General features: G+C 39.4%; 40 protein-coding genes and 4 pseudogenes. 34 read left to right on the forward strand and 10 right to left on the reverse strand.

Annotated elements, in window-relative coordinates; all coding sequences use genetic code 11:
* Window positions 1-133: 133 nt before the first annotated feature.
* From ACYPXO_RS07460 to ACYPXO_RS07470, 3 genes are all read left to right on the forward strand, one after another.
* Window positions 134-1,366 (forward strand): 6-phosphofructokinase, encoded by a 1,233-nt coding sequence (locus ACYPXO_RS07460; protein ID WP_459639980.1) that lies wholly within the window; start codon window positions 134-136, stop codon window positions 1,364-1,366.
* 213 nt (window positions 1,367-1,579) lie between these two features.
* Complete coding sequence (locus ACYPXO_RS07465; RefSeq protein WP_459639981.1) at window positions 1,580-2,794, forward strand: hypothetical protein; 1,215 nt, start codon at window positions 1,580-1,582, stop codon at window positions 2,792-2,794.
* Between the two features lie 11 nt (window positions 2,795-2,805).
* A complete protein-coding gene (locus ACYPXO_RS07470) occupies window positions 2,806-4,734 on the forward strand; it encodes an Ig-like domain-containing protein (protein ID WP_459639982.1) in 1,929 nt (642 codons plus the stop codon).
* Window positions 4,735-4,918: 184 nt separating this feature from the next.
* On the opposite strand, the gene ACYPXO_RS07475 is transcribed toward ACYPXO_RS07470, so the two are convergent.
* Window positions 4,919-6,139, reverse strand: coding sequence for a 6-phosphofructokinase (locus ACYPXO_RS07475; protein WP_459639983.1), 1,221 nt, complete (start codon window positions 6,137-6,139; stop codon window positions 4,919-4,921).
* 161 nt (window positions 6,140-6,300) lie between these two features.
* Between ACYPXO_RS07475 and ACYPXO_RS07480 the strand changes: the two genes are divergently transcribed.
* From ACYPXO_RS07480 to ACYPXO_RS07585, 22 genes and pseudogenes are all read left to right on the forward strand, one after another.
* Window positions 6,301-7,317: a glycosyltransferase family 2 protein gene (locus tag ACYPXO_RS07480; protein WP_459639984.1), complete on the forward strand. Its 1,017-nt coding sequence runs from the start codon at window positions 6,301-6,303 to the stop codon at window positions 7,315-7,317.
* 64 nt (window positions 7,318-7,381) lie between these two features.
* Window positions 7,382-8,194, forward strand: a pseudogene (locus tag ACYPXO_RS07485) (S8 family serine peptidase); the annotation flags it as partial.
* Between the two features lie 393 nt (window positions 8,195-8,587).
* Entirely contained in the window at window positions 8,588-8,749 is a 162-nt protein-coding gene (locus ACYPXO_RS07490; RefSeq protein WP_459639985.1) for a hypothetical protein, read from the forward strand.
* Window positions 8,730-9,104: a TnpV protein gene (locus ACYPXO_RS07495; RefSeq protein ID WP_055169973.1), complete on the forward strand. Its 375-nt coding sequence runs from the start codon at window positions 8,730-8,732 to the stop codon at window positions 9,102-9,104. Before ACYPXO_RS07490 ends, ACYPXO_RS07495 begins: the two co-directional genes overlap by 20 nt.
* A 366-nt stretch (window positions 9,105-9,470) precedes the next feature.
* Window positions 9,471-11,390: a tetracycline resistance ribosomal protection protein Tet(O) gene (tet(O), locus tag ACYPXO_RS07500; RefSeq protein WP_459639986.1), complete on the forward strand. Its 1,920-nt coding sequence runs from the start codon at window positions 9,471-9,473 to the stop codon at window positions 11,388-11,390.
* A 54-nt stretch (window positions 11,391-11,444) separates the two neighbouring features.
* A complete protein-coding gene (locus tag ACYPXO_RS07505; protein ID WP_223213393.1) occupies window positions 11,445-11,615 on the forward strand; it encodes a cysteine-rich KTR domain-containing protein in 171 nt (56 codons plus the stop codon).
* 488 nt (window positions 11,616-12,103) lie between these two features.
* Entirely contained in the window at window positions 12,104-12,613 is a 510-nt protein-coding gene (locus ACYPXO_RS07510; protein WP_459639987.1) for a sigma-70 family RNA polymerase sigma factor, read from the forward strand.
* 94 nt (window positions 12,614-12,707) lie between these two features.
* Window positions 12,708-13,133, forward strand: coding sequence for an RNA polymerase sigma factor (locus tag ACYPXO_RS07515; RefSeq protein ID WP_459639988.1), 426 nt, complete (start codon window positions 12,708-12,710; stop codon window positions 13,131-13,133).
* Between the two features lie 84 nt (window positions 13,134-13,217).
* Window positions 13,218-13,691, forward strand: a complete 474-nt coding sequence (locus tag ACYPXO_RS07520) for an RNA polymerase sigma factor (RefSeq protein WP_459639989.1) — start codon at window positions 13,218-13,220, stop codon at window positions 13,689-13,691.
* 154 nt (window positions 13,692-13,845) lie between these two features.
* Window positions 13,846-14,877: an AAA family ATPase gene (locus tag ACYPXO_RS07525; RefSeq protein WP_459639990.1), complete on the forward strand. Its 1,032-nt coding sequence runs from the start codon at window positions 13,846-13,848 to the stop codon at window positions 14,875-14,877.
* A gap of 435 nt (window positions 14,878-15,312) precedes the next feature.
* Complete coding sequence (mobV, locus tag ACYPXO_RS07530) at window positions 15,313-16,278, forward strand: MobV family relaxase (RefSeq protein ID WP_459639991.1); 966 nt, start codon at window positions 15,313-15,315, stop codon at window positions 16,276-16,278.
* 7 nt (window positions 16,279-16,285) lie between these two features.
* Window positions 16,286-17,140, forward strand: a complete 855-nt coding sequence (locus tag ACYPXO_RS07535; protein ID WP_459639992.1) for a ParB/RepB/Spo0J family partition protein — start codon at window positions 16,286-16,288, stop codon at window positions 17,138-17,140.
* A 76-nt stretch (window positions 17,141-17,216) separates the two neighbouring features.
* Window positions 17,217-17,447, forward strand: a complete 231-nt coding sequence (locus tag ACYPXO_RS07540) for a YdbC family protein (protein WP_459639993.1) — start codon at window positions 17,217-17,219, stop codon at window positions 17,445-17,447.
* A 70-nt stretch (window positions 17,448-17,517) separates the two neighbouring features.
* Window positions 17,518-17,709, forward strand: a complete 192-nt coding sequence (locus ACYPXO_RS07545; RefSeq protein ID WP_044557958.1) for a hypothetical protein — start codon at window positions 17,518-17,520, stop codon at window positions 17,707-17,709.
* 54 nt (window positions 17,710-17,763) lie between these two features.
* Window positions 17,764-19,674, forward strand: a complete 1,911-nt coding sequence (locus tag ACYPXO_RS07550) for a recombinase family protein (protein WP_459639994.1) — start codon at window positions 17,764-17,766, stop codon at window positions 19,672-19,674.
* Window positions 19,614-19,913 (forward strand): annotated as a pseudogene (locus tag ACYPXO_RS07555) (TnpV protein); the annotation flags it as partial. The gene ACYPXO_RS07550 and the pseudogene ACYPXO_RS07555, both read left to right, overlap by 61 nt.
* Before the next feature lie 312 nt (window positions 19,914-20,225).
* Complete coding sequence (locus ACYPXO_RS07560; protein WP_257465711.1) at window positions 20,226-20,891, forward strand: PBECR4 domain-containing protein; 666 nt, start codon at window positions 20,226-20,228, stop codon at window positions 20,889-20,891.
* A 139-nt stretch (window positions 20,892-21,030) separates the two neighbouring features.
* Complete coding sequence (locus ACYPXO_RS07565; RefSeq protein WP_257464070.1) at window positions 21,031-21,714, forward strand: response regulator transcription factor; 684 nt, start codon at window positions 21,031-21,033, stop codon at window positions 21,712-21,714.
* The gene (locus tag ACYPXO_RS07570) at window positions 21,711-22,607 is read left to right on the forward strand and encodes a sensor histidine kinase (RefSeq protein ID WP_257464063.1); all 897 of its coding nucleotides are present in this window, start codon (window positions 21,711-21,713) and stop codon (window positions 22,605-22,607) included. Before ACYPXO_RS07565 ends, ACYPXO_RS07570 begins: the two co-directional genes overlap by 4 nt.
* A 119-nt stretch (window positions 22,608-22,726) precedes the next feature.
* Complete coding sequence (locus ACYPXO_RS07575) at window positions 22,727-23,407, forward strand: ABC transporter ATP-binding protein (protein WP_257464062.1); 681 nt, start codon at window positions 22,727-22,729, stop codon at window positions 23,405-23,407.
* 14 nt (window positions 23,408-23,421) lie between these two features.
* Window positions 23,422-25,971 (forward strand): ABC transporter permease, encoded by a 2,550-nt coding sequence (locus ACYPXO_RS07580; RefSeq protein ID WP_459639995.1) that lies wholly within the window; start codon window positions 23,422-23,424, stop codon window positions 25,969-25,971.
* A gap of 139 nt (window positions 25,972-26,110) precedes the next feature.
* The gene (locus ACYPXO_RS07585; protein WP_412361296.1) at window positions 26,111-27,163 is read left to right on the forward strand and encodes a CHAT domain-containing protein; all 1,053 of its coding nucleotides are present in this window, start codon (window positions 26,111-26,113) and stop codon (window positions 27,161-27,163) included.
* Between the two features lie 150 nt (window positions 27,164-27,313).
* On the opposite strand, the gene mobQ is transcribed toward ACYPXO_RS07585, so the two are convergent.
* The 7 genes from mobQ to ACYPXO_RS07620 all read right to left on the reverse strand — a co-directional run bounded on the left by mobQ (window position 27,314) and on the right by ACYPXO_RS07620 (window position 34,909).
* Window positions 27,314-29,023 carry a MobQ family relaxase gene (gene mobQ, locus ACYPXO_RS07590; protein ID WP_412361297.1) on the reverse strand — a complete coding sequence of 570 codons (1,710 nt, stop codon included), beginning with the start codon at window positions 29,021-29,023 and terminating at the stop codon, window positions 27,314-27,316.
* A gap of 141 nt (window positions 29,024-29,164) precedes the next feature.
* The gene (locus ACYPXO_RS07595) at window positions 29,165-29,386 is read right to left on the reverse strand and encodes a DUF3847 domain-containing protein (protein ID WP_257464058.1); all 222 of its coding nucleotides are present in this window, start codon (window positions 29,384-29,386) and stop codon (window positions 29,165-29,167) included.
* Between the two features lie 190 nt (window positions 29,387-29,576).
* A complete protein-coding gene (locus ACYPXO_RS07600) occupies window positions 29,577-30,410 on the reverse strand; it encodes an ATP-binding protein (protein ID WP_412361299.1) in 834 nt (277 codons plus the stop codon).
* Window positions 30,407-31,123 carry a replication initiator protein A gene (locus ACYPXO_RS07605; RefSeq protein ID WP_257464056.1) on the reverse strand — a complete coding sequence of 239 codons (717 nt, stop codon included), beginning with the start codon at window positions 31,121-31,123 and terminating at the stop codon, window positions 30,407-30,409. Before ACYPXO_RS07605 ends, ACYPXO_RS07600 begins: the two co-directional genes overlap by 4 nt.
* Window positions 31,124-31,144: 21 nt before the next feature.
* A complete protein-coding gene (locus ACYPXO_RS07610; RefSeq protein WP_257464055.1) occupies window positions 31,145-31,531 on the reverse strand; it encodes an adenylate cyclase in 387 nt (128 codons plus the stop codon).
* A 3-nt stretch (window positions 31,532-31,534) separates the two neighbouring features.
* Window positions 31,535-32,452, reverse strand: coding sequence for a ParM/StbA family protein (locus ACYPXO_RS07615; protein WP_257464054.1), 918 nt, complete (start codon window positions 32,450-32,452; stop codon window positions 31,535-31,537).
* Window positions 32,453-32,656: 204 nt separating this feature from the next.
* A complete protein-coding gene (locus ACYPXO_RS07620; RefSeq protein WP_412361676.1) occupies window positions 32,657-34,909 on the reverse strand; it encodes a tetratricopeptide repeat protein in 2,253 nt (750 codons plus the stop codon).
* A gap of 343 nt (window positions 34,910-35,252) precedes the next feature.
* On the opposite strand from ACYPXO_RS07620, the gene ACYPXO_RS07625 reads away from it, so the two are divergent.
* The 7 genes and pseudogenes from ACYPXO_RS07625 (at window position 35,253) to nrdG (ending at window position 42,737) form a co-directional block, all read left to right on the forward strand.
* Window positions 35,253-35,420, forward strand: a complete 168-nt coding sequence (locus tag ACYPXO_RS07625) for a hypothetical protein (RefSeq protein ID WP_257464053.1) — start codon at window positions 35,253-35,255, stop codon at window positions 35,418-35,420.
* Between the two features lie 76 nt (window positions 35,421-35,496).
* Window positions 35,497-37,086, forward strand: a complete 1,590-nt coding sequence (locus ACYPXO_RS07630) for a recombinase family protein (protein ID WP_412361302.1) — start codon at window positions 35,497-35,499, stop codon at window positions 37,084-37,086.
* Window positions 37,083-38,675, forward strand: coding sequence for a recombinase family protein (locus tag ACYPXO_RS07635; RefSeq protein ID WP_412361304.1), 1,593 nt, complete (start codon window positions 37,083-37,085; stop codon window positions 38,673-38,675). The genes ACYPXO_RS07630 and ACYPXO_RS07635 overlap by 4 nt, the downstream gene beginning before the upstream one ends.
* Before the next feature lie 44 nt (window positions 38,676-38,719).
* Window positions 38,720-39,622: pseudogene (locus tag ACYPXO_RS07640) on the forward strand (S8 family peptidase); the annotation flags it as partial.
* A gap of 151 nt (window positions 39,623-39,773) precedes the next feature.
* On the forward strand, window positions 39,774-42,059 hold the full coding sequence (locus ACYPXO_RS07645; RefSeq protein ID WP_459640001.1) for an anaerobic ribonucleoside triphosphate reductase: 2,286 nt from the start codon (window positions 39,774-39,776) through the stop codon (window positions 42,057-42,059).
* Window positions 42,060-42,073: 14 nt separating this feature from the next.
* Window positions 42,074-42,229 (forward strand): anaerobic ribonucleoside-triphosphate reductase, encoded by a 156-nt coding sequence (gene nrdD, locus ACYPXO_RS07650; protein ID WP_459639996.1) that lies wholly within the window; start codon window positions 42,074-42,076, stop codon window positions 42,227-42,229.
* The gene (gene nrdG / locus ACYPXO_RS07655) at window positions 42,222-42,737 is read left to right on the forward strand and encodes an anaerobic ribonucleoside-triphosphate reductase activating protein (RefSeq protein WP_459639997.1); all 516 of its coding nucleotides are present in this window, start codon (window positions 42,222-42,224) and stop codon (window positions 42,735-42,737) included. The genes nrdD and nrdG overlap by 8 nt, the downstream gene beginning before the upstream one ends.
* A 41-nt stretch (window positions 42,738-42,778) precedes the next feature.
* Here the strand turns inward: nrdG and ACYPXO_RS07660 are convergent, their stop codons facing one another.
* Entirely contained in the window at window positions 42,779-43,312 is a 534-nt protein-coding gene (locus ACYPXO_RS07660; protein WP_459639998.1) for a prolyl-tRNA synthetase associated domain-containing protein, read from the reverse strand.
* Between the two features lie 126 nt (window positions 43,313-43,438).
* Here ACYPXO_RS07660 and ACYPXO_RS07665 point away from each other — a divergent pair, with 126 nt between their 5' ends.
* Both ACYPXO_RS07665 and ACYPXO_RS07670 read left to right on the forward strand, forming a co-directional pair.
* The gene (locus tag ACYPXO_RS07665) at window positions 43,439-45,172 is read left to right on the forward strand and encodes an ABC transporter ATP-binding protein (protein ID WP_459639999.1); all 1,734 of its coding nucleotides are present in this window, start codon (window positions 43,439-43,441) and stop codon (window positions 45,170-45,172) included.
* Entirely contained in the window at window positions 45,165-46,901 is a 1,737-nt protein-coding gene (locus tag ACYPXO_RS07670) for an ABC transporter ATP-binding protein (RefSeq protein ID WP_459640000.1), read from the forward strand. Before ACYPXO_RS07665 ends, ACYPXO_RS07670 begins: the two co-directional genes overlap by 8 nt.
* Here the strand turns inward: ACYPXO_RS07670 and ACYPXO_RS07675 are convergent.
* A pseudogene (locus ACYPXO_RS07675) lies at window positions 46,898-47,103 on the reverse strand (MerR family transcriptional regulator); the annotation flags it as partial. The gene ACYPXO_RS07670 and the pseudogene ACYPXO_RS07675 sit on opposite strands and share 4 nt — an antisense overlap.

Below are 47,103 nucleotides of genomic sequence, written 5' to 3' on the forward strand. Positions count from 1 at the left end.
GGGTGGATATTTATTGTTTCATAAACATAAATGGATTATGCAAAATACATAAAAAAACATATAACTTCTTTACAAAATAGTCATAATGCACTAAACTAATATTATCAGACAAAAAAACGGAGGTACTTGCATTATGAAGGGAAATGTAATTGTAGGACAATCGGGAGGACCGACAGCAGCAATCAACTCTAGTTTGGCAGGAGTATATCGTACAGCCAAAGATAGAGGAGCAAAAAAAGTATACGGAATGAGATACGGTATTCAAGGATTATTGGAAGAAAAATATATTGACCTTTCAGAGCATATTACAAATGAATTGGATGCCGAAATTTTAAAAAGAACGCCGGCAGCATATTTAGGTTCATGCAGATATAAACTTCCTGAAATTCATGAAGATATGACCTTGTATGAGAAAATTTTTGATATTTTAAATCGTTTAGAGATTGAAGCATTTATTTATATCGGTGGTAATGATTCCATGGATACGATTAAAAAATTATCTGACTATGCTATTATTACAGGACAGCCGACAAGATTTATCGGTTGCCCGAAGACGATAGATAATGATTTGGCTTTGACAGATCATACGCCGGGATTTGGAAGTGCGGCAAAATATATCGGAACATCTGTTAAAGAAATTATTTGTGATAGTTTTTGTTTGGAATATAATAAAGGCTTGGTAACAATTGTAGAAATTATGGGACGAAATGCAGGATGGCTAACAGGTGCAGCCGCATTAGCAAAAGGGGAAGATTGTGCCGGACCGGATTTGATTTATTTACCGGAACTTACATTTGATGTAGAAAAATTTATGGATAAAATTAAAGAATTACTTAAAAAGAAATCTTCGGTTGTTGTTGCTGTTTCAGAAGGAATTAAATTAGAAGACGGAAGATATGTATGTGAACTGGGAGCAAATGTTGATTTTGTTGATGCATTTGGTCATAAACAGTTAACAGGAACGGCAAGTTATTTGGCAGGTAGAGTAGCGGGAGAAATTGGATGTAAGACAAGGGCAATCGAATTAAGTACACTTCAAAGAGCAGCATCACATTGTGCATCTAGAGTAGATATTTTGGAAGCATATCAGGTAGGCGGTGCAGCGATCAAAGCCGCAGATGAAGGTGATTCAGGAAAAATGGTTGTATTGGAAAGACATTCTGACGATCCTTATCAATGTGGAACGGCTGTGAAAGATGTGCATAAGATTGCGAATGATGAGAAGATAGTTCCAAGAACTTGGGTAAATAAAGAAGGGACATATGTTACGGATGAGTTTGTAACGTATGTAAGACCTCTCATTCAAGGAGATGTATCACCGGTTATGGTAGACGGAATACCAAGGCATCTGAACAGACCAAGATAGAGTAATTTAAGAGAAGGAAGTATGGTTAAGGCTGTACTTCCTTATTTGTTGTTCAATTTTTGTGCAAAAAGCCATCTTGTTTTTGGCGGGAAATTGAAGTATAGTAAAGATACTTTCAAATCTGAAAAATACATTTCTATTTCAAATAAAATTATTCATTCAAGTTCGTGAGGAAGCATTCCACTATTTAAATATGGGAAAAGGAGGGAGAGAGTGTTTGAAAAAGAAGAATATGAGGTCATAAAATTTGTAGAGAGGGGAGAAGATTGCTATATTGTATCGGATTATGTGGAGGGGGTTACATTATATCGTTGGATACAACTGCATGAAGAGATAGAAAAGGATACGCTAGAACAATGGATTTTGAAATTAATCCGACAGTTAAATTTCTTTCAGAAACAAAAAGGAAATCCCAGATATAAGTATTTGAATCCTTATACGATTATAATAACGGAAGAGGATGATATTACACTTTTATATCCGGAAGAAAATAGTCCCCGTTTAAAAGGTAAGTTTGCAAAAAAGTTTCAATTAGAAAATTCTAATCAGGATGTCGATTTATATTGTCTTGGAAGGACGATTCAATTTATTATGGCACATATAAAATGTGTTCCATGTCTGAGAAAAAGAGAAGAAATAAGACTTCTTATATTTGTAAAAAAATGTCTGGAAAATACCCATAAAAAACAATTGAAAAAGCATAATAGAAAGAGATTAAAGTGGATAGTGACTTTGATAGGAGCGATTTTTTTCTTGATTGGTATAATATTTTTACCAGTGAAAGAAGAAAAGAAATGCGAAGGTGATATTGATTATTTTAGTTTAGGAATGTACTACTTTTTAGAGAAGAAAGATTACGCTAAGAGTAAAATATATTTTCAAAAGGCAGGAGAACAAGTCAAGGGGACTGGAAATTATGTAAGATTGTCTGAGTTTATGTTGCATCAGTCTAATGATAAAGGAATAAAGGGGAGTTTACAAATGATAGAAAGGGAGGCAGATAAAGAGAAGGATATAGAGAAAAAACTTATGCTGGCGAGAGGATGCGTGTTAATTGAAACAGATTGGGCATATGAAATGATAGTGGAGATGTATTTGGACAATCCGGAAGAACTTTCAGAAGATAAGTTGTCAGAATGGAATGAGTATAAGGCATTGGCATATGAAAAACTTTCTTTGTGGAAAGAAGCGGGAACACAGTATCGGATATTAAATGAGCAGGAAGAAAAACGCGATGAAAAAGAAAAAATGTACAGAGAAAAGTTTGTGGAGATGGATATTAATTATTTAAAAGAATTGTGGAAGGAAGAAACTATTTTAGCAGAGGAAAAGCAACGAGTTTTACAAAATATGTTAAAAGATAATCCACAGATGAAAGAAGAAAAATCTTTTATACAATTTATACAGGAAAATCATATTCAATTTTAAGGGAGGTTTATATGAACAGAAGAAAATTAGGTATTATTATTTTTGTTTTGCTTATTCTGTATGGTTTAAGTGGAATGGCTGCATCGGAAGAAGAAAAGAAGGAATTTCGTGTTGAGTACGAAGAACCAAACGGAAAGAATCAATATTACACAAAGAAACCGACGGTAAGAATTTATCATGGAGATAAAGAAGTTGTGACACAGATTCGACTTAAGCAGGATGATAAGATATTATTAGAGAAAACGATAGATAAAGTGGAGAAAGAATTTCAGATAGATGCAGAAATGTTTAAGGAAGGAAAACAACAATTACTTGTATGGCAGGAAGATGAGAAAGGAGAAATAATAGAGGAAACAAAACTTGAAAGAGAATTTTTGATTGATACAATTTTGCCGAAGAAAATAGAATTTGAGTATGAAGGAGAAGATAGAGGAGATGTTTTATATTTTCAAAAGGAAACAGCAGTAAAATTAAAGGCACAAGATGATGGTTCAGGCATAGAAAATATTTATTATCAAATAGAGAAAGAAGAACAAAAACAGGTGGTTTCTGAGATGCAGGTAGAGTTGCCGAGAGGGTTTCAGGGAAGAATTACCGCATGGTCGGAAGACAAGGCTGGAAATGTAGGGGATACCGTAATGTCAAAATATATTGTATGTGATGTGAGAAAGCCAAATATAGAAATATATACGGATTTAGAGGAAGAAAAATGGCATACGAAAAATATAAATGCGAGTGTTATTGTGAGAGAAGAAGGCATTGCATCAGGAATAGCATCCATAAGATGTTATTTTAACGGAAAATTGATAAAAGAAATCGAAAAATTACCAGAGTTTTGTCAGAATGAGCAGGTAAAACTGCAACTAAAAGAGTTTGGAGAACTTTTAATTGAAGTTCGGGATTATGCGGGAAATATTTCATGGAGAAAACAAAAGATTCTTATTGATAAAGACAAACCGGAAATTACTCTTTCAGGAAGTTCTCCCAATATGATTACAAGTAAAAATGTACAATTAGGAATCGTGATGAAAGATAGAAGGCAGTTGAAAGAAGCGTTCATAACTTTGAAAAGAAAAAGTGATATTGAAGAGGATATTGTGGAAGAGAGGAGAGAAACGAACTTTATCAATAACAATTGGAAAACAGAATTTGATATAACTGAGGATGGCATTTATGTTATAGAGATAAAGGCTATAGATATGGCGGGAAATGTGGAGAGAAAAGAAGAGAAGTTTATTATTGATAAAACAAATCCGGTTATTCGTTATGTAGAAGAATTAAACGGAAAATGGATAAAAAATTTTGAATGGAAGTATCCGCTTTCAGAATATATTTTCGATTTAACAAAGTTTCGTTATGAGATACGTTTGGACGGAAAACTTCAGCCGTTATTTCTTTCAGAAAAAAAAGAAGGAAAACATATTTTTTATGTAAAAGCGATAGATACTGTGGGAAATGAGTCCGTTGCAAGAGCAGAGTTTGTTATAGATAATACAAAGCCGGATATTTTTATTGAAGGAATAGAGGATAATGAAACATATGAAGAGCAGGTAGAACTAAAGGTATGCGTAAAAGAGGATACAGAAAGGTTGGAAGAAGTGTGGATAAACGGAGAAAAACAGAATATAGATGTCGAGAGTAAAGTATTTCGATTTTCATCTGATGATTTAGGAGAATACAATTTAACTGTGCGTGCGATTGATTTAGCAGGAAATCAGTCTATAAAGAATATGAATTTTTCTATTGTGGAAAAGAAAAATATATTGGAAAAAGTATTTATGCAGAAAACCTCCAAGCCAAAAGAAATACAAACGAAAAATAAAAAAGAAAAAAATCAAATAGGATGCATAATTGCCTATATTGCGGTCGCAATGGTTATAGTGGGCATTTGGGGATATGGTAAAATGAAAAGACCGTATAAAAGGGAGGATGCCGAGTAATCATGTGCATGATCCTCGGCATATATTATGAAAAAGTTTATTCAAAATAGTATAATGTATACTAACTAATTGGTTTAGTTTATCAAAGTTTCATTTGATAATATAAGTATATGCGAAAGAAGTGAAGAAAAAGTGTTAAACAAATGAAACTTTTTTGAATGATAAATGAACAAATTGTGAACAACTATTTTCTGAAAGCAAACTGTGGAAGCCCATTTTCCATAGGAATTGCCACTTCTCCCTGAATAAGCGGTAAAGCATATTCTATAAATTCATCACTTACATCTGAACCGTTTTTCGTAATCCAGTTAACAGGAACTCCTTTTTCTTTATTACAAACAATATTTACATCTGTTGTTGTGCATTCCATAACGTAAGGATTAGAAGAAACTCTTTTGAAAGAAATCATTTTACCTGTTTCCCCTGTGAGAGCAGAATTTACACCAAAAGCGCCTCCGGCGATTGCTTCATCCAGATCTGTTTTTGATAGACAGGAAGAAGAACAACGCTGGCTTACGTTCAATTCAACTGAACGTACTTTAACACCTAATTTTTCTTTTACTAAGTTTTCTAAATATTTGCCGGAACCGGTAAGCATTTTGTGTCCAAAAGTATCTACACCCACATCATTAGAATATTCGCATATAAATGTACCGTTTTCATCATGGATTCCCTCTGATATACATACAATTAAGTTTGAAGTTGTTTCTAAAGAATGTTTTACTTTTTCGATAAAATCATCCTGATTGAAAGCAACTTCAGGAAGATAGATAAGTACAGGATTATCACCTTCAAATTTTCTTGCCAATGCACTGGCGGCGGTGAGCCAACCGGCGTGACGTCCCATGATTTCTACAATCGTAACAGATTTTTTGTTATCGTATACAGAAGCATCAATAGAAATTTCACGTACTGTTGTTGCCACATATTTTGCAGCACTGGCAAATCCCGGTGTATGATCAGTTTCTACAAGGTCATTATCAATTGTTTTTGGGATACCGATAATACGAACATCGCTTTGGATGGATTCGGCATATCTTGATAATTTACTTACTGTATCCATAGAGTCATTTCCACCAATATAGAAGAAGTAACCGATATTTTTGTCTTTGAATTTTTCAAAAAGAACAGGATATACAGGATCTGTTAAATCTTCCGGCAGTTTAAAACGACATGAACCAAGATAAGCCCCCGGTGTTGTTTTTAATAGTTCTAATTCTCCTGTAGCAACAAGTGGATTCATTTCCATTATTTCATCATGAAGGAAACCTTCAATTCCGTTTATCATACCATATACGATTTCAATAGCATCTGTTTTCTTTAATGCTTCAGATACGACTCCATATAAACTTCCGTTAATTACAGCGGTAGGACCGCCAGATTGTCCAACAATTACATTTTTCATTACTAAGTTCCTCCTAATTTATTTCTCACTTCAAATAATTGGTTTCATTGGTATCAACTATATTAATATAAATGAAAATAGGAGAATTTACAATAATACAGTTGGAAATTCTATGAAAATACATTATACTATATAGTATTGCTATAAATGGGAGGTACGAGATGAAATATCTAACTTTTGCAATTCCGTGTTATAATTCAGCGAAATATATGAGTCATGCAGTTGAGTCTATTTTAATTGGGGGAGAAGATGTAGAAATTTTAATTGTGAATGATGGCTCGCAGGATGAAACATTGCAGATTGCAAAACAATATGAAGGAAAATATCCTGATATTATCAGAGTAATTGATAAGGAAAATGGAGGGCATGGTGATGCGGTAAATGCTGGGCTGAGAAATGCTACCGGAAAATATTTTAAAGTGGTAGACAGTGATGATTGGGTGGACGAGCAGTCTTTAAAGAAAATTTTAGAAACATTGCATATGTGGGAAGAAGAAGAGCAGGAAGTAGATATGCTTGTTTCCAATTATGTATATGAAAAAGTGGGCGTGAAAAATAAAAAAGTAATTCATTACAGAAATGTTTTGCCGGAAAATAAAATTTTTGGCTGGGATGAGGTAGGCCATTTCGGGATTGCACAATACATTTTAATGCATTCCGTTATTTATCGGACAAATCTTTTGAAATTAAATCAGTTGGAATTGCCTAAGCATACATTTTATGTAGATAATATTTATGTGTATTATCCTCTTCCGCACGTAAAGAAGATATATTATTTGGATGTGAATTTCTATCGTTATTATATCGGAAGAGAAGACCAGTCTGTGAATGAAAAGGTCATGATAGGAAGAATTGACCAACAGATTTTTGTTACGAAGTCTATGATAGATATGTATTATTTGCGTAGAATAGATAATAAGAAACTGAGAAACTATATGATAAATTATCTGGCTATTATGATGACAGTTTCATCTATATTATGCATTCGTTCTAAAAAAGAAGAAAATTTACAAAAGAAAAAAGAACTTTGGAATTATTTAAAGACAAAGGATTATAAAGTATATTGGAAAATAAGATATAGCATTTTAGGACAGACAATTAATTTGCCGGGAAAATCAGGAAGAAAGATTTCCTCATTTGCTTATATTGTGGCGAGAGAATTAATCGGATTTAATTAGTGTTAGCATAAAAGTGTAAAATCTGTCATATATATGGCTTGAGAAAAATTTTCGGGTAAATCATATGAATGGACAGAAGTTGGAAAATATGTTAAATCTTGCGTTAGATGCAACTGAGGAGGAAAGAGCTAAATCTTTGGAATTAGATGTAGGTTACAATCCTATTGAAAGAGTATGGGATTTAATCGTGAAGTATTCAGGGAATTTGGATAAGGTGAGAGAATTAGGAGCAGAAGTTGTTGAATTGCAGAATGAGTTTGCAATTATTACAATAGCTGAATCTATGATTGAGAGGCTGGCTATTCTTCCGGAAATAGAATATATTGAGAAACCAAAGAGATTATTTTTTCAAATGGTCAATGGAAGACGGGTATCCTGTATTACTTCAGTACAGAATACCCGTCCGTTTTTATTTGGAAAGGGAATTCTTGTGGCAGTTATTGATTCAGGAATAGCATATGCGAATGAAGATTTTAGGAAAGAGGATGGGAGTACGAGGATTCGTGTATTATGGGATCAGAGTATTTCCGGAAATCCTCCTGCACACTATAATCTTGGAACGGAATATACGGAAGAGCAGATTAATGAGGCTTTGCAGCAGGAGAACAGAAGTGAGCAGTTAAAAATTGTTCCAAGTATAGATTCATCAGGACACGGAACGGCGGTAGCAGGGATTGCAGCAGGAAATGGAAGCCAAAAAGGTGTTGCACCGGAGAGTGATTTAGTTATTGTAAAACTGGCAAGTCCGAGAAAAGATGGATTTCCAAGGACAACGGAATTGATGCAGGCAATGGATTATGTTGTGAGAAAAGCAAGAGAATTTGAAATGCCTGTCGCAATTAATATTAGTTTTGGAAATACTTATGGAGCACATGAACCTTATAATTAAGGGAAAACATAAGAAAACACTGATATTTCCTGTGTTTTCAGGCGATTCAGTGCTTTACTCGGATTCATGTTTGGTTGTCATTTGGGTCTTATAATACTCGGTCAGGATCATGTTAATCTGCTGGGAACGTGTACGATAGTTCGCTTTCGCATCCTTATCAATCTCAGCAACCAGTTCTTTGGACAAAGTAGTATAGACCTGAATATTGTTGGAACTGATAGCCATGTGGCACCTCCGATTCAATTTAATAGAATTATTCTATCATACTTCTTCGAGAGGGGCAATGTGAACTGAAAATTGAATAATTATTGTTACTGTAAAATTGGAACGGTCGTAAAGAAAATCTATGAATAGAGAACGATAAGAAAGGTAGAACAGACAATGAAGAAAACAATTTTTGAAGAGATGGGCGGTACTTATATCAGACATGGGGATTATCTTATCCCTGCTCTTACCTTACCGAAGGATGTAGGGCGGATTTTGCGGACATTCAAAATAAAAAAGAATGTGGAGGTAACAGACAATGGCAAAGACAATTTTTGAGGAAATGGGCGGCAAATACGAAAGGCAAGGCGATTATTTAATACCGTGCTTAACTGTACCCGCCGAAGAAGAACAGCCGATAGGCATCTGGGGACAGCGGCATTTGGATTATCTGAAGCATCACTGTAAAGTTACATACACCAATCTTCTTACAAGCGGCAGGCTAAACGCCTACCTTGCCGACATCAACAGACAGGCACAGGAACGCTTTGAAAGGCTCATAGAGGGTATGAAACAGGCACAGGGCATAACGGAACAGCTAAAGGCAGAAAACGCCTTAGAATGGACAGGATACCTCAATAACATAAGGGCTTGTGCGAGGGAGATTGTGGAAAAGGAAATTATTTTTGCATAAACAGATGATTAGTGGCAGGGGGAAATCCTGCCGCTTTTTCTGCTTTAGTTTGTCAGCTTGACAAATAAAGGGTTAAGGAATATAATTAGATTCAGTATTATACAAGGAGTTAATAAATATGCGGCAAGGTATTCTTAAATAAACTGTCAATTTGATAGTGGGAACAAAAAGTAGCAGTCCCGTTTCACTTTTAATATGGGGCTTAGTTTTTTGTACCCAGTTTAAGAATACTTTTATCATGTAATTTTATATGCCCGAAAACATATAAGTGTTTTGGGGCTATTGGAGTTATTTACCCAGTGATAGGAGTATTTATCACTGGGTATTTTTATGCCCTTTTTTGGGTGTTGATAGGAGGAAAATCACATGAAAATAATTAACTTAGGCATTCTGGCTCACGTTGACGCAGGAAAGACAACATTAACGGAAAGTTTATTATATACCAGTGGTGCAATTGCAGAACTAGGGAGCGTAGATGAAGGCACAACAAGGACAGATACAATGAATTTGGAGCGTCAAAGGGGAATCACTATCCAGACAGCAGTGACATCTTTTCAGTGGGAGGATGTAAAAGTCAACATTATAGATACGCCAGGCCATATGGATTTTTTGGCGGAAGTATACCGTTCTTTATCCGTTTTAGACGGAGCAGTATTATTAGTTTCTGCAAAGGATGGCATACAGGCACAGACCCGTATACTGTTTCATGCACTACAGACAATGAAGATTCCGACAATCTTTTTCATCAATAAAATTGACCAGGAGGGGATTGATTTGCCAATGGTATATCGGGAAATGAAAGCAAAGCTTTCTTCGGAAATTATAGTGAAGCAAAAGGTTGGGCAGCATCCCCATATAAATGTAACGGACAATGACAATATGGAACAGTGGGATGCGGTAATTATGGGAAACGATGAACTATTAGAGAAATATATGTCAGGGAAACCGTTTAAAATGTCAGAACTGGAACAGGAAGAAAACAGGAGATTCCAAAACGGAACGTTATTTCCCGTTTATCACGGAAGCGCTAAAAACAATCTGGGGATTCGGCAGCTTATAGAAGTGATTGCCAGTAAATTTTATTCATCAACGCCTGAAGGTCAATCTGAATTATGCGGGCAGGTTTTTAAGATTGAATATTCAGAGAAAAGGCGGCGTTTTGTTTATGTGCGTATATATAGCGGAACATTGCATTTGAGGGATGTTATTAGAATATCTGAAAAAGAGAAAATAAAAATCACAGAGATGTGTGTTCCGACAAACGGTGAATTATATTCATCCGATACAGCCTGCTCTGGTGATATTGTAATTTTACCAAATGATGTTTTGCAGCTAAACAGTATTTTGGGGAACGAAATGCTGTTGCCGCAGAGAAAATTTATTGAAAATCCTCTCCCTATGCTCCAAACAACGATTGCAGTAAAGAAATCTGAACAGCGGGAAATATTGCTTGGGGCACTTACAGAAATTTCAGATGGCGACCCTCTTTTAAAATATTATGTGGATACTACAACGCATGAGATTATACTTTCTTTTTTGGGGAATGTGCAGATGGAAGTCATTTGTGCCATTCTTGAGGAAAAATATCATGTGGAGGCAGAAATAAAAGAGCCTACTGTTATATATATGGAAAGACCGCTTAGAAAAGCAGAATATACCATCCACATAGAAGTCCCGCCAAATCCTTTCTGGGCTTCTGTCGGGTTGTCCATAGAGCCGCTCCCTATTGGAAGCGGAGTGCAGTATGAAAGCAGAGTTTCACTTGGATATTTAAACCAATCGTTCCAAAATGCGGTTATGGAGGGGGTTCTTTATGGCTGCGAGCAGGGGCTGTATGGATGGAAAGTGACAGACTGTAAAATCTGTTTTGAATATGGATTGTATTATAGTCCTGTAAGTACCCCCGCAGACTTTCGGCTGCTTTCCCCTATCGTATTGGAGCAGGCTTTAAAAAAAGCAGGGACAGAACTATTAGAGCCATATCTCCACTTTGAAATTTATGCACCGCAGGAATATCTCTCACGGGCGTATCATGATGCTCCAAGGTATTGTGCAGATATTGTAAGTACTCAGATAAAGAATGACGAGGTCATTCTGAAAGGAGAAATCCCTGCCAGATGTATTCAAGAATACAGGAACGATTTAACTTATTTCACAAATGGGCAGGGAGTCTGCTTGACAGAGTTAAAAGGATACCAGCCAGCTATTGGTAAATTTATTTGCCAACCCCGCCGCCCGAATAGCCGTATAGATAAGGTTCGGCATATGTTCCACAAGTTAGCTTAACAGCTTGCAAAAGTCATATAAAATGAGATTTGAAAGGATTAGAGACTAATTATGATGAAATGCGAATGGATATTGTGTCCTGTTTGTGGGAGCAAAACCCGTAATAAAATTAGGAAGGACACTGTTTTGGAGAATTATCCCCTTTATTGTCCAAAATGCAGACAAGAAAGCTTGATTAAAGTTGACAACTTGAAGATAACTGTCATCAAAGAGCCAGACGCTTAAGACGCAGAGCCGATGAAATTGTGGAACAATTCACGAATCATCGGCTCTTTTTGTTTCGTATTTGAAAGAACAAACTCACCAAATAAAAAAAACGATATTCGGGTGGGTTATTTTGTTATACCCTAAATTACCCTCTGAATTTGTTTTTAAATTTGGAGGGATTTTTTTATGTTCTTTTTTCGGGCGGTTATTCATCTGCTCATACGAAGTAAAATTTATCAATACATAGCATATCAGAGAATGGCAGGAAACCAGTTAAAAAAATTTCTGCCAGTGCAGCGGTACTTCTCACCTTGAAAGTAGAAGTACAATCTCCATACAACAGAATTTGTATTTCTTATAACCGTAAAGGTCACAGAGCCTTTGCGGTTTTTCTTTTGTCGATTTTTGTTGGAAAGTGCCGCAGGGCTGTTTCTTATATTAGGTGTCGTTCGCCGCCTCTCCATCTGGATTTTAGATTTCAAAAATTCAGATGGGAGGTACTTACGGTGAAGTATGCACCAAAAAAAGTATATATCAGAGAAAGCGGTGGCTATGTGGAATTATCTTACACGGACTTCTGCCGCCGCAGGCAAGCCGACCAGACCTATATGGACAAGCTGTTTATCCCCATTCAAGGATGTCTGCTTGAAGTTGTGAGGGAGCAATACACAGACTTCTACCGAGATAAGGAACGGTGGCGTTATCTGCAAAGATTAGATACAAAGAACAGCCTGATATCTCTGGACGGGTTTACAGACAGCGAGGGAAATCCTCTGGACTTTATCGCTGATGAAGCGATGGACGTTGCGGAAATCGTTGTCAATGCGGTCATGGTGGACAGGCTGAAAGCCGCCCTGCCTTTGCTGTCGGATAGTGAACAGGCATTGATTCATGCCATCTTCTTTGACGGACTTTCCGAGCGTGAAGTCGGGGCAAGGTTAGGCATAACCCAGAGCGTTGTGAACAAACGGAAAGCCAGAATCCTAATAAAACTAAGAAAGATAATAGAAAATTAAAATTTAAGGCGTTCAGCCCCCTTGTTTTTTCCTTTGGGAAGATGAGGGGGTTTTTCTCTGCCCTCTCAATCAATTCTGATTGGAGGAAGTAAGAATGGCATACAACCACGGACGGGAGGACAGGAAATGGCGTATCTGGAAAGAAGCGGAGGAAAAGCTGCTGCGTGAGTGCGGCGTTGATGAAGCGACCATTGAGCAGATACGAATAGCGGACAGGGCAGACTTCAATTCCAACAGGCGGTTTTACCGATGGACGAATGACGTTGCGGAATACCTTGAGGACATGGCAGACAGGGAGCGGCAGGCGGAAGTGGGTACGGTTGCGGAGTTACTGGACGAGATTGAGAGCGAAAATCTCTATCAAGTATTAGTCAAGGTGGACGGGCGTACCTTGAAAATCGTCCTGCTGAAAATGCAGGGGTATTCCACAAAGGAGATTGCCCCGCTCTTGCATTTGACGACTGGTGCCATCTATGCGAGGTTAGACCATCTGCGGAAGAAGCTGCGGAAAATTTTATAAACGTCTAATACATCCCATTATCCTGCGGGCTACTGGGTGGGGAGTGGAATCTCCCCGCTTATTTTTTGGCAGGAGGACAGAGGGATGGCATACAGGGTTAAGGCATACACGCTTCGGGAGGAATCCACGGAAAGCGGCACAAGGTATTTTATCAGCTTTAAGGACGGGCAGGGCAAATCCCACGAGTTGGAAGTGTCGGAACAGTTCTTTATGGAGTTTCGGCAGATGGAACGCAGGAACAGGAATCTTCTCCAATGGGACGAGCGGCACAGGGAGTTTAACGAGGTATGGGACGAAACCCTTTACAGACGGGCGTTGCGTGTGCCTAAGAGCCTTGATGAACGCATGATTGAGGAAGAACGGAATGAAACGCTCTGTAAGGCGATTGAGAGCCTGCCAGAGATACAAAGGCGGCGTTTCCTGCTCTACTATGAGCATGATTTCAATTTTTATCAAATCGCTGCGATGGAGCATTGCACTGCTTCAGCAATACAGAAATCTGTTGCGATTGCAAAGGAGAAAGTAAAGGCGGAAATGAAGAAATATCTCCAACCGTGACTGATACCGCCCAAAAAAGAAATCTGTTTTTTATTTGTGTGGGATTGGCGGCATTACATACTCTCACTTTTTTTCGTGGGAGTAAATCTATTTGTAAGGAGGTCAACGCCTATGTGCAACGAAAACAAAGACACCGCCCGAAAGGAGGAAAGCCATGCAGAAGTTACAGACAGTCAACGCCGAAACGCTCCTTTATGAACCGCTTGAGAAACCGTCCTTTGTGGTGGACAGCCTTATCCCGACAGGCTTATCGTTGTTCTGCGGCTCACAGAAGATAGGCAAAAGCTGGCTCATGCTGAAGCTATGCTTATGCGTGTCGCAGGGAATCCCTTTATGGGATATGCCGACAATGGAGGGCGATGTGCTTTACCTCTGCCTTGAGGACACGTTCTGCCGCATACAAAGCAGGCTGTTCCGCTTGACGGACGAAGCGAGCGGGCGGCTCCACTTTGCCGTGGCAAGCTGCAAGCTGTCAGACGGTCTTATCGTGCAGTTGGAGGATTATCTGAAAGACCATCCAGACAGCAGGCTCATTGTCATTGACACTTTGCAGAAAGTCCGTACAGCTTCAAAAGACAATGCCTATGCAAGCGACTATGGGGACATCTCCCTCATCAAAGACTTTGCCGACAGGCACTCTCTGGCGGTCATTGTCGTACACCACATCCGAAAGCAGAATGACAGCGACGTGTTCAACAAGGTGTCTGGGACGACAGGCTTAACGGGGAGTGCGGACGCTACTTTTGTTCTGGAAAAGGAGAAACGTGCGTCTGACACCGCCAAGCTGTATGTGACGGGCAGGGACACGCCCTATCAGGAATACACGCTCCGTTTCCGTGATTGCAGTTGGGAACTGGTGGAGAGGAAAACACAGGAGCAGCTTGCAAAAGAAACGATACCAGATATTCTTTTTCGGTTAGTGGATTTTATGAGGGATAAGGAAGAATGGGCAGGCACGGCAACGGAACTGTTAGCCGCTATGGGGGAAACGGAAACCGTACCCACGGTGATTACGAAATGGCTGAATGAATACCGCACCACATTTTTAAGTGAGAACCGTATCTGCTACCAGTACAGCCGCAGGAAAGACGGCAGGCAGATTGCCCTTGCAAGGTGGGAGGGTGACAGCGGTGACGGTGGTGACAGCGATATTGGGATACCCCCTGTTACTGTCATTGACGCTTAAAGCCGTGTAAAGTTGGCGGCTCTGCCCTGCGGGTGACAGCGGTGACAGTGGTGACAGTGATTTTAGGATACCCTGCCGCTGTCATCCCTACGGGAGAACACCCCGTAAACGCAAAGTGCAGGCGTGGGATTCACCCACCCTTTTCGGCGTGTGGAATCCACCCCTGCGGTCAGAAAAATCCTTCCGATTTTTCTGACTGCGTTTACAGGGTGTAACACACTACACTTTGCCCTGCAAAGTCGTGTGCCAGACGTTCCCTCTGGACTCCCTTATGGCAGGTCTTACGCCCTGCTATCCTGCGCTTTGCGGCTTCGGATAAAAGAATATCGGGGTGACGGTGACGGCAATAAGGGGGTATCCCAAAACTGCTGTCACTGCCGTCACCGCTGTCACCCAAAGGGCAGTTACCCGCCGAAGAAAGGAAGATGATGGATTATGCCATACGCAATCCTGCGTTTCCAGAAACGCAAGGCGAGCGGCGTTGCGGCTTGTGAACGCCACAACGAGCGGAAGAAAGAAGCCTATAAAAGCAACCCAGATATAGATATGGAACGCTCTAAAAATAACTACCACCTTGTAAAACCGCCACGCTACACCTACAAGAAAGAGATTAACCGCATGGTAGCCGAAGCAGGGTGCAGGACGAGGAAAGACAGCGTGATGATGGTGGAAACACTTATCACGGCTTCGCCAGAATTTATGAACAGCCTGCCGCCAGAGGAACAGAAAGCGTATTTTACAATGGCTCTGGACTTCATTTCGGAGCGTGTCGGGGAGAAAAATATCCTCTCCGCAGTCGTACACATGGACGAGAGAACGCCGCATATGCACCTCTGCTTTGTGCCGATTACGCCAGACAACAAGCTGTCAGCAAAGTCTATTTTAGGCAACCAGAAATCATTATCCGAGTGGCAGACCGCCTACCATGAGCGGATGTCCTCACGGTGGAATCAGCTTGAACGGGGGCAGTCCTCAATGGAAACGAAGCGGAAACATGTCCCCACATGGCTCTATAAATTGGGCGGCAGGCTTGATAAACAGTATGGGGAAATCGTGTCTGCCCTGTCCGACATCAACGCCTTTAACGCAGGGAAGAAGCGTGACAAGGCTCTGGAACTGATAGCGGCATGGCTCCCAGACGTGGAGAAATTCTCTAAAGAAATCGGGAAACAGCAGGCGTATATCGACAGTTTGAAAGAGAGAATCGGGCAGGAATCAGACTATGCGGGGCGTATGCGTGATGAAAAGTACGAGCAGGAATTAAAGGTGCAGAAAGCGAATCAGAAGATATTTGAATTGCAGAGAACCAACGAGCAGATGGGGCGGCTACTCTCAAAAATACCGCCCGAAGTGTTGGAAGAATTACAGAGAACAGGCAGAAACAAATCAAGAGAAAGGTAAAAAGTGAATGAAAAAACAGGATTTTAAGGTGTTAAAGACCAAAGACTTGTACCCGTTTCCCGACAATCCGTTTCATGTGGCAGAGGATGAAACGCTGTCAGAGTTAGCAGAAAGCATTAAGGAATTTGGCATTGTTACGCCGATAATCACACGCCCGAAAGAGGACGGAAATGGTTATGAATTGATTGCGGGACAGCGGCGTGTCCGTGCGTCTGAACTTGCAGGAATAAACACAATCCCCGCTTTTGTTCTGCCCTTAGACCGTGACCGAGCCATCATCACCCTTGTAGACAGTAATTTACAGCGTGAAAATATCCTGCCATCGGAGCGGGCGTTTGCCTACAAGATGAAATCCGAAGCCATGGAGCGGCAGGGTTTCCGCACAGACTTAACCTCGTCACAAGTTGTGACGAAGTTGCGGACGGACGACATGGTGGCACAGGGCTTCGGCGTGGGCAGGATGACCGTGCAGCGTTTTATCCGCCTGACGGAACTGATACCGCCGATTTTGCAGATGGTGGATGAGGGGAGAATCGCCCTCACGCCTGCGGTGGAACTGTCCTTTTTGAAGAAAGACGAGCAGGAGAATTTGTCTGCCACAATGGAGAGTGAAGAAGCAACGCCCTCACTCTCACAGGCACAGCGGATGAAAAGTCTAAGCCAGAGTGGGCGGCTTGACATGGATACGATATTTTCGATTATGACGGAGGAAAAGGGCAACCAGAAAGAAACCTTAAAAATCAATACAAGCAAACTGAAAAAATACTTTCCGAAGAACACAACGCCGAAGCAGATGGAGGAAACCATCATCCGACTTCTGGAACGTGATTTGCAGAGGAAACGTAACCGTGACAGCCGCTAATCTTCTCTTTTCGGGAGGTAAATACAGGAATTTGGAACAGGAGAAATACAGAATTTTAAGGAAAATGAGGTAAGGAATGAGAGAAATCCAGTATGAGATTGTAAAGGAAATCGCCGTATTGTCTGCGAGTGATAGCGGATACACAAAGGAAATCAATCTTATCTCATGGAACGGGAGAGAGCCGAAATATGACATCCGCAGCTTTTCCCCGAACCGTGAGAAGTGCGGGAAAGGTATCACGTTGAACGCTGATGAAACGGCGGCACTCCTTGAAGCATTACAGAAAGAATTGAACAGCGGGGATTGATGGTATCTGATTGACAGGGTGGGGCGTTTCCAGACGTTCTCCTGCCCTGTCTGGAAAGGAAGATTTAAGTATGGGCGAGGATAAGAAAACAGATAAAAAGAGAAAGCGTATCGTGCCGAAAGCACCAGTGCAGATGATAATCAGCCGTGAATATGTCGGCACACAGACAGTCACAGAAGCGTTTATCCCGATTATCTCCGAGGATATTCGGAAGAAGATTGCCGAGGGCGACACCTTCGACAATGAGGGGCTGTCCGCTTAGAATGTACGCAATGGGACATGAAAACAGATAGGACAGATACGGAGGTTTTACAGTATGGCAGGAATCAAAGAAGAAAAGAAAATCTATTTAGTCGGCATTTATTGTCGCTTATCTAAAGACGATGGTACGGATAACGAGAGTGCGAGCATTGCGACACAGAAATCCATCCTCGCGGATTATGTGAAAAAGCAGGGATGGCACATAGCAAAAACGTATGTGGACGATGGTTATTCTGGTACGAATTTTCAAAGACCTAGTTTCCAGAACATGATAAAAGACATTGAAAACGGACTGATAAACTGCGTGATTACAAAAGATTTATCACGTCTGGGGAGGAATTACCTTGACTGCGGACTGTATCTGGAAGTGTTTTTCCCAGAGCATAACGTGAGGTATATAGCGGTCAATGACGGCGTGGACACGCTCAATAAATCGGCGATGGACATCACGCCTTTCCGCAACATCCTAAACGAAATGTATTCTGCCGATGTGTCGGTCAAGATAAAATCGGCGTACCGTGCGAGGTTTCAGCAGGGGAAATTCATGGGAACAACAGCCCCTTATGGCTATGTCAAAGACCCTGCCGACCACAACCATCTGTTGATAGATGACAAGGTTGCCCATGTGGTAAGGGAGATATTCGACCTTGCGTTAGCGGGCAACGGAATCGCCAAAATCCGTAAGCACATCAACAAACAGCATATCCTACGCCCTGCCGCTTATGCGGTCACACAGGGGGCGATAGGCTATGAGCGGCACTTTGAAGATAACGAGGAGAACCGTTATATTTGGAGCGAGAACAGCATAAGGGGAATTTTAAGAAGCCCGATATATGCGGGAAACCTTGCAGGCTACAAGCGGATTGCCGCCAACATGAAAAGCAAGAAACGCCCCTCTAAGCTGCCCGAAGAATGGGAAGTGATACCCGATACCCATGAGGGGATAGTCACGCAGGAAGAATTTGATACCGTACAGCAGCTTATGACGAGCCGCAGGCGGGAGCAGAACGCAGGGGGATTTGAGAATATCTTTTCGGGCGTTATCAAATGTGCGGACTGCGGCTATGCAATGCGGGCGGCGAGTGCCAACAGGAGGAAACGCCCCGACATCATCGACTGCGTACAATATACCTGCAATAATTATGGCAGATATGTCAATGTTATGTGTACCGCACACAGCATTGAAGCGAGGGATTTATTCAACGCTGTCCTTGCCGACATCAACCGATTTGCGGATATGGCGGTCAATGATGAAAAGGCGGTAAGGGCGATTGAAAAGCGGCTCACGGAAACAGACCAGAGCAGGGCAAGGGCACTGGAAAAGGAGCAGAGAAAGCTAAACAAACGCCTTGCAGAACTGGACAGGCTGTTTTCCTCACTCTATGAAGATAAGGTGATGGAGCGTATTACGGAGCGGAATTTTGAGATGATGTCGGGGAAATACCAGAAAGAGCAGCTTGAAATTGAAGCAAGGCTGAAAGAGGTAACGGAAACGCTCAACGACAGCTATGAGAAATCGCAGGGTGTCCGTGACTTCCTCTCCCTAATCCGCAACTATCAAGGTATTAAGGAACTGGACGCAACCATCATAAATGCACTCATAGACAAGATACTTGTTTCGGAGCGTGAGAAACTTGCGGACGGGACAGTAAGACAGGAAATTAAGATTTATTATAAATTCATCGGCTTTGTCGGTGAATTACATATCACACCCACAAAGCGGTGGACAGCGTTAAAGCCTAAGAATTGTACGGTGTGCGGCATTGAATATGTTCCCCGCTCTGCAATATCAAAGTATTGCCCAGAGTGCAGGAAAAGGATAAGAAAGGTTCAAGGAACGGAAACGAAACGCAGGAGCAGGGAGCGAAACAGACAGGCATGTATTGAACTGTCCGCAAAAAATGACCGACTGAAGAAGAACAAAGGGTTGTCGGTGTATGGGGACAAAGACATTTGCGGTATTTGAAGGAATACCGCAGATTGCTATATCTGAATATGCTTACAAGCGGCAGGCTGAATGGTTATTTGGCTGATATAGAAGAACAGGCACAGGAACGCTTTGAAAGACTTGTAGAACAGATGAAACAGGCACAAGGCATTACAGAACAGCTAAAGGTGGAAAATGTCTTGGAATGGGTAGGAAGAATGAATAATATACAAGCGTGTGCGAGGGAGATTGTAGATAAAGAGATAATTTATCAATAGTGAAATGTGGTCTGAATAAGGTATAAAATATAGCAGGGTCTCATAAGATAAAATTGTAATTGCATTTTCCACATAGTTCGTGTAGAATGTAATTAGAAAAGCTGTGCATCAGCGGTGGGTTGACACCTAAAATCTGATACGTTTTCCGAACGAAGGTGTCGGAGGTTGGCAGGCAACGGAAAAACCTGATATTTTCCAGACGAAGGTGCTGGAGGTTGGCAGACAACGGAAAAATCAACCATGAGAAGGGAATGTTTAGTGCTGCGGCATGAACATTCCCTTCTCTAAATTTTATAGGATAAGGATTAAGTTATGGACAAAAGACGTGCAATTCAGATTATGACAAAAGCGGCACAATTATATAAAGAACAACTTGAGGATCAGAAAGTTTTGTTCCTATATGGCTTACCAAAAGAAGTGAACAAGCAATTACAGGAAAGGAATAAGATTTTGTCATCTGTACAAGGATATGAGGTCGCCTTCCATAGATACAATTTTTTACATCTGACAGGAGTTCGATTGAATAAAAAAGATACATCTTCTGCAATTCATTTTTACCAGAAATGTCTGGATAAGCGATTAACGGAAAATGATTTTTCTTTTGCAAAAGATGGCTCTACGGGACAGAAGTTAGATATATTGGAACGGATGATGCTTATTAAGAAAAATGTAACAATGATAGGAGAATTTACAGACCGAGGACCGAAATTGTTTACTGAAAAAGCTGCCGGAAATATCTGTGGTTGTATTGGTTTTGTCAAAGATAAAAATACGAAATTAAATGTGCCGAATACATTGCTGAAAAAGGATATTAGAGATGTAACAGCACAGCCTACATATAAAGTGTTTGCTGTCATATCAAAACATTATACAGACGAGAAATATACAAATCTTATGAAACTGGATAAATGTATTGATTTGAAAGAGTGTTGTTTCTCAGAAACAATAGAAAATATGATAGATAGAGAAAATCTATAATGAAATATAAAACCATGCTACTGCTTTTCAAAACAGTATCATGGTTTTATTTGTTTGTTACATTTCAATGCAACTATTTACTTTACAAAACTGGAAATGATATAATTATCATTGATTTTAAAAGAAAGTAGAGCGAATGATGAGCGAAAAGTTACTGATTGTTGAAGATGACAAAAAATTAAATGATGGAATACGCCTTGCCTTGAAGAATGATTCCTATTTCTTTTATCAGTGCAGAACTTTGCAGGAAGCGAGAGATATCCTAAACAGGGAAGATATAACATTGGTTTTATTAGATGTAAACTTGCCAGATGGAAATGGAATTGATTTTGTAAGAGAAATCAGGAAAAACAGTCAAGTACCGATTATTCTGCTTACTGTAAATAACATGGAAGTAGATATCGTAACAGGATTGGAAGCTGGGGCAAATGATTATATTACGAAACCATTTAGTTTGATGGTTCTGCGTGCAAGGGTATCTGTGCAGCTTAGAAATAAAGAGGCAACAGCAAAGGATTCTATGGAGTTCGATGGACTTGAGTTCTATTTCGATAAAATGGAATTTTTTAAAAACAGAGAACCGATTGAACTTAGTAAGACTGAACAAAAGTTATTGCGAGTGTTGTGTGAAAATAAAGGTAAAGTATTGAAACGAGAATACTTGATCGACGAGGTATGGCAGGGGGATACAGAGTTTGTGGATGCCCATGCCCTGACTGTTGCAATCAAACGTCTCAGAGATAAATTGGAAGATGATGTACAGAAGCCTAAATATATCAAGACGGTTTACGGAATTGGTTATACATGGGCGGTGAAAGAATGACAGAAAAAATTATATGGGTTGCAGGAATATTTCTCCTGAGCGGAGTATTTTGGTACTGTATTTTTTATCAGAAAGAAAAAAGGCTTTTGAACCGGCTGCAGCAAATGCTGGATTGTGCGATAGATGGAGAATTGGAACGGACAGAAATATCTGAAGAAAAGTATTCTACCCTTGAAAACAGCATGAAACAGTATTTAGACAGTAATTTTCTGGCAAGAAAGAACCAGCAGGAGCAGAAAGAAGTGATACAGAAACTTATTTCCGACATTGCACATCAGACATTGACTCCTATTTCAAATTTGAAAATTTATGGGGAAATACTCTCTGAATCGAATCATGAAAATCAGGAAGAGATAGATACCATTTTGGAACAGACGGAGAAACTAGATTTTCTGATACAATCACTGGTCAAATTATCTCGGATGGAGAGTGGGATTATCGCAGTACACCCAGAAAAGGTTGGTATCAGGCAGTTGCTGGAGGATATTCGGCAGCAGTTTGCTGCAAAAGCAAGGGAGAAGAATATTACCTTGAGTGTGTGCGATACAGATTTGTATGTTATCTGTGATTTGAAATGGACGGCAGAGGCACTTGGAAATATCGTAGACAATGCGATTAAATACACGCTGGGCGGAGGAACAGTCCAGATGAAAGTGGAGAAGTATTCTTCCTTTGTGAAGGTTGATGTAATCGACGATGGTATTGGAATCAAAAAGGAAGAAATACCAAAGATATTTGGAAGGTTTTACCGAAGCCTGTCAGTAGCGGATCAACCAGGGGTAGGAGTTGGTTTATTTCTTGCAAGAGAGATTATTCAGGCGCAAAAAGGATATGTGAAAGTGAAATCAGAGATTGGGAAAGGTTCCACATTTTCTGTGTTTCTTCCCGTATAAGGTGCGAATAGTATCAAAACTGTGATATTTCAGAAACCGGATGGAGACATTGTTATGATAAAGTCTGTATTGTAAAGATCAATACAGGCTTTTTTACAATATAAGACAGGGAGGAAGACATGAATATATTAAAAGCAGTAGATTTACAAAAAATATATGGACAGGGAGAAACGGAAGTTCGAGCCCTTGATGGTGTAAATTTGGAAGTGGAAAAAGGGGAGTTTGTAGCGATTGTTGGGACTTCTGGGAGTGGAAAGTCTACGATGCTCCATATCATTGGTGGATTGGATAATCCAACATCCGGGCAGGTAATTGTGGATGGACAGGACTTAAGCCATATGACAGATGAAGAGCTTACCATTTTCAGGCGCAGAAATATTGGTTTTGTATTTCAACAGTATAATTTAGTTCCGATGCTGAATGTATGGGAGAATATTATTCTTCCCGTGAAACTGGATGGCAAAAAGATTGAAAAGAAATATGTAGATGAAATCATTGATACACTTGGTATTCGGACAAAATTGGAAAATCTGCCAAGTGCTTTATCCGGGGGACAGCAGCAGAGAGTGGCAATTGCAAGGGCTTTAGCGGCAAAACCTGCTATTTTGCTGGCAGATGAACCGACCGGAAATTTGGACTCCAGAACAAGCCAGGATGTATTAGGACTTCTAAAAGTAACCAGTAAGCGTTTTCATCAGACCATTGTAATGATTACCCATAATGAGGAGATTGCCCAGATGGCAGACCGGATTTTGCAGATTGAAGACGGAAAAATTGTTTCAGATAGTGGATTGGTATAGCAGGGGGCGGTCATATGGTAAAAGTAGAGAATAAAGAGACGTTACGATTATTGACGAAGCGTTTTATGAAAATGAATCGTGCCAGAAATGTGATTGCTGTCATTGCCATCATGCTGACTTCCCTTTTATTTACAAGTCTCTTTGTGGGGAGTGTATCCATGATTCTTTCCAAAAGAGCAACGGAAATCAAACAATTTATGGATTCCGCCCATGCCAGTGCACAGAATCTGTCAGAAGAAGATGCAGAGCGATTGCAACAGACAATCGAACAGAGCGAAGAGGTGGAACGATACGGTTCCGGTATTTTTTTGGGAGCCGGAATGGATGAGCGGTTTGGATTTTCCGTAGAGGTCAGATATGCAGATGAAAATATGGCAGAAAGTTTTAATTGTCTGCCAACCACAGGAAGACTGCCAGAAAAAGAAAATGAAGTAGCACTCAGTAGCATGATATTGGAAACGCTAGGTGTTACACCAAAGATAGGGGAAGAAGTAACGCTGACCTGGGAAGTAAATCCAATGTTGAAACAATATAAGACTGATACATTTCAGATATGTGGTTTTTGGCAAGGGGATAAAGCTGTTTTAGGACAGATGGTCTGGGTATCCGAAGCCTATGCAGAGGAGAATCGTTATCCTGTTACACAGGAAGAATTAGAAAATGGCATCTATAATGGAGGCAAAGAGTATTCTGTCTGGTACAAGAACCTTTGGAATCTGGAAAAGAAAACGGAAAATATATCTAAAGCAGCAGGCTTTACGAAAGCTGGAACAGGAATGGAAGTCAATCCAGCATATAATCTGTTGGAAGAAGACTCTTTTTCCTTTACTTCTCTTATCATAATGATCCTGTTTGTGATACTGGCTGGATATCTGATTATCTATAATATTTTTAGCATTTCTGTGAAAACGGATATTCGGGCTTATGGACTGTTGAAGAATGTGGGGACAACAGGAAAGCAGTTGAAGAAAATTGTGCGTATGCAAGCATGGCGATTGTCAGCAGTGGGGATTCCAATTGGATTACTTTGCGGTTATCTTGCAGGACTTTGTATGGCTCCGTCACTGACCGCAGATGCTGAAATCAGCGCACAGGCAGGAAAGACTGCCCAGACAGTGGTGTCAGCCAATCCTTTGATTTTTCTTGTCGCAGCACTTTTGACACTTTTGACGGTGTATCTCTCCAGTCTGCAGGCTTGTAAAATGGTGGAAAAGGTATCTCCGGTGGAAGCTCTGCGCTTGGCAGAAGGGGGACAGTCACAACGGAAAATAAAAAAGAATACTTCTGTAACCTGGTGGGGGATGGCAGTTCAAAACGTGTTCCGAAATTGGAAAAAGGGATTGATTGTTATGCTTTCTATCGCTCTTTCTATGGTAGTGGTCAACTGTATCGTGATGCTGGTGCAGGGATATGATTTTGAGTCTTACAGGAAAGTATTTTTAGCATCCGATTTTCAACTGGATCAGATGACAAATAGTTTGTTAAATACGAATTTTAACGGTATTACACCTGAAATCAAAGAGATTCTGAATGAATGTCCTGACAGTGATCAAACAGGATATGTGTATTATTCAGAAGAGACACATAGGATGGAACCGGAACTTCTGAAAACATGGGAAACATTCGCAGATAAATATGAAGAAAACTGGACCGAGTATGAAGAACAGGTTTGGGAAGAGGCAAAGGCTTCCAATACAGTAAGTGTTCATTTTCTCGGAATCAGCGAGTCGGTGTTTGACAAGTTAGAATGGAGAGGGGAAAAATGTTCTTGGGATACCTTTAAAAGCGGAGATTATGTACTTGTAGATTATGGTGACAAATATGCAGAACATCCGGTTTCTTATTATCAGACCGGGGATGTTTTTCAGATGGAATATAAGAATGGAAACCAGAAAGAATATGAAGTCATGGGAGAAGCGCTGATGCCATATGCATTGGATTATCCGTATGCAGATCTTATCTATATTACGGTATTAGTTCCGGAAAAGGAGTATATCACCCAGACAGGAAATGAATCGGCCATGTATGCTGCTATTGATGCAAAGAAAGGAGCGGATAAGCAGGTAAAAGCGTATATTGATGAAAATATTTTGAAAGAAAATGATATGATCAATGTGTTTTCTGTATTGGATATGGAAGCGAGCTTTCAGCGGTTTGTCAGCAAATATTATATGATCGGTGGTTTCCTTGTCGTTATTTTAGCTTTTATCGGTATTATGAATTTCTTTAATACAACAGCAACTTCTGTAATCAGCAGAAAAAAGGAACTGGCGCTTTTGGAAGTTGTTGGGATGACGAAAAAACAGGTATCGAAAATGCTGGTGTCTGAGGGATTCTTATATTTAGGAGGCGCATTTGTAATTGCAGTATTATTAGTTGTGTTTGGAGCAGAGAAGATTTTAGCAAATACACTCGGTACGGCATTTTTCTTCCGAATGCACCTTACAATCGTGCCATGTATTCTTATGATTCCGATTTTGGTTGGGATTGCATATGTGATACCAAAATATCAGTTTGAAAAGATGAGTCGGGAAAGCGTTGTTGAAAGGATTCGGAAAGAATAGAAATATGTAGCGTAGTGGAAAGCAAGTCTGAAAAATGACTTGCTTTTTCTTTACTATGTGGAAAAGTGATGTATAATTACATTAGAGAGAAAAAATTAGGTTTTACGAGTTGGTGAGACTTCAATATATGGAGGTATATATGGCTCTTATAGATACATATAGAAAAAATATCATAAGGAAGAGAGAAGAGATTGTTAAGTTAGTTTCTGATAAAGCTAAGGAAAAGGATAAAATTGCAAAAGCAAGAATTAAGATTGATAATGCAAATGCTGCAATAACAAGAACGAAGAATGTAACTACAATTAAGTCAAAAATGAATGATATAAACAGAGCAGAAAAAGAGATAACAGCAGCAGAAAAGAAAATTGCATATATAGAAAAAAAGAGTTCAAAATTGGAAAAAGAATTATCGGATGAACAGAAGAAGGTTGAACGAGAAGAAGAGAAGGCGCATGAGCAACGAATGAAAGAGGAAGCAGAAATGCAGAAAAAAACTCAACGTCAGATTTCAGAATTAAATAGGACGGTTCAAGTTCATGAGCAGAGACAAAGTGAAATGCAGAGCCAGATTGAGAATTTACAAAAAATCCCAGAAATTATAACTGTCCTATTCTTGGCATCAAATCCTATAGATACCCAATCATTAAGATTAGATGCGGAATCTCGGGCAATACAAGAAATGATTAGAAAATCAGATTATAGAGACACTATCAGATTCGAAACAAGATGGGCAGTGCGAACATCGGATCTTTTACAGGCAATTAACGAAGTGAACCCTGATATTATTCATTTTAGTGGGCATGGTGCTTCTAATGGGGATTTAGCTTTTGAAAACGTGAATGGACAGAGTAAATTAGTTACTAAAGAGGCAATGGCACAGATAATCATGACGCTTTCAGATAAGGTGCGATTGATTTTCTTCAATGCGTGTTTCTCTGCAATTCAAGCAAAACATATTGTAGAACATGTTGATGCCGCAATTGGAATGAACACATCTATAGGTGATGAAGCTGCACTTGTATTTGCTTCGCAGTTTTATTCCTCAATAGGTTTTGGGAAAAATTTGAAATCAGCTTTTAATCAAGCAAAGGCAGCTTTAATGCTGGAGGGAATTCCAGAAGAAACAACACCTGAGTTATTTGTTCGAGAGGATTTACAAGCAGAAAATATTATTTTAGTACAACCACAATAGATTATCTACAATTATGCTTAATGAATATGGTGTTTTGATCAAAGTTTAGTCATTAATAGAGAACTAAGTAAATTGTTGTTTATAGAATTGAAAATGGAAATATAAAGGGCGTATGGGTTTGATTGGCTCCCATACGCCTTTTAAAGATAACTACAATTCCATATCACGTGATTTTTTCTTGGAGCGAACAGGTTGTTTTCTTCGCATTTCCTGCTTTTTCTGATACTCAAGTTCCCATGAGCGGCGGGAAAAGAGGTTTGGGTCTTCTGCGTTCAGATAATCTACTTTGTTGGATGCAAAATCACGGCGGTGATAGTCATAATATTTACCAAAGGCACCTTTGAGTTGTTTAATCAATTTATCCCGAAAATCAGGTCGAATCTGGATCCTGGCATCCAGTAATTCTGTATATTGGTCTGATTTAGGACAAAATCGTTCTTCTCGGAAAGCTGAGGCATCTTTTTCAAGCTGTTCTTTGAGGGTGGCATCCTGAGAATCCAGAGTTTCCAGATTTTTCATCATCTGATTGTATCTGTCAGAGAGTTTAACCATATCTTTATCGGTGGAACACTCTGCCTGAAATAATAGTTGCTCTTTAGCGGATTTCAGTTCCTCGATTTCTTCTGTTACAGTTGTAATCTGCTGATTTAATTTTATATGCTGGATTGGATTTAAGAAACTGGTTTTATCTTTCTGTAAATTCAATGTTTTTTTCTCAGCAGCTTTGTCTTTCAGTTTTTTCTTTACGGTGTTGTATTTGCTTAAAATCGGTTTGAGATTGTACATCCAGTCGTGAATTACCTCTTTTTGCATTTCATTATGAAGCAAATGATATTGTGTAAAAATCATATGGTTTCGGATTGCTTCCAATGTCTCGGCGATTGCAGGAATAGATTTTTCAATGGCTTGAGCCAGTTTAGCAACTTGGGCTTTTAATTCTCTGAGTAATTTATTGTCTGCACGAATCTGACGATTGATTTCGCAACGTTCTGCAACCATGCCTTTCTTTTCCATATCCTGAGCAATATAATCTTCATGAATAGTAGGCTGCTCTGTGATTCCCTGTGCGGAAAAGCTGCGGTGATCAATAGAGGCTTTGATTTGATTTTGAGCAAGCATCTTGTTTGTAAAATCCGCCCAATTTGCTCTCCAGACACAGAGTTGTTCATCGCTATTCCATTGTTCAGAAATGGGATTTTGTCTGCCATACCGGGTACTTTTTGGATGTTTATCAATACGTTCATAGCCTTGCTCCTGAGCGGCGGATGGAGTAAGATAGATTTTTTTCTTTCCTGCTTTATAGCGGTACTGCTTTTCCCATCCGTCTTTCTGTGCTTCTTTATATTCAGAAGCAGTAAATCCTTTTTCTTCTCCGTTTTTTACACAAAGATATTCTTTTTCAGTTTTATATTGCCATGTTCCGTTTTCATTTAATGGACGGACAGTAAGTAGAATATGAGCGTGTGGATTGTGTCCGTCGGTATCATGAATGGCGAAATCGGCACACATGCCCATATCTACAAAGTTTTCTTGAATAAAGTTCTGAAGAAGAGAAATATGACTGTCCTTGTTTAATTCGACAGGAAGTGCTACAACAAATTCTCTTGCCAGTCTGCTGTCCTTTGTTTTTTCAGCAGCTTCTACAGCATTCCAAAGCTGTTCTCGGTCTTTCCATTCAGCCGGAGCCATCGGTGGAAGCATTACTTCCTGATAAATCAGTCCATGTTTTCGGGTATAGTCATGCTGGATGCCATCATAATCATTATACATCCGACTGCAGCTCATATAAGCAGAGGCTGCGACAGCAGACCGCCCGGAACCACGACTGACGACTTTAGCTTGCATATGATAAATTGCCATATCTGGCACCTCCTTTCGATGTTGCTTGCAACAGCGGATAGCCCTCGGCAGAGCGCACGAGCCTGACCAACGGGAAGGATACCACCGCCCGATTTATCGGGTGGTGAGTAAGTGCGCCCTTCGGGAGTATAAATTCTTGGTTTACAATCCTCTTAGTCGGATTATCAGTTCCTGTTTTAGAGTATCTAAATCCATTTCTTTGATATGGGGAGCAACGTTTTCCAGAATTGCTCCTTCTTGAATCAATCTGCGTGTTCTGGCATTACGCTCTTTTTTTCGATTTCTTGCTTCGGCTTCTTCCTGACGGTGTCTTGCCTGTAAAAGTGCTTTTTCTTCAGTTGTCATTGTTTTGTTATCTGCCATATCTGGCACCTCCTTTTATGCCCGTATCCGGGCGTTTTTAGTTTTGATTTTTTTCTATCTGGTACTAATGTTTTGATGGATTGACAGTAGTACATTTCACTTGAAAAATAGTTCGAGAGAATAGCACTACTGTCGGTTGATTGTGATAGTTGTGCAACGGTGTTTTGTCTGCTTTTGGCACGAACAGGTATCACAACAGGATTTTTTTAGCTTCCTGTAGATTTGCAGAAGCATTTTCCTGACGAATGTTACGGTTATTGATACGAACAGGAACACATCTTTCTAAAATACGGTCATAAATTCTTTTGTGTGGTAAATCGGAAGGAGTGTTCAGTTCTTGCAAGGTAAGATTCGTTGTTACAATGAGTGGTTTTTTACTTCGATAACGGCTGTCGATTACGTTGAATACCTGTTCCAGTGCAAATTCTGAATTACGTTCAATCCCAAGATCATCAATAATCAGCAGACTATATCGATTTAAGCTGTCAATGAACTGATTTCTGTCTTCAAAGTGCATCCCGGTAAGTGTGTTCAGAATCCGGGAAAAATTCGTCATAAGAACTGGCACTCCTTTTTCAAGAAGAGCATTGGCGATGCATCCGGCAAAGAAAGATTTTCCGGTACCAACATCTCCCCAAAGAAGAAGACCTGAGGAGTTGGATTTCATTTTTTCCCAGTTGTCTACATAATTGTGTGCCAGTTTCATTTCTGTGTTCATTCCGTTATCCTTATCAAAGGTATAGTCATATAATGCTTTATCCTGTAGACCGATGGCTTTCAGATGTTCGATTTCAAACTGTTTTTCTCGGAGTGTTCTTTGCGCTTCTTCCTGCTCATAAATTTCTCTTTGGCATTTACAAAGAATAGAGGGAAGGAAGATTTTACCTTGTAACATGTGCCTGCTCTGTCTGGGAGTATGGCATTTGGAACAGTAAATCAGCTGATCTTTTTCATTAAAATATTCATCAGATTGAAGTTGTCTGTTTGGTTTCAAGATGTTTGGTTCTTCTATAAATTTTGTCATAATGTTTCATATTCCTCGCTTTCATAAATTCTTTGTTGGGAAAGGGGATTGTCCTGCCTTGCCCAGTTGATGATAGTAGCTGCATGATTCCGGTATTGTTTTCCGGTGGAAGCCATGTAGCCGGATAAACGTTCAATATATTCCTTCCAGTCACTAACGGAATGTTTGATTTCTTCCAGCTCCTGATCGGAAAGAAATACATTTTGAAATTTTCCATATGGCGAGAGGTTCTTTGCTCTCTCATTTTTCGATAAATTATTTTTTTCTCTTTCTTTTTTATTAGTGGACAGTTTTTTGTCTGTCTCAGTGATAGAATTCTGTCTGTTAGAAGGACAGTTTTCTGTCTGTGTCAAAGAAAGTATTTTGTCTGTATGGTGGAAAGTTCCTAACGGAAATTTCACATAAATTCGATTAGGCTGTCCAACACCCTGCCGTTTCCGTAGAATCAACTCACTTTTCTCCAATGATGTTAAAGATGTTTTGATGGTCATCTGACTCTTGTGCATAACTTTTGCCATTGCTTCAATGGTAAAATAGATGAACACATGACCGGATGTGTCTGTCCAACCTTCATTTTTAAGAGAGAGCCTTGCACGATCCAAAAGAATTACATAAAGTAGCTTAGTTGTTTCATTTAGCTCCGTATCCAGAAGAAAACGGGGAAATACCATATAGGGCGGCAGGCTTGTATCGGCTGTCAGAAATTCTGTCATGTGTCCACCTCCTAAATTCGGTTATTCACCGAGAAAATCCCAGTCCACATCTTCTGTATCGGAATTACAGTTTTTTGAATCTGTCAAGGAAGCTTGTTTTGGAGTTCCAATTTGTACCATACCTACGGTCAGACCGGAGAGAAAAAGTGGAAGTGATTGTTTCAGATTTTGTTGAACGCCCTCTACAATTTGATTGATAAATCGTTCTTCTCGTTCCCTTGTTTCCAAATAAGGGTCTTCGGCGATACGATAATATCGGTCAAAGTAATCCACCAAAGCGAGGGAAATTACATGACTGTAGGATTTGAATTCCTGCCGGTTCATAGATTGTAAATATTCCCATGCTTTGCGTTGCAGGTCTTTTTCCAGATTGAAGCGTAGGTTCGTATTTCTGATTTGATTTGACATGGCTTATTTCCCCCTTTTCAGGCTCATATAAGCCAGATTTTCATATCCTTTGGCTGTGGCACAGATATCATCAAGGATTGTGACACGAGAATTATCATAGATTCCAAAGTTACGGACGAGACATCCCCCACCGCCGACTACATACAAACGCATTAAATCGGGATTGTATTCATATTTACGAAGCGTGGAGAATATATCTGCCACATATTGCTTGGCTACCGATGTGATACAATCCAGATATGGAGCTGCAATATCTGCTGTACCGAATCGAAGAATCTGTTCTACAGTAGCTTCCTCGATTTTGACTCCGAATTTATCCAAGATGGCATTTTTTGCAGCAATCATGCATTGGTTTACACCGAGTTTTTCTGTCCAGCATCGGTTTTCCTGTGCTTTCTTATTGTTGATATACAGAATGTTCATAGTGCCATTACCGATATCCGCAAGAAGATTTGTCCCTTTGAAATTACCCAGTTGATTTATAATAGCCGGATACCCCTGTGGATAAAGACTGCATCCAACAAAGTGAATGTGATACTCTTTATTGTTGAAGCGATAGTGAACTTCGGGATTCTGAAGCAGGTAGGAGCGGAATTTTTCACGCTGATTCCGTATCCATGTCAGAGGAAGTCCAGCCGTCAGATGAACATCTGCTTCACGAACGGAGTAGATATTCAATTCTCTTGCAACAGCCATGAGGGTTAGGAGATAATACTCTTCATCCATAGCTTTGTCTGGGATAAATTCTTTGTGACCTTCTCCAATCCGGTAGAATATATCGTTATATTCTAAAATGTTTCCGGTGAAGATAGGTTCTGTTTCATAGGCTTTGATACCTGTTGGTGTGACTGTGTTGGCAGTCTTGATATTGCCGTATCCATGATCTACAGCAATGATTTTGGTGTTTTTGATTTCTCTCATAAAAAATACCTCCATTTTCGTATTGATTTTTTCAGTAGGCTGTACCAGTGTGGTACTGCTTGCTGTGATATAAGCATACGAAAAATGAAGAGAAAAGGCATTGAGTTGAAATTGAGTTGAAATTGAAGAAAAGAGAGGATAAAAATAAGAGTGAAGACATTTATGTAAAATGAGCTTCACTCTTTTGGGAAAGATGTGTTTAAATTATACTTGTTTATTATTTGTGTGTAAGAGGCTTCTTGCCAGAGCAATCCCGACCTGCGGATACAGTTCGTGAATTTCTCGATATTTTTCTTCAATCAATTCCGGTTCGTCTGCCCAGATTTCCGCATAAATTTTCAAGGCTTTTTTAAAATGTATTTTTGCCTGTGAGGTATTTGCTGTGATCAGGCATATATTTCCCAGGGATTCCTGTACCTGAGCATAATCCAGACAGTGGTCTGAATTGTATTCTTTGATAATCCGTGCAAGTTTCTGGAGAGAGGACATGGCACGTTCTGGTTCCTGCATTTCTGTTAATAAGGCAGCGTAATTGCTAATCTGAGGAATGCTGTCATTAGTATAAAGAAGTCCATATTGTTCTAATAGTGAGATGCCCGTTTCCATGTGTTCTCTTGCCAGTTCTATTTGACCTTGCATCCGATAAAGTCCTCCCAGATTTGCATGAAGGTTAGAAACAAGGTGGGCATTATCTTTTGAGGTTTCTTTTATTTGAGTAAGCGCTTCTTTTTCTAACTGGATGGCTTTCTGTGGTTTGGTTTCCAGAGTTGCCTGATAATCCAGTAATAGCGCCCGGTCAGAAGCAGTTCCGTGATTATTTGTTTTTACAAGGAACTTTAATTCTTGAATGATCTCTGTCATGCCTTTTTGATAGTGATATTTTTCCATATACGGAAAGACGTTTTCTAAAAATAACAGGTATTGGAGAATATCATCTTTTTCAATTAGCTGCATGATGTTTTCTATTGTTTGAAACAATTTTTTGTAATAACTGATCTCAACACCGTGCATCAAACATATTTTTTGAAGAGAACTCAATAAGGTGTGACAGTTTGTAACGGAAGGGCTGGTTTCAGAAAAAGCGATTTCCTGAATCATTGGATGCAGAGAAATAGTATGCCGGAGACTTGACTGTACAAAACCTGTCTCAATCAGATCATTCACGTCATTTAAAGTAGGCAGCTCCAGCCATTTGGAAAATATACGGGCAGAAATACCAGATGAAGGCATAAAACACATATTGCACATAATATCCTGTTGTTTCCGTGATAAGGAGTATAACGAAAACAGGGTATGGATATGGTTGTAATAGGTGGCTTTTTTGCTCTGACCATCTTTCATTACTTTAATCTTATCTTCATTATGAAGAGAAGCCTTTTCCTCTTGAAGTTTTATCAATAATTGCTCTGGAGTTAAAATTCCATTTTCCAGAAGTTTGGCTGCCAGTTCGACAGCAAAAGTATGGTAGTGTACAGTTTCTATGATTTTTTCTACGATTACCCGGTTTTCCTCTGCTTCTGAATAAAATACAGATGTCAGTTGAAAAAGAGTGGGTATATCTTTCAGTTCTTTTAATTGAAAACTACAGTATTCAGACAGTTGGCTTCTGGTTGTAAATAAAACCCGACAACGGTATTTTAATACGACTGACAGGCAACTGTCCTGTGTGGATGTGACATTAAAATTGTCTATGATCAGCAGTGTATCAGATTTCAAAGAGCGTAAGAAACGGTTATGTCTTTGAAAACGTTCCTGCTCACTGATTTCTGGTAGATCATCAATAAAATCCATGTCTACAATATCTTGATATAGATTACCGGTGTATTCCATATAGAGAATATTGGTGTACTGTTTTCTGTATTGCTTTGCATAGGCTTTAGCAAGCTCGCTTTTTCCAATTCCGGCAATTCCATAAAGAAATATATGTCGGTTCTCTTCAAACAAAGTATGGAGTTCATCCAGTTCTTCTTCTCTTCCTAGAAAATGACGGCATGGTTTCGGGACTTCGCTGTCCATAATGTAATCCAGAACAATCGGAGATAGAACACCTCCTGCAATCAGTTTTTGATTTCTTGTATCACGTTTAATAAATTGCCGTTCCATACCAAAAGAAAGTACTTTTGCTAAAAACAACAGCCTTGAATCAGAAGGTTTATATAGAGATACAAGTTCCTGCTTTTTTGTATCCGAAATAGTATCGTCCTGTATGAATAACGTGTAAATGTCCTGTATAACCATGTTGCAGTCTGCCATTAAGGGAAGTAAGTTCCGCTGAATGGTTGTTGCCAGTTTTTTCTGATTGCTGGGTTTTGCATAATATGAGGTTATTTTGGGACTGATTTTTGCTTGTCCGGTTATCCAGCGGCAAATCAGACCATTATCCATAGAAAAATCTTCATTTATCGGATCATTCATAAAATCTTCAAATAATTCGTATAAAAAATCAGGTTGGTTCATCTGATTGCTTTCACTGATTTGATTTTTTAGGCATGTGCTAATAGAAGAAAAATCACATCGTTCCAACAGAAATCCCTCCTTTGGTTTTCGTGTTTTATATTCTTAAAGTCTTTTTATTATAACACGAACAAATGTTCTGGACAATAGGAATTGATACTGTATAGGAAGAAAATGAATCTTAAAAACTCAATCTGCGGTCAATTTCAATTCAATGTGATTGGTGCAGAATAATTTTAGAATGTAATCAGGCTTTCGAAAGCCGAATTCAATTCATACAGAACTTTTGTACAATCCTGCCGGCATAGGATGTAGAGAGAACTGTATGCTGAAGGAGGCATATAGCATGAATACGTTATTTGATTCTGCAGAAGTTCTGGATACAAAAAAAGAAATTCAGAAAGAGGATGTAAGCTATGAACATGCAGGATATCAGATTCGAGTGCATTTTAATGGAGAAAAGACATTGACTCAGTGTATTCAGAATCTAACGGAACGAAAAATTGCAGGTTGATTTTTTATAGTTCTTGTTGTAAGATAAAGACAATTAAAGACAATGACCATACAAGACCAATGAAAAGAGGGATAAAATGTATCAGGCAGGAATTTATTGCCGAATTTCCATTGAAGAGCAAAACAAAGAGGGTGAATACAGCAATAGTATTCACTCTCAGATTCAGATGGCAAGAGATTATATTGCAGAGAAGAAGGATATTGCAGAGAAAAAAGTTTATGTAGACGACGGGGCTTCCGGAAGTAATTTTGAAAGAGCTGAATTTCGGAGGATGCTGGCAGATATTGAGCTTGGTGTTATCAATATGGTGATTTTTAAGGATGTATCACGACTTGGAAGAGAACATATTGATACTAACTATTATCTGGGCAAATATTTCCTGGAGAAACAGATTCGGGTTGTTTCAATTCTGGACAATTATGATTCTGTTATTGGAACTTATGATGAAATGTTAGAAATAAAAACTTTGCTGAATGATATGTATTTGAGAGATACATCCAGAAAGATTAAGACAACGATTCAGACCAAAAGAAGTATGGGCGAATATACTCCGAAACAGCCCCCCTTTGGATATGTGAAAAGTAAAACAATTCATAATTATCTGGAAGTTGATCCTTATGCAGCCGAGGTTGTTCGAAGAATTTACAGAATGTATCAAAATGGATTTGGCTGTACGGTTATTTGCAGGACTTTGAATGAAGATGAAATCCCTTGTCCCGCAAAATATAAAAAGGAAGTTTTAAAAACCAATTATGTATGGGATTCGGGAAAAGGTCTGTGGACATCGTCTACTGTAAGTGGAATTTTAAAGAATCCGGTCTATACTGGGGCGGTTGTGATTCGGAAACATGAAAGACCGTCTTATAAGCTGAAATACAAAAAGGCAATTCCCCTGGAAGAAATGGAGCTGGTGCCGGATGCACATGAGGCAATCATTTCTAAAGAAGAGTTTGATAAGGTTCAGCAAATAAGAAAGGGGCGTAGAGTTTCCTATTTTGATAAAAACAATGAACCACATAAATATGTGGGACTGCTCTTTTGTGGGAAATGTAAAACAGCCATGCGAAAACGTTATCTGGCATCTCATAAAGACTATGACGGATATATGTGTGGTTTTCACCAGAAGCAGGGGCAGAATTACTGTGAGCTGAATCATATTACATTTGAAAAGCTGGATGAACTGGTTGTATTTGCAATCAACCAGCAATTGAAACAGATGAAGATGGATATGAAGAATCTGGAAACTCAGATCAGACAGAAACAGCCGGAACTGGATGGTAAAATTGTAAAATTGCAGGCAAAAATAGAAAGGAATCTGGAATATAGAAAACGAGCATATGAGCAGTTTATGGATGAAGTGCTTTCCAAAGATGAATATCTGGAATTAAAACAGATGTATGAAACAGAGAATCAGAAATATCAAAAAGAATTATACAAACTAAACCATGAGGCGCAAAGTCAACAATCAGCTGTAAATGAGACAAAGATGTGGTTAGGGCATTTTAATCGCAGGAAAATAACGGTAAAGCAGCTTACTAGAGAAGTGCTTGTAGAGTTGATTGATAAAATTTATGTTTATCCCGATCAGAAACTGGATATATATTTTAAGTTTGCTTCAATGGAAAATTCAGCAGATAGAATACTTGAGAAAGATAGGGTGATATGATGTATCAGATGGGTGTATATTGTCGTCTGTCGAAGGATGATGGAGAGAATAAAGTCAGTGAGAGTATTGAAAATCAGATGAAACTGATTCGGGAGTATGTGAGTAAATCAGATGATCTGGAAATCGCAGATATTTATATTGATGATGGTTATTCTGGGCTTTATTTTGCAAATAGACCGGAATTTCAGCGGATGATGGAGGATATTTACAAAGGAAAAATCAAGGGAGTTATTACGAAAGATATTTCCCGGCTTGGACGTGAACATATTGAAACCAGTAATTATATAGAACGTGTTTTTCCTTCTTTAGGCGTACGTTACATTGCAATTTTAGATGGTGTGGATTCGGTTTATCACAGCAATGAAGAACTGGCACAGTTTAAGACGTTGTTTAATGATATGTATAGTCGTGATATATCCAAGAAAATCAGAGGTGCATTGACCGCCCAGAAGAAACGGGGACAGTTTATGTCTGGGTTTGCCCCATATGGATATGTAAAAGATCCGGCAGATAAGCATCATTTTCTTATAGATGAAGAAGCAGCCAAAGTGGTACGGAGAATCTTTTATATGAGTCTGGAGGGGTATTCCAGAGATAGTATTGCAAGGAAGCTGAATCAGGAAGGAATTCTGACACCGTCAGAGTATAAGAGAAAGGTGCAGGGATTGAAATATGCCAATGCATTAGAAAAAGCTGGTGCAAAGGGATGGGCATATCCTACAATCAATGTGATTTTGCGAAACAGGGTTTATACAGGAGCTATGGTGCAGCATAAATCTGAAAAGGTTTCCTACAAAGTAGAAAAATATCATTATATTCCAGAGGAACAGCAGTATATTGTGGAAGGAATGCACGAAGCAATTATCAGCAAAGATACTTTTGAGCAGGTACAGGAACTTATGAAGAAAAGAACACGGACACCGGGCTTTAATAGCGAAGTGAGAAAGGTAAATCCATATGCAGGAATTATTGTTTGTGGAGATTGCGGATATAATTTCCAGAGGGTTACTTGTCGGGATGGTTATGAGTGCGGTACCTATCACAAAAAAGGAAACACAGTTTGTTATTCTCATTTCATTAAAAAAGAAGTATTGGATTCTATTGTAAAAAATGAAATCCAAAGACAAGCGGAACTGGCATTGAAAGAAAGTGATAAGGATGAAATATTAAAAGTAGCAGATAGGAAGAAGGAGGTGCAGAGACGATGTGCAGAAGCAGACCAACAGATTGAACGGTTACAAAAAGAACTTGCGGCTGTCCAGAACTATAAAAAGAAAACTTACGAAAATTATGTAGATGGTGTTCTGGATAAAGAAGAATATCTCTCCTATAAGGCAGAATATGAAAAGCAGGATAAAGAGATCAGGGCGAAGATTCAGTTGGCAGAACAAGAGAAAGACAGCTTTGGAGAGGCAGAAGAATCTTATGAAAACTGGATAGAGAAATTTATCAAGTATGGAACATTATCCGAAGTGACAAGAGAAATTGTGACAGAATTGATTGAAAAAATTGTTGTGAATGGAGATAAGAGCATTGATATTGTATTTAAGTATCAGTCGCCTTATCCTGTAGAAAAACAGGCAGTGTAAAGACTGCAAATTTTTTTACAGTAACTTTCCCCTAGTTATAATGAACACATGACGGAACAAGTCTTTTGGAAAGATTTATTGCTGATATTTCAAATTATTGGAAGAGTGTTATCTGTATAGGAAGTGGAAATGAGGGAGCGAGTGCGGGACATACATCGGGACAGGTACAGCAAGACATAGATACGGTTGTGCAACTGGCGATACAGGAGATGGAACAGACTGTAAATTTACAGTTATGGAAACAATATTCGGACGTTATGGAAATTTCTCTGGTTTCCCCATCAGGTGTAAAAATAGGACCTTTTCGGGAAATTTTAGGTTCGCAGAGATTGACGATAGGAGAAACGGAATTACTTGTCTATTATGGTGAGCCAAGTCCGTATAGTATAAAACAGGAAATATATATTGACTTTTTGCCGAGAGATACTTATATTACGGCGGGGATATGGGAAATTGTTTTAACACCACGGAAAATCGTTACGGGAGAATTTGAAATGTGGCTTCCGAGTGAAAATGTATTAAATAAAGGAACTGCTTTTTTATACCCGTCAGAGCAAAGAACATTAACTGTTCCATCAACGGCGGACAGAGTTATATCAGTTGGGGCGTACGATGCGTTGACGTTTACCTATGCCGATTTTTCGGGAAGAGGGGGGGAGGGAAAACCGGACTTAGTTGCTCCGGGAGTTCGGGTTGTTGCTCCGACAAGAGAAGGAACTTATGAAGCAGTAAGTGGAACTTCTTTTGCAACTCCTTTTGTGGCGGGAGCGGCGGCGCTGTTGATGGAGTGGGGAATTGTGAGGGGAAATGACTTGTATTTGTATGGGGAGAAGGTGAAAGCGTATTTACAGCGTGGGGCAAGACCTCTGCCTGTTTTTATAGAGTATCCGAATAAACAGGTGGGCTATGGGGCGTTATGTGTGCGGGATAGTTTACCGCTTTTTTGAAAAATTAATTCGTCTTGCAATGCATGGTATATTATTATATTTTACGGCTATTTGAATTTCCATAGTCTTCCCCCGCTGAATGTGTTATAATAAAAAGCAGTTGTTTCATGATAAACAGAAAAGAAGCAGTTGAAAGGAAATGATGAACATCATGGTAAGAAGTATTAAAAAGCGGGACGGAAGAATTGTTCTGTACGATGAAAGTAAAATAGCATCAGCCGTTTTGAAGGCGATGGAGGCAGCAGGGGAAGGCGATGCCACAGATGCTGCACGGGTTGCGAATGATGTACATATGGAATTAGAAAAACTTCCGGAAGATATGCCTCCTCAGATTGAGCAGGTACAGGATGCCGTGGAGAGAGAACTGATGAAAAACGGGTTTGAGCGATCTGCGAAAAAATTTATTTTATATCGAGCAAAGAGAACCAATATCCGTGAGGCAAATACAAGTCTGATGAAGACGATTGATGAAATCACAAATGTGGACGCTCGTTTAAGTGATATGAAAAGAGATAATGCGAATATTGACGGGAATACATCTATGGGAAGTATGCTGCAAATAGGGGCAGCAGGAGCAAAAAGTTATAATGCTGCTTATTTGCTGACGGAAGAGCAGGCGAAAGCATATTTGAATGGGGATATACATATCCATGATTTTGACTTCTATTCTCTGACGACGACCTGCACGCAGATTGATATTATACGTCTGTTTAAAGGTGGATTTTCAACAGGACATGGTGTGATCCGTGAACCACAGAGTATTCAGAGTTATGCGGCATTGGCGGCAATTGCCATTCAGTCAAATCAGAATGATCAGCATGGAGGACAGAGTATTCCAAACTTTGATTATGGATTAGCGGAAGGCGTCGCAAAAACATTTGTGAAGTTATATACGGTAAGGCTGACGGAGGCGTTGGAAGATGCGCTTGAATCGGATAATGAGTCAGAAGTAGTAAGAGAGATTTTGCAGCAGGCTACAGAAGAGTTTGGACACAGACCGTGTTTGGAGAAAGATGAGGAAGCGTTTGACTCATTTATTGCAGAGGAACTTATCGGAAGATGTGGACTGGATACGCATAGAGCGAAACAGGTTGTAGCGACAACGAGAAGAAGGGCAGTCAGACAGACGGAAAACGAAACATATCAGGCTATGGAAGGTTTTGTTCATAACTTAAATACAATGCACAGTCGTGCGGGTGCACAGACTCCATTTTCTTCCATTAATTACGGAACGGATACTTCTCCGGAGGGACGTATGGTTATTCGTAACGTTCTTTTGGCAACAGATGCAGGACTTGGTAATGGAGAAACCTGTATTTTCCCGATACATATTTTTAAAGTAAAAGAGGGAGTAAACTATAATGAAGGTGACCCGAATTACGATTTGTTTCGGTTAAGTTGTAAAGTCAGTGCGAAAAGACTTTTTCCAAACTATGTTTTTTTGGATTCTCCGTTTAATTTACAGTATTATAAGGAGGGGCATCCTGAAACGGAAGTGGCAACAATGGGATGTCGAACTCGCGTAATCGGAAATTATTGCCATAAAGATAAAGAAATCTCTTACTCCAGAGGAAATCTTTCATTTACATCCATTAATCTTCCGAGAATTGCTATTGAGAGTAATCATGATGAGAAAGTTTTCTATGAGAAACTGGATAAAATGATGGAATTGGTTGCACAGCAACTGTATGATCGATTTGAAATTCAGGCCAAGAAACACGTTTATAATTATCCATTCCTTATGGGACAGGGGGTATGGCTTGATTCAGACAAATTAGGTCCAAATGATGAAGTGCGTGAAGTATTGAAGCATGGAACATTGTCCATCGGATTTATTGGGTTGGCAGAAACATTAACGGCACTTTACGGGCATCATCACGGAGAGAGTGAAGAGATGCAGAAGAAGGGGCTTGAAATTATCGGTCATATGAGAGAATTTACGGACAGAGAATCGGAAAGACGTAACTTGAACTATACCTTATTGGCAACTCCGGCGGAGGGACTTTCAGGAAGATTTGTAAAAATGGATAAGAAACGTTACGGCACTATCAAAAATGTAACGGACAGGGAATATTATACGAACAGTTTTCATATTCCTGTTTGGTATGATATTTCAGCTTATGATAAAATTTATAAGGAAGCGCCATATCACGCACTGACAAATGCGGGGCATATCAGTTATGTTGAATTGGATGGGGATACGGCAAAAAATGTAGAGGCGTTTGAAAGTGTTATCCGTTGTATGCATGATGCCGGAATAGGTTATGGAAGTGTGAACCATCCGGTAGACCGTGACCCAGCCTGTGGATATGTGGGAGTGATTGATGATGTTTGTCCGCGGTGTGGAAGGCGAGAGGGAGAACCGATTAGTGAGGAAAAACTAGAGGAACTTCGTAAATTATATCCGAATATGCCACAGTTTTATGGTTGTGAATAAAGGAGGAAGAGGATATGGAACAGAGAAACAGATTAGGACAGGATGTTGGATTTGAACGTATCAGAAGAATTACCGGATATTTGGTAGGAACAATGGATAAATGGAATGATGCAAAAAAAGCGGAGGAGAAGGACCGTGTAAAACACGGACTTGGAAGAACAGATGCTTAGACTTGCAGGAATTGTAAATGATAGTATTGTGGACGGACCGGGAATAAGGATAACAATATTTGGGCAGGGCTGTCCGCATCACTGTCATGGTTGTCAAAATCCGGAAACATGGAACGATGCAGGTGGAAATCTTGTAGATGAGAAGGATATTGTGCAGATGATACAGACAAATCCGTTGGCAAAAGGAGTGACTTTTTCCGGTGGAGAACCGTTTGCACAGGCTGAAGGTTTTGGTGTTTTGGCGGGATTATTGAAAAATAAGGGATATGAAGTGGCAAGCTATTCCGGATATACATTTGAGGAATTGTTAAATGGCACGGAAGAACAGAAAGGACTTTTGCGGAAGATAGATGTGTTGATTGACGGAAGATACGAAGAGGACAAGAGAAGTTTAAACATTATCTATCGGGGAAGTACAAATCAGAGAATTATTGATGTGCCGAAAAGTTTAGCGCAGGGAAAGGCAGTTGAAATAACGGGCGGACGCTGGGCAGGAGAATATTTATAGAGGTGTCGCATGGCGGCACCTCATTTTAATGTGTATATAAATTATAGGGTAACTAAAGTTGGTGTATGTCCGGTATAGACAAGAAATTTTTCTAAAATATCAGAAGTTTTAATTTTCAGGCTGGAAGTATTTATACAAGGATGACAGCCGATATATTCATCTTTTAACAAATCTTGATCGATAAGTAAAGTCACTTCTTTTTGTGAATCATTCATTAGGCCAAGCACACTGACTGAACCGGGAGTAATATCGAGAAATTTCTCCATAAATTCCGCTTCGGCAAAGGAAAGACGGGAAATACCAAGTTGTTTTGACAAATCCTTTGTGAGAAATTTTTTATCTCCGGGCATCAGAAGGAGAAAAAAGTTAGTTTTCTGACGATTGCACAGAAAAAGATTTTTGCACATGGTTACCTGTAGTTTTTCATCTATTTTTTGGCAGGCTTCCATTGTATCTGCAACTTCGTGATCCATACGTTCAAAAGGAATTTGTAGTTTTTCTAATAGTTCATATACCTGCATTTCCTTTGGAAGTCTGTTGTTATTTGCGGGAGCGGTTGTAAATATTTTGTCCATAGTGGGAATCCTCCTTATATATATGTCTGTTGCCAGTATAGACAATTTCAGGAAAAATGACAAGTTGAAGAGGAAAAATGTTCGTGATAAAATAGTAAGTCAGAAGAAATAGAAGAAGGGGAAGAAATGAGAAAGTTATTAAAATATTTAAAGCATTACAAAAAAGAGAGTATTATAGGTCCTTTGTTTAAATTACTTGAGGCGTGTTTTGAATTGACTGTTCCAATTATCATGGCAAGAATGATTGATGTGGGGATAAAAAATCAAAATATGACATTTGTGTGGAAAATGGGAGCAATTTTAGTCGCCTTCGGTGTACTTGGACTTGTATGTTCCCTGACCGCACAGTATTTTGCTGCAAAAGCGGCAGTTGGCTTTGGAACAGAACTGAGGGAAGAGTTTTTCAAACATATAGGAACACTCTCCTATCGGGAATTGGATATGGCAGGTAACGCAACGCTTGTGACAAGAATAACAAGCGATATTAATCAGGTACAATCGGGAGTTAATCTTGTATTACGATTGTTTTTACGCTCTCCGTTTATCGTAGTTGGTGCGATGGCAATGGCATTTACCATTAGTGTAAAACTGGCATTGATTTTTGTTGTGGCAGTACCGATTTTATCCATAGTTATTTATGGGATTATGATATGGACAATTCCTTTATATAGAAAAGTACAGAAAAGACTGGAAAAAATTATGTTAATGACAAGGGAAAATCTTTCAGGTGTTCGTGTTGTCAGGGCATTTCGTACGCAGGAAAGAGAAAAAGAAGAGTTTTGTCAGCAAACAAAAAATCTGATGAATATGCAGACTTTCGTAGGGAAAATATCTGCACTTCTAAATCCGGTAACTTATTTGATTGTAAACGGAGCGACTATTTTAATTGTATGGTTTGGAGGAAAGGAAGTTTATTATGGAAATCTTTCGCAGGGGGAAATAGTGGCTCTTGTAAACTATATGTCACAGATTTTGCTTGCTCTTGTTGCTTTGGCAAATTTAATCATTACTTTTACAAAGGCATTGGCATCTGCGGAGCGCATTAATGAGGTTTTTGCTTTGAAATCTTCTATTGAAAATGGATTTGAGGAAGAGGGAGGAAATAGTGAGAAACAAATTGAACTCAATAAGGTAAGCATGATGTATCATGGTGATAAAGAAGAAGTTTTAACGGATATTACTCTCGCCGTAAAAAAGGGTGACACAATTGGTATTATTGGAGGAACAGGTTCAGGAAAAACGACCCTTATTAATCTTCTTCCACGATTTTATGATGTGACTGCAGGAAGTGTGAAAATAGACGGAAAAAATGTAAAAGAATATGATTTGAAAACGCTGCGTGAAAAGTTCGGTATTGTGCCACAGAAGGCGGTTTTATTTCATGGGACAATCCGTGATAATATGCTATTAGGAAATGAAAATGCTTCCGATGAGGAGATTTGGGAAGCGCTTCGTATAGCACAGGCAGATAATGTAGTAAAAGAAAAGGAAAAAGAGTTAGATACGATTATTCAGGAAGGCGGAAAAAATTTATCCGGAGGTCAGAAGCAGCGTTTGACAATTGCAAGGGCTTTAGTTAGAAAACCGGAAATATTGATTTTAGATGACAGTACATCAGCGCTTGACTTTGCAACAGATGCAAAATTGAGAAAAGCAATAGCGAATCATACAGATTCTATGACAGTTTGTATTGTTTCACAAAGAGTTATGTCTATGATGAGGGCTGATAAAATTTTTGTCTTGGATAAAGGAAAACTTGTGGGAAACGGAACACACGAGGAATTGTTGAAAACCTGTGAAGTGTACAAAGAAATCTGTTCTTCACAACTTTCTAAAGAGGAGGTGGCTCGTCATGCGTAAACAATATGATACGATTAGGAAAGTAATTCGTTTACTAAAACCGTATTTGCCGATTTTGATTTTATCTTTGGGATTTGCGGTGGCGACGGTTATCTGTACACTTTATGCACCTATTCTTATTGGGCAGGGTGTTGATTTGATTTTGGAAAAAGGGAAAGTGGATTTTCACGGAATAAAGGATATTTTAATAAAATTGGCGGGAGTAACTGCTATAACAAGCCTCACGCAATGGCTGATGAATTTATGTAATAACAGAATAACTTATCGTGTAGTGAATGATGTGCGGACGGATGCCTTTGCCCATTTACAAAAATTACCGTTAAAATATATTGATGCTCATCAGTATGGTGAACTGATGAGCAGGGTTATTACAGATGTGGAGCAATTTTCGGACGGGTTATTAATGGGATTTTCTCAATTGTTTACCGGAATTGTTACCATTGTTGGAACACTTATTTTCATGGTATCTATCCATTTTCAGATTTCACTGATAGTTATTCTGATTACACCGCTTTCTTTCTTCGTGGCAGGTTTTGTAGCGAAGAAAACATATATGATGTTTAAGAAACAGTCAGAGGTAAGAGCAGAGATGACATCTCTCACAGATGAAATCGTAGGCAATCAAAAGACGGTTCAGGCGTTCGGTTATCAGGATAGAGCAATGAAACGTTTTCAAAAGGTCAATGAAGAATTGAAAGATTGTAGTGTGAAGGCAATCTTCTTTTCCTCTATAACGAACCCTACAACACGTTTTATTAATGGACTTGTCTATGCGGGGGTAGGAATTACAGGTGCGATTTTTGCCATTCATGGAAGAATTAGTGTTGGTCAACTATCCAGTTTCTTAAGTTACGCAAATCAATATACAAAACCGTTTAATGAGATTTCCGGTGTTGTTACAGAACTGCAAAATGCATTGGCGTGCGCAAGACGCGTGTTTGATTTTATGGAAGAGCAGGAAGAAAAGGAAGATGCGAAAGGAAAGGAAGTGTTGGGAAAGGCATACGGAAATGTGGAGTTAAAAGACGTTTTCTTTTCGTATGAGCCGGAAAAAGAGTTGTTAAAAAACTTAAATCTAAATGTACGGGCAGGGCAGAAGATTGCCATTGTAGGACCTACAGGATGCGGGAAAACAACATTGATTAATCTTCTCATGCGTTTTTATGATATAGATAGAGGACAAATGATTGTCAGTGGCAGGAACGTGCAGGATATAACAAAGGATAGTCTTCGTGCAAATTATGGAATGGTTTTGCAGGAAACATGGTTGAAATCATGTAGTATTGCAGAAAATATTGCATATGGAAAGCCGGATGCGACAAGGGAAGAGATTGAGCAGGCGGCGAAAAGAGCATTCGCTCATGGCTTTATACAGCGTATGGAAAATGGCTATGATACAGTTATTGCGGAGGAGGGGGGAAACCTTTCCCAAGGGCAGAAACAGCTGATTTGTATTGCGAGGGTTATGCTTCAACTTCCGTCCATGCTTATTTTGGATGAAGCAACTTCATCTATAGATACAAGAACGGAAGTGAAAGTACAAAACGCTTTCCAACAGATGATGAAAGGAAGGACAAGTTTTATTGTGGCACACAGACTGTCAACCATACAGGAGGCAGACTGTATTTTAGTAATGAAAGACGGAAATATTATTGAGCAGGGAAAACACGAAGAGTTATTGGAACAAAATGGTTTTTATGCAAAACTGTATAAAAGCCAGTTCCATTAAAGAATTTGGCAGGTAAGACGGGTAATATAATCTTCCTCTTTTTGAAAAGTAAGGCTGTCAAATACATAGTCTTCATAGAAATATTTTCCGAGGGTGATAGAGTTGTCCCCGGCAAAGCGGAGCATTTTTTTATAAGTATTTCCCATTGTTTTCCAATGCCCTTTATGGTAAGCAACAAGATAGGGGGCTGTCGGGAAATAGA

The sequence above is a fragment of the Faecalimonas canis genome (genome assembly GCF_054601575.1).

What these genes read in the sequence shown, in the direction of transcription:
- ACYPXO_RS07460 (WP_459639980.1), top strand. Translation starts at nt 134, where the DNA reads ATGAAGGGAAATGTAATTGTAGGACAATCGGGAGGACCGACAGCAGCA.
- ACYPXO_RS07470 (WP_459639982.1), top strand. Translation starts at nt 2,806, where the DNA reads ATGAACAGAAGAAAATTAGGTATTATTATTTTTGTTTTGCTTATTCTG.
- ACYPXO_RS07475 (WP_459639983.1), bottom strand. Translation starts at nt 6,139, where the DNA reads ATGAAAAATGTAATTGTTGGACAATCTGGCGGTCCTACCGCTGTAATT.
- ACYPXO_RS07480 (WP_459639984.1), top strand. Translation starts at nt 6,301, where the DNA reads ATGAAATATCTAACTTTTGCAATTCCGTGTTATAATTCAGCGAAATAT.
- ACYPXO_RS07490 (WP_459639985.1), top strand. Translation starts at nt 8,588, where the DNA reads ATGAAGAAAACAATTTTTGAAGAGATGGGCGGTACTTATATCAGACAT.
- ACYPXO_RS07495 (WP_055169973.1), top strand. Translation starts at nt 8,730, where the DNA reads ATGGCAAAGACAATTTTTGAGGAAATGGGCGGCAAATACGAAAGGCAA.
- ACYPXO_RS07505 (WP_223213393.1), top strand. Translation starts at nt 11,445, where the DNA reads ATGAAATGCGAATGGATATTGTGTCCTGTTTGTGGGAGCAAAACCCGT.
- ACYPXO_RS07515 (WP_459639988.1), top strand. Translation starts at nt 12,708, where the DNA reads ATGGCATACAACCACGGACGGGAGGACAGGAAATGGCGTATCTGGAAA.
- ACYPXO_RS07520 (WP_459639989.1), top strand. Translation starts at nt 13,218, where the DNA reads ATGGCATACAGGGTTAAGGCATACACGCTTCGGGAGGAATCCACGGAA.
- ACYPXO_RS07525 (WP_459639990.1), top strand. Translation starts at nt 13,846, where the DNA reads ATGCAGAAGTTACAGACAGTCAACGCCGAAACGCTCCTTTATGAACCG.
- mobV (WP_459639991.1), top strand. Translation starts at nt 15,313, where the DNA reads ATGCCATACGCAATCCTGCGTTTCCAGAAACGCAAGGCGAGCGGCGTT.
- ACYPXO_RS07535 (WP_459639992.1), top strand. Translation starts at nt 16,286, where the DNA reads ATGAAAAAACAGGATTTTAAGGTGTTAAAGACCAAAGACTTGTACCCG.
- ACYPXO_RS07540 (WP_459639993.1), top strand. Translation starts at nt 17,217, where the DNA reads ATGAGAGAAATCCAGTATGAGATTGTAAAGGAAATCGCCGTATTGTCT.
- ACYPXO_RS07545 (WP_044557958.1), top strand. Translation starts at nt 17,518, where the DNA reads ATGGGCGAGGATAAGAAAACAGATAAAAAGAGAAAGCGTATCGTGCCG.
- ACYPXO_RS07550 (WP_459639994.1), top strand. Translation starts at nt 17,764, where the DNA reads ATGGCAGGAATCAAAGAAGAAAAGAAAATCTATTTAGTCGGCATTTAT.
- ACYPXO_RS07560 (WP_257465711.1), top strand. Translation starts at nt 20,226, where the DNA reads ATGGACAAAAGACGTGCAATTCAGATTATGACAAAAGCGGCACAATTA.
- ACYPXO_RS07565 (WP_257464070.1), top strand. Translation starts at nt 21,031, where the DNA reads ATGAGCGAAAAGTTACTGATTGTTGAAGATGACAAAAAATTAAATGAT.
- ACYPXO_RS07570 (WP_257464063.1), top strand. Translation starts at nt 21,711, where the DNA reads ATGACAGAAAAAATTATATGGGTTGCAGGAATATTTCTCCTGAGCGGA.
- ACYPXO_RS07575 (WP_257464062.1), top strand. Translation starts at nt 22,727, where the DNA reads ATGAATATATTAAAAGCAGTAGATTTACAAAAAATATATGGACAGGGA.
- ACYPXO_RS07580 (WP_459639995.1), top strand. Translation starts at nt 23,422, where the DNA reads ATGGTAAAAGTAGAGAATAAAGAGACGTTACGATTATTGACGAAGCGT.
- ACYPXO_RS07585 (WP_412361296.1), top strand. Translation starts at nt 26,111, where the DNA reads ATGGCTCTTATAGATACATATAGAAAAAATATCATAAGGAAGAGAGAA.
- mobQ (WP_412361297.1), bottom strand. Translation starts at nt 29,023, where the DNA reads ATGGCAATTTATCATATGCAAGCTAAAGTCGTCAGTCGTGGTTCCGGG.
- ACYPXO_RS07595 (WP_257464058.1), bottom strand. Translation starts at nt 29,386, where the DNA reads ATGGCAGATAACAAAACAATGACAACTGAAGAAAAAGCACTTTTACAG.
- ACYPXO_RS07600 (WP_412361299.1), bottom strand. Translation starts at nt 30,410, where the DNA reads ATGACAAAATTTATAGAAGAACCAAACATCTTGAAACCAAACAGACAA.
- ACYPXO_RS07605 (WP_257464056.1), bottom strand. Translation starts at nt 31,123, where the DNA reads ATGACAGAATTTCTGACAGCCGATACAAGCCTGCCGCCCTATATGGTA.
- ACYPXO_RS07610 (WP_257464055.1), bottom strand. Translation starts at nt 31,531, where the DNA reads ATGTCAAATCAAATCAGAAATACGAACCTACGCTTCAATCTGGAAAAA.
- ACYPXO_RS07615 (WP_257464054.1), bottom strand. Translation starts at nt 32,452, where the DNA reads ATGAGAGAAATCAAAAACACCAAAATCATTGCTGTAGATCATGGATAC.
- ACYPXO_RS07620 (WP_412361676.1), bottom strand. Translation starts at nt 34,909, where the DNA reads ATGAACCAACCTGATTTTTTATACGAATTATTTGAAGATTTTATGAAT.
- ACYPXO_RS07625 (WP_257464053.1), top strand. Translation starts at nt 35,253, where the DNA reads ATGAATACGTTATTTGATTCTGCAGAAGTTCTGGATACAAAAAAAGAA.
- ACYPXO_RS07630 (WP_412361302.1), top strand. Translation starts at nt 35,497, where the DNA reads ATGTATCAGGCAGGAATTTATTGCCGAATTTCCATTGAAGAGCAAAAC.
- ACYPXO_RS07635 (WP_412361304.1), top strand. Translation starts at nt 37,083, where the DNA reads ATGATGTATCAGATGGGTGTATATTGTCGTCTGTCGAAGGATGATGGA.
- ACYPXO_RS07645 (WP_459640001.1), top strand. Translation starts at nt 39,774, where the DNA reads ATGGTAAGAAGTATTAAAAAGCGGGACGGAAGAATTGTTCTGTACGAT.
- nrdD (WP_459639996.1), top strand. Translation starts at nt 42,074, where the DNA reads ATGGAACAGAGAAACAGATTAGGACAGGATGTTGGATTTGAACGTATC.
- nrdG (WP_459639997.1), top strand. Translation starts at nt 42,222, where the DNA reads ATGCTTAGACTTGCAGGAATTGTAAATGATAGTATTGTGGACGGACCG.
- ACYPXO_RS07660 (WP_459639998.1), bottom strand. Translation starts at nt 43,312, where the DNA reads ATGGACAAAATATTTACAACCGCTCCCGCAAATAACAACAGACTTCCA.
- ACYPXO_RS07665 (WP_459639999.1), top strand. Translation starts at nt 43,439, where the DNA reads ATGAGAAAGTTATTAAAATATTTAAAGCATTACAAAAAAGAGAGTATT.
- ACYPXO_RS07670 (WP_459640000.1), top strand. Translation starts at nt 45,165, where the DNA reads ATGCGTAAACAATATGATACGATTAGGAAAGTAATTCGTTTACTAAAA.